Genomic DNA, 44,231 nt, shown 5'->3' on the forward strand with positions numbered 1-44,231 from the left:
GCGAGCTACTTTCAGTATTGAATGAGAAAAATACAAGAACAGGTGGCGAAAAACGATTCGTTTTTCGCCACCTGTTCTATTTTAGGGACTTATTGGACAGCCTCTACAGTCTGAAAGAACGTCCTATTCGGGCGTTCTTTTTTATTTAACGAAAATCGGTTTGTAAAGATGGAAGCTATTAGTATATACGTTTGATGCTTTTTACTTCGAGTTAGACATAGTGGAACCAATTAATCTCTCGTTTGAAACCTCGCACAATACACTGAAAGCCTCTTGGACATACACAAAAGAAACTCCGTTCCGATTTTTGCTGTCGTGGCATACTGGTCGCACCAATACCTATCGTATTGGCTATGAAAAATTACATGTGCTTGTATTACAGATGAAATAAACAGTGTTTGGCAGGATCAATTGGAACAGGAGATGTTGTGTATGTTTCAAATAATTTATAATAGATACAGTTCTATTTTTAGGTCGCAACTATTCAATGATACATACTACAAATTCATTTTGGGGGTGAAGTTCAATTGGATCCGAAAAAAACATTGGATAAAATTTCAAATGAGTATCAGAAAATACTACGGAATAACTTAGTAGGCATTTACGTTCATGGATCAATTGCATTTGGCTGCTTTAATCCGAATAAAAGTGATATTGATTTTATCGTTGTTGTTGATGAATCCCCGTCACTTGAAGAAAAGATCGCGTTAATCAATGTGTTATTGAAATTATCAAGTGTGTCACCTGCGAATGGTTTTGAAATGAGTGTTGTACTTTTAGACTCATGTCAAAATTTTGCTTATCCTACACCTTTCGTACTTCACTATTCAAAACTGCACATGCAGCAATGTTTGGCTGATATTACGTCATATAGTGAAACGATGAACGGAACAGATAAAGATTTAGCTGCCCATTTTACAGTTATTAAAAATGTTGGCCTCACTCTTTTTGGAAAGCCGATTGATGACGTATTTGGGGTTATACCGGAAAATGATTATATAGATAGCATACGATTCGATATCGCTAATGCGGAAAATGAGATTTTTGAGCGCCCAGTTTACATTATTCTTAATTTATGTCGTGTATATGCCTATAAGCATGATCGGTTAATTTTATCGAAAGAACAAGGTGGGATGTGGGGCATTCAAAATCTTGATCATAGATATAGTCCTATAATTTCAACGGCTTTAAGAAATTATAAAACAAACGAAGAGTGCGCATTTGATGGTGAGCAATTAATGGAGTTCAGTAGGTATATGTATAAATTGATTTTCGATTAAATAGAAAATGTCTTGCAAATGAAATTTAGTTATTGTTCGCTTAGTGCAAGGCGACCAACAGCTTTGATGGTCGTTGCTCAAGTCAGGATAATACTTTAGAAAGAATCAAATAAAAATTTTATACTATTTCAATTATTGATATACTGTGAAGGGAAAGGGTATACACACTTGTTTGGTATATAAAGGGGGAGTAATGATGGAAGTTCAAATTAAAGAGGGCAATGAAATGAAGTTAGTCGGGTTCCGAGTGATGTGCGAAGGCGATCAATTTATTACTGAAATACCTAAAGCATCTTTGCGATTAAATGATCGTGTTGACGAAATTCAGCATGTTATCAATCCGGATGTTCAAATGGGTGCGTTTGTAGTGGAACCTGAAAATGCTGAGACGGATGGATACTGGGTTTGCGTTGAAGTGGAGGAGTTTAAAGAAATTCCAGCTGATATGGTTGCTTTAACTGTACCGGCGCAAAAGTATGCAATTGTAAGGCACCGAGGGAATAATTCGGAAATAATGGGTCTATATGATGACTTGCATAATTGGATTGAAAATGAAAACTATAGAAGGCTAAAAAATAGATGGCATATTGAAAGGTATTATAGTTGGACAGATATTGAAAATGTAGATATGGAACTATGGGATACAATTGAGTGACGTGTTGAATTGGAAGCACCAATATTGCCGCGAATAAAGCCTGTTGCTTGAAATTTAATTTAACGGCAGGTTTTGCTTATGCTTTCTCGTTGAATATTTTGGTTTTGTAGATAAGAGGCAGTTTGAGGCAAGTAATTTATATAGTAGAAGTCCACGCTGAAGAAAAAGTATTAGCTGCAATTCAAAGAGTGATTATTCAAAAGAAGAAAGCTGTAAATGACCTTTTTGTAATAGGTAAGTAAAAACCTCATTTATAAACTACTGCTTGCAAATAAAAGAAACCATTTGACTGCCGTAATCGTTTATATGAATAGCGATTGCGGCAGTTCCATTCTTACGCATACAGCCACACTTGACTAAATCTGTATACGAAAAAAATTGATCGGCAAAACAAAGTGTTGTGTATCTAATAAACTCAGCAAATTGAAGTGAGTTTCTACAAAGCAAGTATTGTTTTTGAAGTTGAAATAGAACCTTATTATATAATAGTAAGAATGCTGTCAAATAACCTATAGAAATGAATACATTTTTAGTTGTAAAAAGGGATATGGTATAGTGAACATAAATTAGTGAAATCTCCACATTATAATGGAAGGAGAAGAAGTTACTTGAATGAACCTGAGTGCACATAGTGTAGTTGGGTGAAAGAGGGTGTAAGCACTGAAAAGGCGTAAATACGGCAGATTAATGAAGAGAGATAATGTAATTCTTTTTCCTGGTTCATTGGAAAGATTGCTTGATGAAGGTTTGGATGCTGTAGAGGATGGGGATTATGAACGTGCCATTAAAGCCTTTGAACAAGTTTATCGCTTCGATACTGACCATCAAAGCTACTTAGCACCATATGCGGTTGCTCTGTATGAGACGAAGGATTTTGTCAAGGCAAAAGAGATCGCGGAGAAGTTGTTGCAGAGCGGCACTGCGAATTATATAGATGCAATGGAATTATATCTTGCGATTAGTATTCAACTGCAATTGTACGATGAAGTGGAGATGGCAATTGATGCGCTGTTCGAAGAAGATGCCATTCCAGAAGAAATGGTGAATAAGTTTAACTATTTAAGGCAATTAAATCAAAGACTATCTGATCGCTATACACCTGATGAAACCCGTTTTCACCAAGAAACCTTCACATTGGAGGAGTTCCTTGAACAACCGGTTGAAATGCAGCAAAATATGCTTTCAACATTGGAAAGCGGAGACATTACATCTGCAATTCCCGTTATAGCGCAAATTGTTGAACAAGAAGAATTGCGACCGTTAGTTGTTACCTTTGCACTCGTATTACTTTATCAGGTAGAGTACGAGCAACCGGTAACCGTGAAAAAATTCGGCAGAGAGAAAACGGTAATCCCTTCGAAGATTGCTTTGCCAAATCAAGACGAACGAACTGCCGAAGTCCTCGATTTGTTAGGTGTGCAATTTGAAAAAGATCCTTCCATGTTGCAATTAGCAATTGAAGCTGTACAAAAGTATGGTATTTTAGATTACCCTTTTTCGTGGGATGGCTATTCGACAGAAGAGGTTGCAAAAGCATATGCACAATACATACATAGCATGTTTTCGGGGAATCAAATTGAATGTAATGACCTGTGTACATTCATCCGACATATCGATCAAGAAACGGACCGGTGAGAATTCGTAAATCTGTTGAAAGATCGAAAGACTATGATATACTGTAATGGTTGTAAATGACGTATACACGTGCGAAAATATATTGTTGATAATGATTCGGAGGTTTTTACATGTCAGTCAAATGGGAAAAAGAAGAAGGCAATAAAGGGATATTAACAGTAACAGTGCCAGCAGAGAAAGTCGATGCTGCACTTGATGAAGCGTTCAAAAAAGTGGTGAAACAAGTTCAAGCACCTGGGTTCCGCAAAGGAAAAATGCCACGCAAAATGTTTGAAAGAATGTACGGTGTAGAAGCGCTTTATAATGATGCGCTTGACATTATTCTTCCAGAAGTTTACAGCAATGCGCTTGACGAAGCAGAAGTAGAGCCAATTGCACAGCCTGAAATCGATGTAGAGCAAATGGAAAAAGGAAAAGAACTTATTTTCAAAGCTCATATTCAATTGAAGCCTGAAGTGAAATTGGGCGACTACAAAGGTCTTGAAGTGAAACGTCAAGAAACTGAAGTAACAGATGAAGAAATCGAAGAGCAATTAAAAGACCGCCAGCAAGCTTTTGCTGAAATGGTCGTTAAAGAAGACGGCGCAGTCGAAAATGGCGATACTGTCAACTTGGATTTCGAAGGATTTGTTGATGGAGAAGCATTCGAAGGCGGAAAAGCAGAAGGCTATGATCTTGAAATCGGATCGAACTCTTTCATCCCTGGTTTCGAAGAGCAAATGGTAGGCATGAAAATGGGCGAAGAGAAAGATATCGAATTGACATTCCCTGAAGAATACCATGCTGCTGAATTAGCAGGTAAACCTGCAGTGTTCAAAGTGAAAGTAAATGAAATCAAATCAAAAGAAATTCCTGAACTTGACGATGAGCTTGCAAAAGAAATCGATGAAGAAGTGGAAAGCTTGGATGCACTTCGCAGCAAATTGAAAGAAAAAACTGCTGAAGAAAAGAAGGCTGCTTCTGAAACTGCATTGCGTGACGACTTAGTCGAAGCAGCAGCAAGAAATGCAGAAATGGACATTCCAGAAGTTATGGTTGATTCTGAAGTTGACCGTATGATGAATGACTTTGCACAACGTTTGCAAATGCAAGGCATGAACCTTGACCTTTACTTCCAATTCTCTGGTCAAGACGAAGATGCATTGCGCGCTCAAATGAGAGACGATGCACTTAGCCGTGTAAGAGTTTCCCTTACATTGGAAGCAATCGGTAAAGAAGAAAACATTGAAGTGACTGAAGAAGAGATCAACGAGGAGCTTCAAAAAATGTCTGAGCAATTCGGTATGGAAATCGATCAAATCAAGCAAACTTTAGGTGGCACACAAGTTCTTGAGAATGATCTTCGTTTCAACAAAACAGTTGAATTCTTAGTGGAAAACGCAAAAGTTACTGAATAATAGCAGATGAATACGACAAGGTACGGAAGACCGTACCTTGTTTTTCTTAACTAAAGTAAGCTGAATGAACATTATAGCTTTTAAATTTGATAAAATAAATATAAAGGTGTTTTGAATTCATTCCAAGATCTGTTATTCAACTTTACTTTCAGAATGTCCGACGAATGCTTTATAAAGTTTGAATTCAAAAAAAGAGTTCAATTTTAAATGGCTCCTATTCAAGTGTATGTTATTCACGAATATTCCGACAGTTGTAATAGGAATTGTTTCTGTTTTAAAGGAATTGCATAGAGGAGTTCCGAGGTATAATATAAATTGAATAGGTCATTCTTCTTGGGAGAGAGTTAATTCTAATTAGTTGATTAAAACGGGGGAATCTTGTAAGATTGTCACTTGAATAGGGGTGAGCTTGATGTTCAAATTTAATGATGAAAAAGATAACCTGAGTTGTTCTTTCTGTGGAAAAACCCAAGACCAGGTAAGAAAGCTTGTCGCTGGTCAAGGTGTATATATTTGTGATGAATGTGTAGAGTTATGTGCTGAGATCGTTGAAGAAGAGGTTGGCCTAGATGAGGATTTCGAGCTGAAAGATGTTCCAAAGCCACGTGAAATCCAAAGTATTTTGGATGAATATATCATCGGGCAGGATCGAGCGAAAAAATCTTTAGCAGTAGCTGTTTATAACCATTACAAACGTGTCAATACGAACAGTAAAATTGATGACGTGGAAATTTCAAAATCCAATATCGTCTTGATTGGGCCGACAGGTAGCGGTAAAACGTTGTTAGCGCAAACATTAGCTCGGATTTTGGATGTTCCATTCGCAATAGCGGACGCTACATCCCTTACTGAGGCTGGTTATGTCGGCGAAGATGTTGAAAACATCCTTTTGAAGCTGATACAAGCTGCGGATTTCGATATTGATCGCGCTGAAAGAGGCATCATTTATATCGACGAAATTGATAAAGTTGCCCGTAAATCCGAAAATGCATCCATTACTCGTGATGTGTCAGGTGAAGGCGTTCAACAAGCTTTATTAAAAATTCTTGAAGGTACGGTTGCGAGTGTGCCTCCGCAAGGCGGCCGCAAACACCCTCATCAGGAGTTCTTGCAAATTGATACAACGAACATTCTATTTATCGTCGGCGGGGCATTTGACGGCATCGAAGACATTATCAAACGCCGCACAGGCCAAAAGGTGATTGGCTTCGGTACGAACAATGAAACTGCAGACGCTGAAGAGGCGTTGCTATCAAAGTTGATCCCTGAAGATTTACAACGTTTCGGCCTTATTCCAGAGTTCATTGGTCGTTTGCCGGTTATTGCAACTTTGGAACCTTTAAGTGAAGAGACGCTTTATCAAATCTTAACGGTTCCTAAAAATGCGATCGTGAAACAATACCAAAAGATGGTAGGCATGGACGGTGTCAATCTTCGTTTTGAAGAAGATGCACTCAATGAAATTGCGAAAGAGGCAATCGAACGTAAAACAGGTGCACGTGGTTTGCGTTCCATCATTGAAAATATCATGTTAGATATTATGTATGAACTCCCATCGCTTGAAGAAGTTACAGAATGCGTCATTACAAAAGATGCAGTTTTGAAAAAGGCAAGTCCATTGCTATATCGGGAAGATGGCTCACAGCTTGATCTCGATCAAGAGAAAAACACGGCATGATGCCTGCAGGAATAAAGCTGACGCCGAGGATGCGAACGTTTCGCTCGTCGGTTGTCAGCTTTTCTTAACTTATAGACCATGCTTGAATTGGACATACATAACATAATGGAGGTGACTTCCGCATGCAAAATAAAAAAACAAACATACCTTTATTGCCACTTCGCGGAATGTTAGTCTACCCGACAATGATTTTACATATTGACGTTGGAAGAGAGCGCTCCGTATTTGCAATTGAACATGCAATTGCACAAGATCATTTGATTTTCTTAGCGACTCAAAAGGATACAAGTATTGAAAACCCTGAAATGGATGATTTATACAAGGTAGGAATTATAGCTTCTGTAAAATCGATGACTCAACTTCCTAATGGAACGTATCGGGTTTTAATTGAAGGACTCGATCGGGCGAAATGGTCGAATTATGAAGAAGCAGATTTATATCCTGTTGTGGATGTCCAAAAAATGTCCGACAATGAAGAGTTGGATGCGGAAAGCGAGGCCCTTATGAGGACTTTGCTTACGTATTTCAAAAAGTATTCCAAGATTTCAAAACGGGTTTCTAAAGAAACGTATGATTCCGTTGCATCTATCACTGAGCCGGGAAGATTAGCCGATATGGTTGCATCTCATTTGCCGCTGAAGCTGTCGGCTAAACAAGAAGTTCTTGAAATGACGAACGTTAAAGAACGTCTGGAATGGCTAATTAGCCGTCTTTACAATGAGCAGGAAGTTTTGAACTTAGAGCGCAAAATTAATGAGCGGGTCAAAGAAGCGATGGAGAGAACGCAAAAAGAGTTCTATCTCCGTGAGCAGATGAAAGCGATTCAAACTGAATTAGGAGATAAAGACGGTAAAGGTTTAGAGGTTGCAGAGCTTACCGCGCGAATTGAAGAAGCGAATATGCCTGAAGGTGTAAAAGAGGTTGCGCTGAGGGAATTAGATCGCTATGAAAAAGTGCCATCTGCTTCTGCAGAAAGCGGTGTAATTAGAAATTATATTGATTGGCTTGTTTCGTTGCCTTGGGCTGTAGCATCCAAAGATCATTTGGATATTAAACGATCAGAAAAGATTTTAAACCGTGATCATGAAGGTTTGGAAACCGTTAAAGAGCGTATTTTAGAATACTTGTCGGTAAGACAATTGACAAACTCGTTGCGCGGTCCAATCCTTTGCTTGGACGGACCGCCAGGTGTCGGTAAAACTTCATTGGCAAAATCGATTGCTGAATCTTTAGGTAGAAAGTTTGTCCGAATCTCTTTAGGTGGCGTACGTGATGAATCGGAAATTCGTGGACATCGCCGTACTTATGTAGGAGCGATGCCGGGAAGAATCATTCAAGGAATGAAAAAAGCAGGAAAAATCAACCCTGTTTTCCTTTTGGATGAGATCGATAAAATGTCCAATGATTTTAGAGGAGATCCTTCTTCAGCGATGTTAGAAGTGTTGGATCCAGAACAAAATAGCACATTCAGTGATCATTATATCGAGGAGCCGTACGACTTATCGAATGTTCTGTTCATTGCAACATCCAACGATCTAAGTTCGATACCGGGGCCATTGCGTGACCGTATGGAAATTATCAATATTGCGGGATATACAGAGCTTGAAAAACAGGCAATTGCCAAAAACCATTTAATACCGAAACAACTGAAAGAACACGGCTTAACGAAAGCGCAAGTCCGTTTTCAAGACGAAGCGATCATGAGCGTAGTGCGTCATTATACGCGAGAAGCCGGCGTCAGGGGGTTAGAACGGGAAATCGCCCGCATTTGCCGGAAAGCTGCAAAGCTTATTGTAACAGGAGAGCAAAAGAGCATTACAGTTAGCCCGCGTACAATTGAAAGCCTATTGGGCAAAAAGAAATTCCGTTATGGACAAGCAGAAGAAAACAATCAAATCGGCGTCGCAACAGGTCTTGCCTACACTGCAGTTGGCGGCGATACTTTGCAAATAGAGGTTTCATTATCACCGGGGAAGGGAAAACTCATCTTGACCGGCAAATTAGGCGATGTCATGAAAGAATCCGCACAGACAGCGTTATCCTATGTCCGATCAAAAGCAGGTGATTTCGGAATTGACGCTGATTTTTATGAATCGAATGATATTCATATCCATGTTCCCGAAGGAGCAGTGCCAAAAGACGGTCCTTCCGCTGGGGTGACAATTGCGACTGCATTGGTATCTGCATTGACGAAACGCCCAATTCGCCGAGAAGTCGGCATGACTGGTGAGATTACGCTTCGTGGCAGAGTATTGCCAATTGGCGGAGTGAAAGAGAAGACGTTAAGTGCACACCGTGCAGGCTTGACAACGATCATTTTACCGATCGATAATGAACGAGATATTGAAGAAATACCAGAAAGTGTGCGTAACGAGTTGACTTTCAGGTTCGTTTCTGACGCGGAAGAGGTCATTTCGATCGCGATAGAGGGGGCTTTAAAGTGAAAGTCAATCACGCGGAAATTGTAATAAGCGCAGTGAAACCGGAGCAATATCCAGAGGATGGATTTCCGGAATTTGCGTTAGCAGGTCGTTCGAATGTCGGAAAATCATCTTTCATCAATAAAATGATTGGCCGGAAAAGCTTAGCAAGAACTTCTTCTAAACCCGGAAAAACGCAAACATTGAATTTTTATAAAATCGAAGAACAGCTCTTTTTTGTCGATGTACCAGGGTATGGCTATGCAAAAGTTTCCAAGTCGGAACGTGAAGCTTGGGGCAAAATGATCGAGCGGTATTTGACTGGCAGAGAACAATTAAAAGCTGTCCTGTTAATTGTCGATTTGCGTCACCCTCCAACAGAGGACGATTGCATGATGTATGATTTCTTAGGGCATTATAATATCCCAACGATTGTCGTAGCGACAAAAGCGGATAAGATCCCAAAAGGCAAATGGGAAAAGCATAAAAAAATAGTCCGGGAAGAATTGCAAATGCGTGCGGGAGATCCACTTGTCCTTTTTTCATCAGAGAAAGGTATCGGGATGGAAGAAGCATGGCGTGAAATAGAAAGTCGAATGTAACAATGAAATGTCCGGATGGGTAACCACTCTCATCCGGACCATTTTTTTATCTGTCTTTTAAATGCATATTGACTATTATATAATTTTCTTTATCTAATAATAATTATTCTAAAAATCGTCCACAAACCCTATAAATTCAAATGTTGTTCACATTATAAACTTAAATTCGGCAGGAAAGTATGTTATAATTATGACCAGAAATAAGAACGTGAGAGGTGTGAACACCTAATGCATACAATCGTAGTCGGTGTCAACTATAGAACTGCACCGGTTGAAATTAGGGAAAAATTATCATTTGTAGAAGCTGAATTGCCAAAAGCGATGCAAATGCTGCAATCTGAAAAAAGTATATTAGAAAATATTGTCATATCGACTTGCAATCGTACAGAGCTTTACGCCGTTGCTGACCAACTCCACACAGGGCGGTATTATGTTAAGCGTTTCTTAGCGAATTGGTTCGGCATGTCCATTGAAGAATTATCGCCTCATTTGATCATTTATGAGAACGACGAAGCGATTGAACATTTGATGAGAGTGACAGCTGGGATCGATTCGATGGTATTAGGAGAGACACAAATCTTAGGGCAAGTCCGGGATAGCTTCTTGAAAGCTCAAGAAATCGGTACAACAGGAACAGTTTTCAATGAACTGTTCAAAAAATCGATTACACTTGCAAAACGCGGCCATTCAGAAACAGCTATTGGCGAGAATGCGGTTTCTGTTTCATATGCTGCAGTCGAATTAGGCAAAAAAATCTTCGGCAGTTTAAACAATAAGCATGTAGCGATTTTAGGTGCAGGGAAGATGGGCGAACTTGCTATTAAAAACTTGCGTGGCAGTGGAGCGAAAAAAGTGACGGTCATTAACCGTACTTTTGAAAAGGCAGCTGAAATGGCTGATCGTTTCGGCGGAGTGGCCAAGCCTATGCAAGAATTACAATGCACCCTTTTAGAGGCGGATATATTAATTAGCTCGACAGGGGCGAAAGATTTCGTCATCGATTATGAATTAATGCAATTCGTAGAAAAACTAAGGAAAGGCAAACCACTTTTCATGGTCGATATCGCAGTACCGCGCGATTTAGATCCGAAAATTGGTGAACTTCCAAATGTTTTCCTGTATGATATCGATGATTTACAAGGAATTGTAGAAGCCAACTTGGCAGAACGCAAGCGGGCGGCGGATGAAATCGGCGTAATGATCGAACAAGAAGTAGCCGAGTTTAAGGAATGGATTGCAACACTTGGCGTTGTTCCTGTAATATCCGCTTTGCGTGAAAAAGCACTTTCCATTCAGCAAGAAACAATGGAAAGCATCGAAAACAAAATGCCGAATTTGACGGCCCGTGAAAAGAAATTGCTTAACAAACATACGAAATCGATTGTCAACCAAATGTTGAAAGATCCAATTCTCCAAGCGAAAGAATTGGCATTGGATCCACAAGCAAGTGAAAAAATGGCTTTGTTTAAGCAGATTTTCGGATTGGAACAAATTTCTATGCAAGAAGAAGTTGAGAAAACTGAAAAGCAACATTCGGTAAATGACAAAAAAATTACGTATGAGCCTGACTATCAATTTTAAGCCATATCGCTTTATGGTAAAGCTGGAAAGGCAGAGAATGCATCATGGCGGAAATGACTATGGCAAGATTTCATGAAGTGATGCTTGTTTTATACGCGGTGAGCCTCGTCTTTTATTTCATCGATTATTTAAATAAAGACCGGGTTGCTCACCGCAGTGCCTTTTGGATTCTGCTGGTCGTCTATTTGATGCAAAGTGGATTCTTAATTGCTCAAGTAATTGAAATGAAAAGGTTTCCCGTCCTCTCCCTTTATGAGGGCATTTATTTTTATGCCTGGCTTCTCATATCGTTGTCTATGATTCTCCAGGCGTTCTACAGAGTCGGTTTTGCTGTTTTCTTTTTAAATGTAATCGGCTTTATTTTTATGACAATCCATACATTTACACCATCACAAGCTGGCCAGACGACGATCGAGCATTCACTCATTTCAGAACTGCTCTTTATCCATATTACATTTGCTATCCTCTCCTATGCGGCATTTGCAATGTCTTTCGTTTTTGCAGTATTATATTTGCTCGTTTATAACATGCTGAAAAACAAAAAATGGACGAGTCGTTTTACGAGACTGCCCTCTTTGCAACAATCGATGGTGGGGATGAAAGTATCCATCTATATCGGCATTCCTGTATTGCTGATCAGCCTCATTTTAGGAACGCAATGGGCAAATATCGTTTTGGATAAGTGGTCCATTTTAGATGTAAAAATTATTGGATCTTTTTTCTTAATTATTATTTATAGTTTCGTATTATTTCTACAGCGAAGTGGCAGACTGTCGGTGAATGATTTTGCATGGGCGAATATTTTTTCATTTCTATTTATCATTATCAATTTCTTCTTGGGCAGCAAGCTATCGCAATTTCATTTTTGGATGTAACAGTAATGAGCAAATAATATTCTTTTGAAATTCGCTTTTGGCAGCATATGGGTGATAAAAAACGCCGACGTTTATATGTGAGGATGCCGTAGCGCAATTGGTTGAAAGGAAGAGTTTAATGAGAAAAATAATTGTAGGTTCCAGAAGAAGTAAATTGGCGCTGACGCAAACGAATTGGTTCATCGATCAAATGAAGGCTGCGGGAGCGCCATTTGAATTTGAAGTAAAAGAGATTGTCACAAAAGGCGATAAGATTTTGGACGTCATGCTTTCCAAAGTGGGAGGAAAGGGACTGTTCGTAAAAGAAATTCAGCAGGCCCTGTTTGATAAAGAAATTGATTTTGCTGTACATAGCATGAAGGATATGCCGGCTGTTTTGCCTGAAGGCCTTACGATTGGTTGCATTCCTAAGCGTGTAGATGCGCGTGATGCCTTTATTTCCAACGGACATGTCAAGTTTATGGATTTGCCTGTCGGCGCAGTGGTTGGGACGTCCAGCCTCCGAAGAAGTTCGCAATTACTGTTGTTGCGCCCGGACTTGGAAATTAAATGGATCCGAGGCAATATCGATACACGTTTGAAAAAAATGCAAGATGGTGAATACGATGCAATTCTTCTTGCTGCAGCCGGCTTGAAAAGGATGGGTTGGAGTGATGACGTCGTAACGGAATATATGTCGATTGAAGATTGCATTCCTGCTGTCGGTCAGGGAGCTCTATCGATTGAGTGCCGAAGCGATGATGAGGAGCTGTTGTCCGAACTTCAAAAACTGAATGATGAAGAGACACGTGAAGCTGTTGAAGCAGAGCGCACCTTCTTATCCGAAATGGACGGTTCATGCCAAGTTCCAATTGCTGGATATGCTGCATACGAAGGCGATAAGCTCGAAATGACAGGTTTTATTGCTTCTCCTGATGCAAAGCAAATCTTTAAGAAAACATTCAGCGGCACTGATCCAATTGAAATTGGCCGAACAATTGCGAAGGCGTTACGTGCCGAAGGAGCTGCCGAAGTGATCGAGAAAGTGAAGGCGGAAATGGATGCGTGATAGAGGTCCGCTTTTCGGAGAGACGGTTTTATTTACAGGAACCCCTAAATCTCCTGAAGTTTTCAACTTAGTTAAGCAATACGGCGGAACGCCAATCTCTTTGCCGCTAATTCAAGTTGCTGAAATTGAAGAGGCTGATGATGAACGGAAAATGAACGAATGCTCTCATTTTGATTGGTTAATTTTCACCAGTCAGAGTGCAGTGGAAGCATTTCGGGCAAAGATGCTCCGTTTCGGCTTTTCTGCCGATTTAATCCATTCAAAAATCGCAGCGGTCGGTACAAAAACTGCGGCGGCTTTAGAGAAAATCGGTTTTAACGTATCATTTATTCCGACTGTATTTAGTGCGGACACATTCGTAAAGCAATTTCAGCCTGAAACAAATAGGCAATTGAATGTGCTTTTCTTACGCGGCAATTTGGCTGGAAGTTTGATCAAGGAAGAATTGCCTTTCCATGTAGTTGAATGGACTGTTTACAAAACTGAAAAGCAATTATCTTCGATTGGAAAAATTTTAAATATATTGGATGAAGCAACAAGCGTTAACATACTGTTTGCAAGTCCGTCGGCAGTCCACATATTTGCGGAAGCAATTGCTGCTAGTAGGGGATGGGAAGGATTTACGATTTGTGCAATCGGACATGTTACCGAACAAGCGCTTATCGAAGCAGGTGCCCCTCGAGTTGATGTTAAACCCGAAACATATACACTTATTGACCTCGTCAATGCATTGGCGAGACGAAAGGAAGGATTATGATGAACGAGATGCAATTTCGCCGCAATCGCCGGTTGCGTAATTCAAATACATTGCGTGCAATGGTAAGGGAAACCTCTTTGCATAAAGAGGATTTTATCTATCCGATTTTTGTCATTGAAGGCGAGAACATTAAAAACGAAATTAATTCAATGCCGGGTATTCACCAATTTTCGTTGGATCGACTTATGGAAGAAGTGGATGAAGTTGTTGCATTAGGCATTCCATCTGTTATTTTATTCGGCATTCCTGAAGAGAAAGATGCTGAAGGAACTGGCGCATATGATGATGAAGGGATTGTCCAAAAAGCAACGCGATTAATTAAAGAAAAATACCCGCAATTAGTCGTTATTGCAGATACGTGCCTATGTGAATATACAGATCATGGGCATTGTGGAATTGTTCACGGGGAAAAAGTACTAAATGATCCATCCCTCGACTTGTTGGCAAAAACGGCTGTCAGCCAAGCGAAAGCTGGAGCAGACATTATCGCGCCATCCAATATGATGGATGGATTCGTCATTGCAATTAGACAAGCGTTGGATGCGGCAGGCTTTGAAGATATTCCGATTATGTCATACGCGGTGAAATATGCATCTGCATATTACGGACCGTTCCGTGATGCGGCGGACTCAGCACCTCAGTTCGGCGATCGAAAAACATATCAGATGGATCCTGCTAACCGTTTGGAAGCACTTCGGGAAGCGGATTCCGATGTTAACGAAGGTGCGGATTTCATTATCGTAAAACCTGCCTTATCTTATTTGGATATTATGAGAGATGTAAAAAACAATGTGCTATTGCCAGTTGTTGCTTATAATGTAAGCGGAGAATATTCAATGGTAAAAGCTGCTGCTCAAAATGGCTGGGTAGATGAGAAACAAATTGTTTTAGAAACATTGATAAGTATGAAACGTGCGGGCGCAGACCTCATCATGACATACCATGCCAAAGATGCTGCACGTTGGCTGGAGGAGAAATGAAATGGCAAAAAGCTACGAAAAATCGAAAGCTGCTTTTGCGGAAGCAGTAAAGTTACTACCAGGTGGTGTGAATTCACCTGTCCGTGCATTCAAATCGGTCAATATGGATCCGATTTTCATGGAAAGCGGTAAAGGCCCAATGATTCGTGATATCGATGGCAATGAATACATCGATTATGTCCTTTCGTGGGGTCCCCTCATTTTAGGGCATACGAATGATCAAGTGGTGGAGGCCATTAAAAAGGTAGCTGAAACAGGAACAAGCTTCGGTGCACCAACTTTATTGGAAAATGAATTAGCGGAAATCGTCATTGATCGGGTACCGTCCATCGAAGTTGTTCGGATGGTATCTTCTGGTACAGAGGCGACGATGAGTGCGTTGCGTTTAGCACGCGGATATACGGGCCGAAATAAAATCTTGAAGTTTGAAGGATGCTACCATGGCCACGGAGATTCATTGCTCATTAAAGCTGGATCTGGCGTTGCTACGCTTGGTTTGCCTGACAGCCCTGGTGTCCCAGAGGGCATCGCGAAAAATACGATTACGGTCGCTTACAATGATCTTGAAAGTGTAAAAGTGGCGTTCGATCAATTCGGCGATGATATCGCTGGAGTGATCGTAGAGCCGGTTGCGGGTAATATGGGCGTTGTTCCTCCGGAGCCGGGTTTCCTTGAAGGGCTTCGTGAATTGACGGAGAAAAATGGTTCATTACTTATTTTCGATGAAGTAATGACCGGTTTCCGTGTAGACTATAATTGTGCACAAGGCTATTTTGGCATTACGCCTGATTTAACTTGCCTTGGGAAAGTAATCGGCGGCGGACTGCCTGTCGGCGCTTACGGAGGCAAACGTGAAATTATGGAGCAGATCGCTCCGGCGGGAACAGTATACCAAGCAGGCACTTTGTCTGGTAACCCACTTGCGATGACAGCAGGCATTGAAACTTTAAAGCAATTGACACCTGACTCCTATAAATATTTCATGAAATTGGGCGACCAATTGGAGGCCGGATTCAGAGAAGCAGCTTCAAAATACAATATCCCACACACTGTCAACCGTGCAGGATCAATGATCGGATTCTTCTTTACGAACGAAAAAGTATTTAATTACGATCAAGCAAAAACAGCAGACCTTAACTTGTTTGCAGAATATTACCGTTTGATGGCTGACGAAGGCATTTTCTTACCGCCATCCCAATTTGAAGGCATGTTCTTATCGACTGCGCACACTGAAGAGCATATCACAAAAACAGTGGCTGCTTTCCATAAAGTATTTGAGCAGTTGTCAAGATAATTTACTTTGAAACACCTTTTCCTCTTTTGTGTTGAGGAAAAGGTGTTTTTATAATGACATTGATTCGATCAAATGAGTTTTTAATTGACCTTGATGGTGAAGATAGGAACTACGCCAGTAAACCACCATTTATATGGGCTTTTCCTCTGAAATTGACTTTGGCGCATTCTATTCACAATTGTCTATGCATATCATAGCAAATGAATGATTATGGGAGGGAGACAGTTGAAGAATATAGAGTGGAAAATGGAGGAGGTTTTTTATTTTCCTCCTGAGATAGGATTGCCAAAGCACACGGACACGATAAGGGTAAAAGCTGGTTTTACGGAAAAGCGATCAGAAGAGGCTGTGCGTTTGACAGGCATTTACCATATCGCTGCAAAAATTGATTTTGAAGAAGGTCAGCGTGCGGAGGATTTATCGGATTCATATGTTTATATCGATGATGTAGAGTTAGATGGACAAAAAGGATACTTTGAATATGCGGTGCCGCTCCATGTCGATTTGCCTGCAGAAGTTCAGGCCCCACTGCAATTGACCGCAAAAGATGTGAAGACAACGATTGATGATCAGGGAGCTTTTAAAATTGTATGGAATGTCAACTGTTCCTATGTCGATGGGAGGGAAGATAAGCTAGTAGAGAAGACAGAAAAGAAAACAGTAGCACAGCAAGAAGTCGAACCTCAAGCTAAAGACACATCTCAACAGGAGATTGAGCTGAAGAACAAATTGACTGCCAAAGAAAAGAGTGAGCCGGAGGACAAAGTAACCGTTAGAGAAAAGAATGAGCCTAATGTTAATGCCACCGCAAAACTAGAGACAGAGACGAAAGAAAAAGCCGTTGCCAAACAAGTAAGCGCACGAAAAGAAGAATCTGTCACTAAGCAAGAAAGCGATGCAAAAGAAACCGCTGTTGCACAACCGACCTCAGAAACCGAAAATAAGGCAGATACAACAGAGGTAATGAGTAATCATTCGGAACAAGCTGAAACTAAAAAAGAAACGACTGTCAATAAGACGAAACCGAATGAAGAGGTAGCCAATTTGACAGTACTGGATGCTGAAAAAGGAGCTGAACAGCCGATTGCTGCTGGAACTTCAAATGCTCCAACAGTTAACGTGGTCGCAATGCATGACAGCAGTTCATACGGCGACTATGACGATATGCTGTCATACATTGCGGGGTTGCCTGATGAATGGAGTACGACGTCATTCCGTTCAAATGATGTTTTTGTACAGTAAAAATGCAAGGCCGCATAGAAGGCAAAGCAGTAAAAAGTCTCCGGTCGTCGGCACGAACAATAGCCGAATGAGCTGAAAAACGGCGATTGGTATAATAATGTTTTTGCAATAAAATCTTGTTTTTCGGAGCCACGGTGGCAATAAATATGGGTTATAGCCTTTTCTCATATTCCCATCCTTTCATATAGATAGTGTACTTGACGGTAACCTTACTCGTCATATACAATATGGATAACTGTATAATGATGCATTGATCGGGATAGTAAGCAACATCTTTTATTCAAGAGAGGGCGCCAATGGTGGAAGGTGCCTATAAAAGATTTGCCGAACGTCACCCGGGAGCAGTTTCCGTGAACAAATAGTAGCGGAAGCCGGTTAGAAGCCGTTATTTGTGATTGAGGTGCGTGGCTTTTCCATGCACGAATAAAGGTGGTACCACGAACAACTCCTTCGTCCTTTTAGGCGAACGGAGTTTTTTTATTTTCACCGTTCATTCACAAAACAACGTCTTATGAAAAAGGAGGAATTCAGATGTCAACAGAAAACATTTCGATGCCGACAAAGTACGATCCGAAGTCAATCGAAGCAGGCCGCTACGAATGGTGGCTCAAAGGTGAGTTTTTTAAAGCGCAGCCTGAAAGTGGCAAAGAGCCGTATACGATCGTCATTCCACCACCGAACGTAACAGGTAAACTCCACTTAGGCCATGCCTGGGACACGGCCTTGCAAGATATTCTCATTCGAATGAAAAGAATGCAAGGCTACGATGCTCTTTGGCTGCCGGGTATGGACCATGCAGGGATTGCTACTCAAGCGAAAGTTGAAGAAAAGCTCCGTGCAGATGGCAAAACGCGCTACGACTTAGGCCGCGAAAAATTCCTTGAAGAAACATGGAAATGGAAAGAGGAATATGCTAGCCATATTCGCGCACAATGGTCTAAATTAGGGCTATCGCTCGACTATTCTCGTGAACGTTTTACATTAGATGAGGGGCTGTCAAAAGCAGTTCGTGAAGTGTTCGTTAAATTGTATGAAAAAGGGATCATTTATCGCGGCGAATACATCATTAACTGGGATCCGGCAACAAAAACGGCAATTTCCGATATTGAAGTTATCCATAAAGATGTTCAGGGTGCATTCTATCATATGCGTTACCCACTATCTGACGGAACGGGTAGCATTGAAATCGCGACAACTCGCCCCGAAACAATGTTAGGCGATACGGCTGTTGCTGTTCATCCAGAAGATGAGCGTTACAAACATCTCATTGGAAAAATGGTGAAGTTGCCGATTGTTGGTCGAGAAATCCCGATCGTTGCTGATGACTACGTAGATATGGAATTCGGAAGTGGGGCTGTTAAAATTACGCCTGCACATGACCCGAACGACTTTGAAATAGGTAACCGCCATAATCTTCCACGCGTTTTAGTGATGCATGAAGATGGCACAATGAATGAACGTGCTGGCAAATATGAAGGGATGGACCGCTTTGAGTGCAGGAAAGCAATCGTTAAAGATTTGCAGGATATGGGTGTATTATTTAAAATTGAAGATCATTTACATTCCGTAGGTCATTCAGAGCGTAGTGGGGCTGTTGTCGAGCCATACTTATCCACGCAATGGTTCGTAAAAATGGCACCTCTTGCAGAACAAGCGATTAAGCTTCAGGAGACTGATGAAAAAGTCAATTTTGTACCGGAACGATTTGAAAAGACCTACTTAACTTGGATGGAAAATATTCATGATTGGTGTATTTCACGTCAATTATGGTGGGGCCATCGCATTCCGGCTTGGTATCATAAAGAGACTGGCGAAATTTACGTTGGCCACGAGGCACCTGAAGATGCCGAAAATTATCATCAAGACGAAGATGTATTGGATACATGGTTCTCCTCTGCATTATGGCCGTTTTCTACGATGGGCTGGCCGGATGTCGACAATGAAGAATTTAAACGCTATTATCCAACAGACGCTTTAGTGACAGGATATGACATCATTTTCTTCTGGGTGTCTCGCATGATTTTCCAAGGACTTGAATTCACGGGGAAACGTCCATTTGATGATGTTTTAATCCACGGACTTGTACGTGCGGAAGATGGACGTAAAATGTCAAAATCACTTGGCAATGGTGTAGACCCAATGGATGTCATCGATCAATACGGCGCAGATGCCTTGCGTTATTTCTTAACGACAGGCTCATCTCCTGGTCAAGATTTGCGTTATTCTACTGAAAAAGTGGAAGCAGTTTGGAACTTTGCAAATAAAATATGGAATGCGTCCCGTTTCGCTTTAATGAATATGGATGGCATGACATATGACGAAATCGATTTGTCAGGCGAAAAATCCGTAGCGGATGCTTGGATTTTAACTCGATTAAATGAAACGATTGAGCAAGTAACGAAGCTTGCTGACAAATATGAGTTTGGTGAAGTTGGACGCACATTGTACAATTTCATTTGGGATGATTTCTGCGACTGGTATATAGAAATGGCGAAATTGCCATTGTACGGCGATGACGAAGCTGCGAAAAAGACGACTCGTTCCGTACTTGCATATGTATTGGACAACACGATGCGTTTATTGCACCCAATGATGCCATTCATTACAGAAGAAATATGGCAAAACATCCCGCATGATGGCGAATCGATAACGGTAGCAAAATGGCCTGTAGCAGATCCTGCTTTGACAGATGAAGCGAAGGCTTCCAACATGAAGCTATTGGTCGATTTAATTCATGCAGTCCGCAATATACGAGCGGAAGTGAATACACCGATGAGCAAAAAGGTATCGCTTTACATCGCTGCAAAAGACGAAGCGACAGTTAACGTGTTGGAAACCAACCGTAATTATATTGAGCGCTTCTGTAATCCGGAAACACTTGAAATCGGAGTTGCGATTACACCACCAGGAAAGTCGATGTCGGCAGTCATTACAGGAGCCGAGCTATTTTTGCCGCTTGAAGGATTGTTGAATATTGATGAAGAAATCGAACGTTTGAAAAAAGAATTGGCGAAATGGGAAGGCGAAGTGAAACGGGTTCAAGGGAAGCTGTCAAATGAACGTTTCGTTTCAAAAGCTCCAGAAGCTGTTGTAGCTGAAGAACGCGCGAAAGAAAAGGATTATTTAGAGAAAAAGGCGGCTGTTGAACGCCGTATTGAAGAGCTTCAAGAAATTTAAAGACTATAAAATCCCTGTCATTGCGACAGGGATTTTTGTATATACTGGATCAGCTTTTCAGCAATTGAAAAATCATGCGTTTTGTAAAGTGATCTTGCACCAACGGGATCTTCGATTTCATTCAACACCCATCTGCCGTCCGGAAGCAGAAGAAAGTCAATACCGATATAATCGCTTTTCAATGCTTTAGCGATCGTTTGCACTTGACGAACTTGCCATTCAGAAAGAGAATACTTTTCGATTGAGCCGCCTAAAGTATAATTTGATTTGAATGAATCATTCCCTTTCCGTTTTACAGCGCCTACAACATCGTTACCAATCATGAAAACACGAACGTCTTGGGCGTTTGACTCAATATATGGCTGACAAATTGCTGTTTTATCATGAAAAGCTGTGAAAAATTCATCCGCTTGTTCTTGCGTGTGACAAAGGAAAACTTCGTTGCCGCCATGGCCGTTCACTGTTTTTAGAACGACCGGATAGCCATGTATATTTGCAGTGGATAAAATTTTTTTACTTGGGATCGTTGGGATCCCTAATATTGTTGACAATTCATATGTTCTCAATTTATTGTTCGCAATGGCATTCACTTCAGATCGATTCACAACTCTAAAACCTTCAGACTCCCATCTCTTGGAAAGGGAAGAATTACGATCGCGAAATAGGATAAAATCTGCATCACGATTAGGTTCTTTGCCTTCGACAAGTAAACGGAGCGTTATGTCTGCTTTCTTGGCGCATTTGTACATTTCATCAATGAAGCCGGAATTACGTTCCGCTTCATACGCTGTATAATAAAGATAGCCTTTCATGATAATTTACCTATAATATATTCAATCATTTTGTCCGCGACGTTAATGCCCGTCACATTATAAATATTTCGTATATGTGCTGCGGCATTTACTTCACATAATAGGGGGCGATCATCTTCTCCGAAAAGCAAATCCACTCCCGCAAACTCAGCACCGACCGCAGCTGCTGCTTGTATGGCCAAATCCTTCTGCTCCTCTGTCAGTTCGATGACAGTAGCTGTACCGCCATTCGTAATATTGGCACGGAAATCCGTCTCAGAAGCACGGTGCATCGCCGCCACAATTTCTCCACCGACGATGTTTACGCGAATGTCTCTTCCTTTACTCGTTTCAATATATTGCTGGAAGACATAATCAACACCTCTTAACTCGTCCACTTTATTGTAGAATTGTTCTTCGGTTTCAATCAAATAGACTTTCATGCCGAAAGAACCGTGTCCTTCTTTTATGATTAGAGGAAGGGATAACGTCTCCAGTACTCTTTCGTAATAGCCGGATTGCGCAATTGTAAATGCGGGATATACTTTTGGAGCAATGATCGTCTTTGGCATTCGAATGCCATTTTTAGCTAATTGTATATATTGCTTCGCTTTATTATCGCAAGTTTCGATCACCTCTGGATCATTAAATACAGGGATTCCTTCGTTTTTTAAAAACGTTGCCAATAAAATATCTTTATCTAAAAAAACGACGAAATCGGGACGTTCTTCTAATCCGCTTTGTACATCCATAAGTACTTCATAATTTTTTTTAATGAATGCACGTAAACCCGCACGTTCAGCTGCTTCAGCCAGCAGCTCCGCCTGATCCCGGAATTTGTCGCTCGTCAAGCTGCCGTTATAAATGACCCAACAATCTTTCATCCGTATCCCTCCCGCCATGATATAATTACCTAAGCTGATTTTAACATAAGGAGTGGACATTTTGATTCCTAAATTGAATGACTATAAAGAGCGCTTTCAAATAGATAGTGTTAGTGTAATAAAACCTGGTTTGGATAGCATGCGAAAGGCTTTGGAAAATGCGGGTAACCCGGAAAAGGATCTTCGCATCATCCACGTTGCTGGCACAAACGGCAAAGGCTCAACAATTGCTTTCATGGAAGCGATGTTGAAAGAGCATGGGTATAAAACAGGTGTTTTTTCTTCTCCTGCGTTGTATGATGTGCACGACCAAATACGCTTCGATGGTAGACCTATTCGCCAGGAGGAAATGGAGCGTTCTTTTGAAAAGATGAAAGAGGCGGGGGTAAGTGGACTATTAACTGATTTCGAATTGCTGACAGTGGCTGCTTTCGTAGCATTTGAGCGCAATAAACCGGATTATGTATTGTTAGAATGTGGAATGGGCGGTACTTTGGATAGTACAAATGTCGTTACGCCAATTGTTTCAGTTATTACTACAATCGCAAAGGATCATGAATCGTTTTTAGGTAATACGATTCGTGAAATTGCAAAGCATAAAGCTGGAATAATAAAAGAGACTGTTCCTGTAATTGCAGGAGAATTGCCGAGGGAGGCAGAAGAGGTTATAAGAAAGAAAGCATTTTTGGAACAAAGTAATTTGCTGTTGTATGGCACAGATTTTAAAATGTGCATGGATGAAACGGAAATATTCAGTGGTAGCAGGCAAATACCTTTGCAAAATAGAAGGATGAAGGGCCCGCATCAAGGGATGAATTGTGCGGTTGCAATTCAAGCATTGCTGTCGGCAAATGTTCCGCTACAAAACGATAAAATTGTGAAAGCAGTTGAACAGGCGCAATTGCCTTTCCGCTTTCAAGAAGTCGCGCCGAATATCTTTTTGGATGGTGCACATAATCCTGCAGCGGCAAAAGTATTAGCAGAGACAATTCGGAAAGAATTTCCTGGCGAAAAAGTGGATTTTGTCATTGGAATGCTATCAACTAAAGATATAAGAGCTACATTGGATGAACTGATTCCAGTGGCTTCATCATTTACTTTTTTACCATTTTCTCATCCTTCAGCAGCTTCAACGGAAATGCTATTAGCTTGCTGTAATCATCCAGTGAAAAGAGCGGAAATATCAAATGATGAAACTATCATCCTAAAAACAATCAACGGAAAGAAGAAAATAGTTGCAGGTTCACTATATCTTTTAGCTGGACTTTTGAACCATACTCATATAAGATTAGAATTATAGGAAAATTGGGCATTGGAAGTAGTTCCATTTTAACCCACCTTATAAGCTACCTTTAAAACGAATAGAGTACATAACATTTCGTTATAAAAACCGGCGGTAAAATGCACGATTGGATCATCACAATCAGTGGGCTGTAACATTCCCACTCACTTTATCCCATTGTTTGTAGTTAGGAGTGGATGCATTTGCAGTTGTCGAAGAATAAGCTGTCCACTATAGCCCATTTCATAGTTTGGCTACTCAAAGTGCCACCGGGGCTTTTATACTTGTTAAGTAATTATTGGCCAGAAGATGTTAATTTGGCATATCTTTTCTTGTTTATCATCTTTTCATTTTTGACGGTCCTGTTTCCGATTAAGCTAAATGGACAACCAGTATCATTAGTGATGTGGGTGACTTTGCCTGCATTTTTATTGTATGGTGTAGCCGTGGAAGCGGTCGTTATGCAATTGGCCATTGTTGCGGCAATTTTTTCAATTCGAAGCAACCAGCGAAATATCCATAGGCTGTTTTTTAACTCTACGATGATGTTTATCCTCTCTGTATTGTCCGCCATCGCATTTTATTTTATAGGCGGACAAACAGGTTCAATGTCATTTTGGCTCGTCCTTATATGTGCGACAATTTATCGTCTTCTCTATACTTTTGTCAATTTTGAACTGATTAAAATGTATATGAAGGTGATTCGAAAAAGATCCCCATTTTCTATAAAGGATATTATCTATGAATATGCAACAGCCATTTTAGTATTGCCATTGGCGCTTACATTTTATGCTTTATTAAATATAATTGGTGTAAGCGCATTCTTATTATTAGGGCTTCCATTTTTTAGTACGTTACTCATTATTCGACTTCATGGACGTTCGGAAAAAGTGAATCATCTTATAAAAAAAGCAGGCGATATTGGAGTAGAGCTTTCCATTATGAATAATGGAGAACAAGTTACGGAACATTTCATTAAAAAGACGAGCGAATTATTCAATGCAGACTTTGTGTTCCTATTTGATAATCATGAATATCACTTAGAATTGTCAAAGTTTTACAATCGAAAGAGGTTTGTTGAACAAGAATACACGATTCACATCGGTGAAGGAGTCGCAGGTTTAGTCTTTGAAAAAAATGATCCGATTATTTATTCCAAAAGAAGAGACTGGGAAAAAGTGGCTACAGGTTTGGCGCCAGATGAAATGGAGAGCATTTTATGCATCCCGATTACACATAACAATAAAATTGAAGGTATTTTACTTTTAGGATCTAAGAAGAAGTCCCAGTTTAAGGATTTCCAATTAAGAATTTTAGATTTGTTAGGTTCTTACTATATTGTATCGACTGAAAAGGCCAAATATATGCAAGAAGTACTGTTAAGAAGTGAACGCTGTGCTTTGACAAAATTATATAACTATCGGTATTTGGAAGAGCAATTGCAAGCGGAAATCAGTCGAATGGAAAAAGGAAATATTGATACATTATCGGTTGTTATAGTAGATGTCGATCATTTTAAAAGTGTCAATGATTCATACGGACATCAAAGTGGAAATGACATCCTCTATGAATTAAGTCGAATCCTTGAAAATGTTCTGCCTGAAAATGGAACGGTCGGCAGGTATGGCGGAGAAGAATTCGTATTTATTTTACCTGGTTTTACAAAAGAGAAGGCTTTTGCTTTTGCTGAAGATTTTCGTCAGAAGATTAAACACCATCCATTCAAAGTCACTCCCGACCTTTTTTCGGAAAGAGGACCCATCGAAGTGTTTATTACAGTAAGCATCGGTGTTTCCAATGCGCCAGTGGATACTGATGAAGCGATGACTTTATTGCGCAATGCAGACAGGGCGCTTTATCTCGGAGCAAAGCAAGCTGGCAGGGATCGTGTCGCTGAATATGTAAAATAAAAAGCAGGGGGGATAAAATGAAAGTGACAAAGACACAAAAATGGCAAGTATATGCTCTTTGGGTTGCAGTCGTTCCAATCTCATTCGTCATGGCCTTTCATTTCTTTCCCACTGGACAGATGAATTATGTCAATTTGTCTATCAATCTTCTTATACTAATCGCCATTATGATGTTGCCGATTGCTTTTGACAACGTAACGATTACGTTGGAGAGATGGGTCATCTTCACTGTGTTTTTTAATTATGGCATTCTCGCCGAAATGATTTTTATGCAAGTTGCAATGCTCGTATTATTGTTTACTCAAACTACAAATTTAAGCAAAGTCTTCCGTTTCAGTGTAAACTCCATCATCTTTGCAATTGTTTCACTCGTTAGCGGCTCTGTCTATTATTTAGTAGGTGGCACGCCGCTATTTGAAAACATTGGACTTTTTGCGTTGACAGGCTTCATCTATGCTTCTCTTTATTCCATCATCAATTCGCTATTATTATTTTTATACTTTAAGTTTAGAAAGCTGAAAACAACGGATTTTCGAAAAGCTGCACGTTGGGATTATATCTCTTCCATGTTGCTATTGCCTTTCGCTATTTCTTTTTGTTTGCTTTTGCAGTTATATGGCAATAAAGCATTTTTCCTTATAGGGATCCCATTCCTAATCGTTCTTCTTGTTACGAGAAAATTTTTGAAATCCGATCAATTGCAAGACGTGTTATCTTCGGCTGCCGCAATTGGCCATCAATTGTCTGATCAGCTTTTAGTAGATGATGTGCTACAAACTTTTACTGGGAAATTAAGAAATGTCGTCCCATATGAAAGTGCATACATAGTGGATTTGCGGATTGGAGAAAATTTAAAGCTGTTAACTGCCATTGAAGGCAAATTTCGAGTAAGTGAGACCAATCGCTTTTCATTTCCGATGAAGAAAACTGATAAAGATGGTTTGAATATGGATGAAACGAAGTTATATGTAAATAAGAAAAGCATCGCTTCGTTGATAGGATATCAATTTGCTCCTTCCGTAGAAAGTGTGCTTACAGCTCCGATTAAAAGAAATCGTAAAACAGAAGGCTTTCTTATTTTGACATCCACTGAGAAATTTGGATTTACAGACATTCAAGGGGAGATTGTGACGCTTTTAGCTGGGTATTTTGCTGTAGCTGTTGAAAAAGCAAGATATTATGAACGGACAGTCGAGAAAAGCATTCGGTGCGGACTTACGAATTTGCATAATTTTCGATTCTTAGAAGAAAAATTAAATGAAGAAGTGATTCGTTTCCATACGAATGAAATCAATTCGTTGTCAGTGATCATTTTAGATATCGATCTATTCAAAGGGATAAATGATTCGTATGGACACCAGAGCGGCAATGACTTGCTCATCGCTTTCGCGAATTTATTGAGAGACTATCAAACAGATGATATTACATTAGCGAGATATGGCGGAGAAGAATTTGTTTTGCTTCTTCCTAACTATTCGAAAGATGAAGCGATCGAAATGGCGGAAGAAATTAGAAGAACTGTAGAACAATCAAACTTTGTCATTATGCCTGATCTTGGTGAAGCTAAAGAGCCGACAGTTGTGCAAATGACAATAAGCGCAGGAGTAGCAACTTTTCCGGAAGATGCATCAAACGGCAAAGAGCTTATGCGTAATGTAGACCGTGCACTCTATATAGGTGGCAAGCAGGCAGGTCGAAATAAAGTTGGAATATATGTAGAGGAGAATACCCAAGTGACAATTAATTAGCAGACCGGGAAACCGGTCTTTTTTAGTTTATGACTTTATAACTATCAAACGAGAATGGTTGATTAGTATTTCGGTTTTCTGTATGCTTTAAGTAATAGTTATATAGATTTGTCAAAGAAAGAGGGATACTAAATACATGAGACACATGAAACATTTGGAAGAAAGAGGGGTGACGCTTGTGGAAGTATTAACATCTCTCGTTATTTTAGGCATTGTTTTCATCGGCTTCATGACAGTATTTCCTCAAATGACAAGTTTTAATATGAAAACAAGTACAAAGTTAGAAGCAATGAATGAAGCGAGAAATTTACTGGAAACTATTCAACATGTATATACATATGATGAGTTTTCTCAGGAAAATGGTTATGAAGTTGAAAACGATGAGTGGGTGAAAAAAGAAAGTAATGAATTAGGCGTTGTAGAATATAGAATAGCAAAAACCCCTTCCTTGCAGGCTGGAGCTACCTCTAATGAATCAAATCTACATGTCATCCAAATAAATATTGCAAAAGACGATAAAGTGGTCAGTGGGACATTTGGATTTATCGAAATTATTAATTAAGGAAAGGGCGACGGGCTTATGAAAAATCAAAAAGGATTCTCCTTAGTAGAAGTCCTTGCAGTCCTTGCGCTATCTTCTCTACTAATCTTGCTTATTTGGACTACTGTTCTTACAAGTATGAAACACAATGTATTGGAAACGAAAAAGCTCAAATTGCAACAGGAAGCAAATTACGTAATTGCTGAGTTTCAAAGGATTCATCGGCAATGTGATCAATATGAAGTTGAGATAAACGATACACAAATCGAACTGAAAAACTGTAACGGTCCGATTTCAAATCGAATCATTAGCGAAGGTTACAATTATCGTGAAACAACATTTTTGAAGGGGAGTATTGATGCGAAAAAGACAAATGCAAAACTTCCGTTCACATTAACTATTAAAGATCGTAATAATGAGAAGTTAACAATAGAGATCTCGACAACTTTATCAAGGTATGGAGTACAGTAGGTGATTTGGAGGATGTAAAATGAAAAAGCTAAACAATGAACATGGTTATGTCCTTTTGATAGTTTTGTTTTTAATAGTCCTCATAATGTCGATCTCAGCTGTCTTTTTACGAGGTTCAATTGGCAATGCCCAACAGGAACGACGTGCAGATGAAAGTCATTTAACAGTAATGGCGGCAGAGGCAGGAATTGATTATACAAAGATCGTGTTGAATAACGAATTTAGTAGTCGTGAAGAAGAGATGGATAACTTGGTAAAGCAATTCATTGCCTCGACCCCAAAAGGACAAGCAGTGAATTATGAGGAAATTCATGAGCAAATGATGACGAAGCTTTCATTTTATTTAGAGGATGCTATACAACGTCATATTGGAACGGGAAATGCTATTAAAATCATTGAGCCTTACGAATTTCGACTTGTTCGCTATTCATTTTCTAATCGTTCAGATCGAGAAATTGTTTTTGAGGGTGAGATAGAAGGCATACAAGAAGAGAATCGGAAGGTTTCATCCAAAAAGATTTCATTTCAACAATCCTTTAATATACCGGACTATAGTCAATCATCTGAAGCAACAGGGGATGGAACGTCTGTCGTTCCACCCAATATGCGTGATTTATACCCCGATTCGACAGCTGCCCCTGATTGCAAAGGAAAAAAAGTAGAAAGCACAACGTGTAAGGGAATTAAAAATAACGACTATCAACTCATTCAACAATCAACTGTCTATTTCCCGAATGGACTTAGTATTGATAATGGGAATTTGCGAGTTTATGATTCTACTATTTATTCAAAAACAGATTTGAAGGTGTCAAATTTAAATAAAATCATAAATAGCGATTTGAATATAGATGGGACGTTTCAAGCAAAAAACATGAACGGTATAGAAAATTCCACTTTAAGAATTCATGGAACAGCATCGATTACAAGCAATACAGATATGGAAAAATCCAATATGCTAATTTTAGGTTCGGCTCACTTGAATGGGCATTTAAACGTTAGCAAAAATTCAATGGTCTGTATAACGGGCTCTTTGACAGTGGATAAACAACTAATTGTTGAGAAAGGAAGCAAATTAGTTCACTGGGGAAGCTTCGTTGCTTTTGGAGGAATTCGAGGAGATGGCGAAATCATACAGGCAAATAGTGAGGCGGATGTATGGGATAGATGTAATTTACCGAACGAGCAATCCATTAAGTGGATAAAGCCGACTATAATTGACGTTAAGTACGATTAAAATTCACAGCGGAGGTGGCAGGTTTGAACCGAAGGACATTATGGATAGGTCTGTTTTCTATTTTATTTTTAATAATGCTATCTACCGCGGCTTTCGCTTCCGATTTCCGATTCGGTAAACATTTTTCTGATCACACATTTATCGGTCCTTTTAATGTTTCGGGGTTAACCGAAGCAGAAGCAATCGCAAAACTCACCGATAATTTTGTGGAAATGACCGAAAAGGCGCAAGTTGCCTTATTGTATGTCGATACAGTCGTTCATGTACCAGTTGAACTACTTGAGTTAAATGTTCGCGAAACAGTAAAACAAGCACAATCTGGTATAGATAATCCTATTAAAGCGGATGTGTCTGTCAATGGGCTAACGACTTTGTTGGCACAACAGCTTCCAATCATTCATCCATCGACTGCGTCGATTGAAAAGATTGCTGCAGCCATCGAAAAAGAGATGGAAACAGGCATTATGCCAGTAGCAGTTCAGGTAATCGATTACTTGGAGGAAACTGAACTGCCATTATCGGAAATTTATTCTTTCAACTTTCCAGTGGATAGAGTCTCTCAGCAGCTGAATAATGCATTCGATAGGATCGATGGATTAGAGGTAGGCCCATTTGAAACGATATCCATGATGGAAGTGCTGGATGGTATTGAGTTATCCGATGATGAAATGTCAATCCTTTCATCTGTCGTTTATCAAGCTGTGCTGCAAACGAATTTTACAATTTTGGAGCGGCATACGCGCTCCTCATTGACGCCCTTTGTTGAAGGTGGATTTGAGGCAGCGATGAACCAGTCGTTAGGGCTAGATTTTACGTTTGAAAATCCGAATAAAACAAGTTATCGATTCCGAACTGATAAAATGTCAGATTCGATAAAAATTACGATTAACGGCCCCGCGTTTTACTATTCTTATGTCCCATATATATCTGAATTTACATCATACAAACCGCGTTCCGTGAAGCAATTTAGTGCATTTGTCAATGAAGGACATACAGTCGTTGCAAATGAGGGACGCGAAGGTGCTGAGTTTGTTGTTGACCGAAATATTATATTAAATGATGAAGTTGTTAGGACAGAACATGTCTCGAAAGATTATTATCCACCAGTACCGCGGATTGAATTACATCCATTAACAAATAAAACAGCTTCTACTTCACTTTCACAGGAACTGCAAAATCAAGGTGAAGATCGTGAAGGAGCCAATACGAATCAAAATGAGATGAATGGAAAACTCATGGAAAACAATGATTCGTCAAGCAACAGAAATATGAATTCTCCAGAAAATGAAATAATAGAAGGACAAGCCATTTACGATAAAAGCGGGCTTCCTATTAAAGGAAAATAGATAAGGAGGGATCTAAATGGTGTCTACGAGAAAGCGTTTAGGAGATTTACTTGTTGAATCTGGATTGATTGATGATGAGCAGTTAACAACTGCGTTAGATGAAAAGCCGCGTGAACAGAAATTGGGAGACGCACTATTGCAAAGGGGATATATTACCGAACAGCAGCTTATTGAAGTGTTGGAGTTCCAGTTAGGCATTCCACACGTCAATTTGTTCCGCTATCCATTCGATCCGAAGTTGTTCAATATTGTGCCAAAGGAGTTTGCCAAACGAAGTTTAATTGTTCCATTGAAGACAGAAGGCGATAAGTTATTCGTTGCCATGTCGGACCCAATGGATTATTTGGCAATAGATGATTTGCGCTTGTCGACAGGATTTCATATTGAAGCGGCAATCGCCTCGAAAGATGATATATTGCGAACTATCTCCAAATACTATGATGATGACTTATTGGAGGATTTCTTCATAGAAAAGCCGGAGGAGGCAGCTGAACAACAAGAGTTGACTGATCTTGACTCGCCGATCGTCCGCCTTGTCAATCAAGTGCTCTCATCTGCAATTACACAAAAAACGAGTGATATTCATATTGATCCACAAGAACACCAAGTAGCGATCCGCTTTCGAGTAGATGGAATGCTGAAAACTGAACGTTTTTTGCCGAAGCATATGCAATCTATGTTGACTGCACGTATAAAAATCTTATCCAATTTAGATATTACAGAACACCGGATTCCTCAAGACGGGCGCATAAAAGTAACAATTGATTTTAGGCCGATTGATCTTCGCGTTTCTACTTTACCGACTGTATACGGTGAGAAAGTCGTCATGCGGATATTGGATTTAAGCAGTTCATTGAATGATTTGACGAAATTGGGGTTCAGCTCGCTAAATCTATCACGTTTCATAAAAGAGATTGAACGACCGAATGGCATCGTTCTAATATCGGGTCCTACTGGGTCTGGGAAATCATCGACTTTGTATGCGGCTTTGAACAGGTTAAATATGGAAGAGGTTAATATTATTACCGTTGAAGATCCGGTTGAATATCAGCTAGAAGGTGTAAATCAAATTCAAGTGAACCCTCAAGTTGGATTGACTTTCGCGGCTGGTTTGCGTTCCATTTTGCGACAAGATCCGGATATTGTCATGGTTGGAGAAATTCGCGATAGAGAGACGGTTGAAATTGCTATTCGAGCTTCCTTAACGGGGCATTTAGTGTTGAGCACGATTCATACAAATGACTCGATCGCTTCCATCACTCGTCTGATTGATATGGGAGTGGAACCATTCTTATTGACTGCGTCGGTTAATGCTGTTGTTGCACAGAGACTTATAAGAAGAGTGTGCCGGGATTGTGGAAAACCGATGCCTGCTTCCAATCGAGAAAAAGAACTATTCGGGAAGCGTAGCAAAGACATCGATACAGTCGTTAGAGGTCCAGGCTGCGCGGCATGCAATATGACTGGATACAGGGGCAGAGTAGCAATTCATGAAGTGCTCGTCATGAATGATGAAATGCGTGAAGTGATTAACAATCATGGAACACCTGCTCAACTGCGTGAAATAGCCGTCCGCAATGGTATGATTTTTTTAATAGATGACGGATTAGAAAAAGTACAGCAAGGCATTACGACTACTGAAGAAGTGCTGCGTGTAGCGCTTATTGAATAGGAGCATCTCAATGAATGAATCGATTACGGACATATTAACGAAAGCGTATGAACTGAATGCATCTGATATACACCTTACAGTCGGTGTGCCGCCTGTGTTTAGGATTCACGGCGATTTGAAGCGATACGGAGATCATCCGATGAAAGCAAGCGATACGGAAGAAATTGCAAAGTTAACGATTCCTGAAAAACTTTTAAACGAATTCAAAGAGAAAGGGCAAATTGATTATTCTTTTGAATTAGAGAAAATTGCACGTTTTAGGGTGAACACCTTTCAGCAACGAGGGAATGTTTCCTTGGCATTTAGAACAATCCCTGCAGAGGTTCCATCGATCGATGATTTACAAGTTCCAAATGTATTGAAAACCCTATCTCAAACGCCTCAAGGACTCATTTTAGTAACCGGCCCTACCGGTTCTGGGAAATCGACGACTTTGGCAGCTATGATTAAATATATGAATGAAACGATGAGGAAGCATATTATCACGCTGGAAGATCCGATTGAGTATGTGCATGATCATGGGTTGTCCATCATTGACCAACGTGAAGTCGGTTTCGATACAAGATCATTTGCGGATGGGCTACGCGCTTCTTTGCGCCAAGATCCTGACGTCATCTTAGTAGGAGAGATGCGCGATCTTGAAACGATTTCGACTGCGATTACTGCAGCGGAAACCGGCCATTTAGTATTGGCGACATTGCATACATGGAGTGCGGCCTCAACGATTGATCGGATTATTGATGTATTTCCACACGGTCAACAAGCGCAAATCCGTGTTCAGTTGGCAGGTGTATTAACTGCAGTATTATCGCAACGCTTATTTTCGACTGCCGATCGCCGTGGTAGAAAAGCTGCAACAGAGCTCATGATCAACAATGCAGCAATCGCAAATCTCATACGTTCAGAGAAAGTCCATCAAATCCCGAATGTCATCCAGACGAATCGCGCGACTGGAATGCATATGATGGCGACATCCGTGAAACAGCTTTTGGATGCAGGATCGATATCATATGAAGAGGCAAAGCCTTATCTTGAAGGTGATGAATAGCGATGGCTCGATTTAAATATGAAGGCCGCGACGCAAAATCAAAACGTAAAGGTTTTATTGTCGCCGCAAATAAGAGAGAAGCGGCGTTAAAGTTAAAAAAACAAGGAATTCGGGTGACGGATTTAAAGGAACAGCAAGAAACGGTCATGACGAAAGAAATTCATATTGGCAAACCTTTTAAAAGACCGCAATTCATTATGTTTTTACGAAAATTTTCTACTTTGCTTAGAGCTGGCGTGACTATTGTAGAGTCAATACAAATTCTTTCTTATCAAGTGGAGTCTAAACCATTCCGAACAATATTAGTGACAGTTGGGGATGACTTGAGAAGCGGCGGTACACTTTCCGATGCATTACAAAAACATCCGAAAGCTTTCGAGCCATTGGTTATTAACATGATCCGTGCTGGAGAACTGTCAGGAACGGTTGATGATTCATTGGATAGGCTTGCCGAGCATTATGAGAAATCTCATATGACGAAGCAGAAAGTAGTTTCTGCGCTTTCTTATCCGATTATTGTTGGCATTGTTGCAATTGGGGTTGTCCTATTTTTGCTGACGTTTATAGTCCCGATGTTTGTCGGGTTGTTTGAAAGTGTTGGTGGAGAATTACCGTGGCTTACACAATTTGTTCTGATAGCAAGTAACTTTATGGTTGCTTATTGGTACATCGTTTTACTCATTGGTGCAGCAATTGTCATCGGGATTATTATGTTAAAGAGCAATAAAGAAGGAAAATATTTACTTGATACTTTCATTATGCGTTTACCGATATTTGGAGATATTGTAAAAAAGTCTGCTTTATCAACATTGACTCGTACACTTAGTTCCCTTTTTTCAAGTTCCGTTCCGATTTTACAGGCGTTATCTATGACTGAAAAAGTCGTAGAAAACGAAGTGATTTCAAGAGTAATTGCACAATCAAGACGTTCATTGGAGGCGGGAGGGTCATTGACAGAGCCTATGACAAATCATTGGGCGTTCCCACCACTAATTCCACATATGATTGCAATCGGAGAACAAACAGGATCGCTTGATTCAATGCTGTCAAAAGTGGCTGATTTTTATGAAAAAGAAGTAGAGGCATCAACGGATCGATTGAAGGCTCTCATTGAGCCGGTAATGATTATTTTACTTGCGGGATTTGTAGGTACTATAGTCCTATCAATTCTACTTCCTATGTTTACTATTTTTGCGGAAATAGATAATTTGTAGTCATATATTGTAGAAAAGTAATCATAATAAATTTAATATAGGTTAATAGTTCCATATGCTGTAGGAGTTTGGTATTCTTAAATAGTAGAAAGACATTTGATAAAATGGGGAGGAATTGAAATGAGAAAATTATTGCAAAGATTGAAAAATGAAAAAGGGTTAACATTAGTAGAGCTTTTAGCAGTTATTGTCATTTTAGGGATTATTGCTGCAATTGCTATTCCGTCAATTGGAAACATTATAACGAACTCAAAAGTAAATGCCTTAAAGGCTGATGGTCAAAGTGTATTAGCTGCGGCAAATATGTATTTTGTTGAAAATTCGAAGGAAACAACTGTTACGATGGAAACCTTATTGGAAGATGGTTTTTTAGAGGATGCGGGTGGATTTGCAGCTGAAGGCGGAACTGCTGCCACAATAACAAAAGTTGATGGCGGTAATACGATTTCTGGAACTGCTGCTAACGGTGACGTTAAGGTAGAGTTTAGTAGTGCCACCAATGCTAATATTTCTGTTGCTGATGTTAAAAATGGCGGAGAAAATGTATCTGTAACACGATAAGGAGCCAACAACATGCCTTTTTTCAACCGCCGCAAACGTCCGGCATCATTGACAATTGAAGAAGACGCAATCCGTTATGTCCGGTTGAAGTCAGCGGAGCCGCTCGTCATCGACATTGCAGAAGAGGTATCTCTTCCTCCGAATACGGTCGTAGAGGGGAAAATCGTTGATGCGGAGACTCTGACGGTAATTTTAGAAGGAGTTGTGAAAGAATGGGGCATCGTAAGGCGCGATGTCCAATTCTTAGCTCCTGATACATATGTGATCATACGAAAAGTTCCGTATCCGAATGAGATTCAAGAGGATGAGTTAAAAGGTCATTTTTTTATTGAAATTGGTTCATCGATTTACTTGCCTTTTGAAGATCCCGTTTTCGATGTTGTGCCTTATGTCCCTTCTGTAGATGAAAAAGAAGCGATTTTGATTGCTTCCAAGGAAAGTATTATTGATCAATACGAAGATGTTCTGAAATCCGTAAAATTACATCCGGTCGTAGCGGATATCGGACCGCTTTCACTTTATCGGCTGTCTTATCAATCCTATGCTTTTACTGAAGACGAACACGTCATGATTGCTGATTTAAAAGGGAATAGCATGACGGTATCTATTTTTCACAAACATTACCCATTATTCATGAGGCCTGTTGATTTGGGGCAATCCGCTAATATAGCCATTGTTGTTGAAGGTGATACGGAAGCTGATGTTGCAACGCCCTCAGCTATCGTGTCAGAGCTTGAGAAATTAATTAATTTTTATCGATACAATATGCATAATGGGGCAGCATCGGTTACTCGCCTATTATTGAACGGTGACTATAGTCAAATGGATGAGCTTTCTGCCTTAATACAAGATCGGTTTACGATCGAAGCCGGCAGTCTTATGAAAGAACCTGCTCGTACAGCAGATGGACGGCAACAGTTGTCCGCTTCCTTCAATCGGACAATCGGGCTTTCTTTGAAAGAGGTGCGATAATGCTTGTTGATATTAATTTGTTGCCGGAAAAGGAAAAGGAACGTTCGGTGCTTTTCGTTGTAGCAGTCATTTTACTTTGCGTTGCTATCCTTATGGCGTCAAGCTTCTTTCTCCTTACATATCAAGTACAAAAAAATACAGATAAGCTTAATATGCAACTGCAAACGATACAAAAAGAACAGCAGGATTTGAAGGAACGAATGCATTTATCAAATTCAGTGAATGATATTTCAGCACTTTCGGATACAGTCGGATGGGCAGAATCTTACCGCTTTTTTACATTGCCTTTATTACGTGAAACAATCGCTCTTCTTCCTGAAAGAGGATTTTTTGTTTCATTTACATTCCAAGCTCCGCATCAGGCAGAAGTGATCGTACAATTCGATAATTATTCAGAGGCTGCTTATTACGCTTCAAGACTGAAAAAGTCTTCTTTAATAGAAAAAACGGAGTTGCAATCGGTCACAGCTGTGCAATTGGAAGAAGACGTACAAATGTCGTCTACCATTCTCCCACGCTATGAAGCTGTCTATTTAATCGACTTCAAGGATGATCGGAAGATCGAGCAAACGGAAGCGGCAGTGGTTGAGGAGGATTCCGATGAATAAATTATCGAAAAGGCAGAAGGAACAATTCTTAGTTGTTTTCTCGGCTCTTTTCCTTCTATCCATAGTACTGTTCTCTTACTTTAAGCTTTACTCACCGGCGAAATCCGAAAATGAGCTTGTACAACAAGCTGTTGTGAATGAACGCGATATATTGTTTGCGCTTCAGCGACAATCGGCGCAAAAGCAACCGAAAGACTTTGAAAGTTCTCGGCTCTTGCAACAGCAAATTCCGGTAAAGCCGCTTGAAGAGCTAGTTGCGCTTCAAATCGGAAAAGCGGAAGTTAAATCGGATCTAATTATACAGGAAATAAATTTCACAGTGGATGAGCCGATAGCAGTCGATTTGCCAGAAGAAGCGAAAAATGTTAAGCAACTAATAGCTGAAGTCGTAGTACGTTCAGATGATTACGCAAAAATTGATCGTTTTCTCGAGGAAATGGAATCGATGGAACGGATTTTCGTTGTCAGTGCGATTGAATTACGATTGACCGAAGAACAAAGTTCTTTGGAAAAGATCGATAAGCCTATGGATCTAACCATTTCTTTTCAAGCCTTTTATCGTCCGGATTTAATCAATTTAGAACAAGATTCTCCTAAGGTGGATGCACCACATCCTGCGGAGAAGATAGATCCGACTCCGTATAATGTTATTAAAGATGGTGACGTGCATTGAATATCGTTTGGATGATAATATTTTTTCTATACGGTCTCCTTTTTGGGTCCTTTTTCAACGTTGTAGGCTTGCGTGTGCCAATGAAGCAATCAATTGTGTCGCCGCCATCCCATTGTCCACATTGCAATAGAAGACTGTCTGTAAAGGATTTGATTCCTGTATTCTCCTATTTGTTCTTAAGAGGGAGATGCGGAGGATGCGGATTGAAAATCAGTCCGATCTATCCATTTTTTGAATTCATTACTGGAGTGCTATTTGCATACACCTATGTCTATTTTGGTTTCCAATGGGAACTGCTCGTCTCGATTTTATTTATATCTTTATTAATCATTATTTCGGTGTCGGATGTTTCCTATATGATTATTCCAGATAAAGTGCTATTGCCTTTTGCGATTGTATTTCTGCTATTAAGGATTGTTATCCCTCTTAACCCTTTTTATGATAGTATTTTAGGCGCTGCGGTTGGTTTTGGAATCCTTTATCTAATTGCTGTCCTATCAAAAGGTGGCATGGGTGGCGGAGATATAAAGTTATTTTTCGTTATTGGGCTTGTGTTGGGCACGATCCAAACATTATTGACATTATTTTTAGCGTCATTGATAGGGGGGATCGCGGGAATGATCATCGTAAAACGTTCCGGCAAAGGCAGAAAGACGCCAATCCCTTTTGGCCCTTCAATTTCAATTGCGGCTATCCTTTCCTATTTTTGGGGTAGACAGTTTGTCGAATGGTATCAGCAATTCTTCTTTTAAGTCGATAACTTTTATGGGACAAGGCGACAGACGTCTTGTTCTTTTTCATGCCCGTTTTGTTAAGGTTACTAAAAACGGGGTGTTGGACATGAACTTTCGGAAGAAATATTCTAAGATGACCGTATTGATGGCGATGCTCCATGGCGTCATTATCGGGATAGCTGCAGTTGCGGTTGTCGGCACTGTATTGGTATTTTCGAGTGGTAAAGAAGATGAAACGGCTTCAATGCAAAAAGAAATTCCGAAGGCTGATGATTCGGCTGGCCATGTGGAGACACCGACGAGCGGCCCGCCTCCGGTGGACAGTGAAAATCCTGCCGAAAGTATTCGTTTGTTCGCAAAGCAGCACGGAGTGTTTTCTACTGCTGAATCGGCATCAGCTTTTGTTGCGGAAGATCCGACACTTTCTAAGGCAGCTGTCATCCAAGCTGAAGGGCAATATTTCGTTTGGAGTGCAGTCGGTCTTACGGAGGATGAAATCGAAGTAAGTGAATACGAAGGGACTTTCCGCAAGCCTTTCGTTGCGGATACATCCGCTTGCACGGCTACGGGTGCGGGAAAGCTAAAGGCAGCTTTGGCGGAGACGGACATTTCCCAAATTAAAAATTTAGCATCTTCCATAGGGGAAGGTGATGAGGATAAAAAAATAGCTGCGTTTAAGGAACATTTGCTTGCTGTGACGGCTTTTTCGACAGATTTACGCATCGTTCGCTTGCAGCTTCTTTCTCACTATTCACATACGGACAACTGTGCGAAAATTAAATTTTAACAGCTGTTATCGAGGTGAAATTGAATTATCTCGGATTGCTGAAAATTTTCATTGCCTCTTTTTTTCAGTATGATATTGAGAAAAAGGAGGTTCACTTTATGAAATTTACGATAAAAAAGCCGCTTATTTTAGCTTCATCTTCTCCAAGGAGGAAGGAGCTGCTCTCTCTCATCGGAATTCCATTTGATGTCGTACACAGTCAGGTGGATGAAAACATTGCATTAACTGCCGACCGATACCCGGAATATGTAATGGGATTAGCTGAAAAGAAAGCGAGAGCGGTTGCAAATAAATATAGGGAATCAATCGTTATCGGGGCGGATACAATTGTCGTTTTTGACAGAAAGGTTTATCCAAAGCCTGCAACGGAGGAAGAAGCAGAACAATTTCTTAAAGAGTTTTCGGGCAAGACTCATTCTGTATATACCGGTGTTGCGATCATCAACGACCGGGAGAAAATTACCTTTTATAATAAAACGGATGTAACTTTTCGGGACTTGGATGAGGAATTAATTCGAGGATATATTGCATCTGGAGACCCGATGGATAAGGCTGGGGGATATGGTATTCAAACCGCGGGAGCGTTATTCGTAGATTCTATTACGGGAGATTATCAAACGGTTGTAGGGTTGCCGATAGCAAAGCTGACTGAAGTATTGCGCAAAGAGGGATTGATTGAGCTGAAGGACGGTGAGACGATCCTTGACAACTGAAATGAGACCGAAAATGATGATCCGTGATGTCCATCTGGCGGACAGGCCTCGTGAAAGACTGATTAGGCAAGGTGCGGACAGTCTATCTAACCAGGAATTGATCGCGATTTTGCTGCGTACAGGAACGAAGGAAGAATCTGTGTTGATGTTAGCCAATCGCATTTTACAATCGTTTGATAAAATTCAAGATTTGAAAGATGCGACATTGGAGGAAATGATGTCGGTCAAAGGTGTTGGACAAGCAAAGGCTGTCCAAATTTTGGCAGCTGTAGAGATTGGAAAAAGATTGTATAGAAAACATTCTGAGGGAAGATATGTCATAAAATCCCCAGAAGATGTCGCTGCTTTTTTGATGACAGATATGTCATCTTTATTACAAGAACATTTCGTTGTATCTAACTTGACGTAAATACGAATTAATAAAACGTTACATCAGCAATCTTTATCCGTTGATTTCTATGGCCCCTTGCTTTTGTACGTTCAATAATTTCTATTTTGACACTTTCGATAAAAGATTGTACAAAACTTCTACGTTCTTCTTGGGATAGACTCTCAAAGTTTTCGTTGAAATTTTGTGCAATCTCTTTATAACGTTCGATATCAATAGCAGTAGCACCAGTATTTTCATTAATTTGAAGTTCTTTCTGTAATTCGTCAAGCCGCAGCCTTGTTTCATCCATCCGTGTTTTAAATTCTTCATCTGTCATCAAATCAGAAGCCCAAGCACGTTGATATTTACTTCTTTGATTTTCAATGTTTCTCAACTCTTGTTTAAGTTCTTTATTTCCGTCATTGTTATCTGCTTTTTGTTCAGATGGTTCCAATATCAAGCTCGACATATATTCAATCAACGCTTCGTCTATAATCACCTCACGAACACTAAAGGCTGTCCTATCTCTATGATTTAGTGCGCATACTTGGCAGCGATAGCTGTTACTAACCATTGTTTCATTATCTTTTTTTCTCGTCCATACAACACGCTCTGAAGTGCATCTATTACCGCAGTCCGGACATACTATTTTAGTTTGATATATAAAATGACTACTGACGTTTCTCTTTTTTTGATTTTGACGTGAAGATATCATCTTTTGTAAAGAATCGAATTCTTCTTTTGTCATTATTCCTTCGTGAGTATTTTCGTATATTTCCCCTTTGTAGTACATGGCGCCATATAATGCTGGGTTTTGCATTAATTCCATTAGAGTAGCTATGTGCCATTTGTACGCTCGTTTTGGCTTAAAAGGCGTGGAATCCATGTAGATAGAAAGTTGACGAAAGGACATACCCTCTCGTATTTTTTTGATCATTAATTTTACTGCTTTAATTTTTTCTTTATCAATTTGTAATCTATCATTTTCATCTTTATAAAATCCATAAGGTGCTTGCGCCATCCACTCACCTTGTCTTGCCTTTTCCAGTTGCCCCATGGATACCCGCTCACCTAAGTTAGCACTTTCCCATTCTGCAATAGCAGCAACAATGGTAATAAACATGCGCCCCATAGCTGTAGAAGTATCATAGATTTCAGTAGCAGAACGAAACACACATTGATGCTCTTCCAATTTGTCCAAGATATTATGTAAATCTCGAACAGATCGAGTAAGCCTATCAAGGCGATAAACCAACAGTGTCTTTATGTGTCCGTCTTTTATATCTTTCATTAACTTTTTAAATTGTGGACGCTTTGTATTTCTTCCCGAAATCCCTTCATCGACATAAAATTTATACTCATCCCATCCTTGAGCAACACAAAATGCTTTGAGTTTTTCTCTTTGTGCACTAATTGAATATCCTTCATTAGCTTGTTCTTCAGTTGATACCCGAATATAAATTCCGACAGTCATTTGAATCTCCTACTTTCTTTAAATAAAGAGCAGCTCATCCAAATGGGGAAGGCTGCTCTCTTTTTTAATTGCTAACGTTAGTAATTAATCAAGCTCTACGATGTAAACTACGACTTTACCGATGATGTCTAATTGTTCATCTGCATTTGTTACGTAGTCCCTAAAAGTTGGATCATGCGAATCCGGCCGAAATATTAATTCGTTGTTGTCGCGATAGATTCTCTTAACTGCATAGTTGTAACTATCACGATATACGACAATATCGCCATCTTTGATATTGTCTATTGGCATTTTCTTTACTGCGATCAGCGAACCATTGGGAATGATTCTATTCATTGATTCGCCGTTCACTCTCATTAAGTGGATGCCAGATTGTCCTGCATAACGTCCCATGACGCTGTCTGGTATTGATAAGTTATCTAATCTTTCTACGGCCTCCACGACCTCGGGATCTCCTGCTGATATCGGCGTTGTGATGTAAGGATAAGAGGTTTCAGCTATTAAATTACTGTATTGATTTTCTTCCCATCCCATTAGATAAGCAGGATTTACATTGTAGACTTCTGCCAGTTCTTGTATGGTGTCCGATTTTGGATTTTTGATATTACCACTTTCGTAGCGTTGGATTGTCGCTTCTGTTTTCCCTAATTTCTCAGCAACCTCTAACAAAGTCATTCCCCGTCTGATTCTAATTTGTTTTAATCTCTCTCCAAAATTCAAAATATATCACCTACCTTTCTCTAACTCTATTATAAGGAAACATTACGTAAAATGCAAGTTTATTTGGATTTTAAATAAATAAACTTACGTTTTATGCTTGCAAACTATATTTTGACATGGTAGACTTTACTTACGTGATACGAAAGGAAGTGAAAATGATGAATAAACCACAAACTGACACCGCTTTGTTAGAATCTAAAATGGTTCTAAAAGGATTCAGAAGTCGCAAACAGTTCGCGGAGGCGGTTGGAACTACCGCTACAACAATCGGCAATATTTTAAACGGCGTGCATAATCCATCATATGACCTCATGAACTCTATTTATCGTGTTTTGGAGTTAACACCAGAAGAGGGAACGGCAATTTTTTTTAACTCCAACTTACGTAATACGAAAGAATTGATGAGACATAGACAGGAGGCTGCAAATTGAAAAAGAAAAACATGCCGTCCATAGAGACACAAAAACGTATGCATGCTTTTTTCATGAAAACATCTGCCCCGCGCATTTATGAAGAACGCATGAAAGAAAAAATAAAGGAGGACCAAGCATGTCAATCAAAGTAAAAGCGTGGAATAATCTCACGTTGCAACAAAAGTTAGCTTTGATGTATTTCGCATCACAAAACAGGCGAGGGAGGTTGAAATAATTTGCTTAAACGTAAAATCACGACTCGTTACAATTACCGTGGGATTTATACCTGGATTGAGCAGGAGTCCTATGAGGTGCCATTGGTAGTCAAACCGTCAAACGTTTGGACAGGCAAGTTGAGTCGGGCTATCAATCGTTTGTTGCCAATCGGCAATAGATGGCGCGGGGATGTTGGAGTGTACAACTAAAAGGAGGAATTGGAATGAAAACACTCAAGGTCTTGAGCGAAGAAATGAAAGGCAAGTTGTTGCAAATGTCAGTTGTGGAAGCTTATCAAGCGGGATTTGAAGCGGGGAAGTCCTCCACATCAGCAAGTGTGGAAGCCGAACAAGAAACAGTTGAGCATGAAGGCTTGGTGCTTTGTAAGGTTAATCGCAAAGTGTCACCGGGCGTTTATGTAAGATTCCACAACACAAAATGTAATTCAAGACTCAAAGACGGCGTGATTTACGGGCCAGTTAAACGCACGATGACAATTGGTAATAATAATTACAACGTATTTAACAAACATCACAATCGAACACCTGACAACGTTGAAGTATTTGAAGTGGTCGGCTANTCAGCGGGCGAGGGAGTTTGTGGAAAAGGAGTTTGAAAAGCATCAACGTACAATTTTTCTAGCAGAGAAGAATGAAATTTTGTTTGGTAACAAATTTGCAAAAGTGGATTTTGTAGTGAATCAAAAAAAAAGAACGATTGTAGCATTGGTGAAAGAATTTAATACGAAAAATATTCTTTCTAAAGGTATCGCCAAATGCATGCCAGGAGATGTCTTCCATGCCGATATAGGTAAAGCTATCGCACTTGCAAAAGCATTAGAGATTGATATTCCGCAAGAGTTTTTGCAGGCTGTGCAGCCGACAGAAGTTGTCAAAGGAATGATTTTGTTGTGGAGTAATGGCAGGAAATACAGAATTGACAAAGCCGATGTTAGTAAGAAACGTTACGGGCTTATGAATCTTTCGACTGGAGAATCATTTTCTTATGTTCATTATGAAAACATCTTAACCACTTCAGTAATCCATGACGACACAAACGCCCAATACGAGGAGGCATCCTAATGATCAGTCTCAATGAAATAGCAGCATTGCTAAATAAGATTGATGCAATCCTTGATGAAGCAGACGGTGACATCCTAATGGTCGATACGGAATACGAAGGTAAAGGCAAAGTTCTCATGGATCATACAGCTTTCCTTACTGAATTT

Annotated in this window: 40 protein-coding genes, 1 pseudogene and 1 other annotated feature; of the genes and pseudogenes, 37 read left to right on the forward strand and 4 right to left on the reverse strand. The window is 40.0% G+C overall.

The features are described 5' to 3' along the window. The first annotated feature begins 527 nt into the window (after nt 1–527). The 15 genes from ACFQ38_RS02345 (at nt 528) to ACFQ38_RS02415 (ending at nt 20,621) form a co-directional block, all read left to right on the forward strand. Complete coding sequence (locus tag ACFQ38_RS02345; protein WP_381479686.1) at nt 528–1,280, forward strand: aminoglycoside adenylyltransferase domain-containing protein; 753 nt, start codon at nt 528–530, stop codon at nt 1,278–1,280. Nucleotides 1,281–1,476: 196 nt separating this feature from the next. After that, the gene (locus ACFQ38_RS02350; RefSeq protein WP_381479687.1) at nt 1,477–1,935 is read left to right on the forward strand and encodes a GyrI-like domain-containing protein; all 459 of its coding nucleotides are present in this window, start codon (nt 1,477–1,479) and stop codon (nt 1,933–1,935) included. A gap of 687 nt (nt 1,936–2,622) precedes the next feature. Beyond that, on the forward strand, nt 2,623–3,570 hold the full coding sequence (locus tag ACFQ38_RS02355; RefSeq protein WP_336824483.1) for a DUF3196 family protein: 948 nt from the start codon (nt 2,623–2,625) through the stop codon (nt 3,568–3,570). A gap of 110 nt (nt 3,571–3,680) precedes the next feature. After that, nucleotides 3,681–4,967: a trigger factor gene (tig, locus tag ACFQ38_RS02360; RefSeq protein ID WP_336824482.1), complete on the forward strand. Its 1,287-nt coding sequence runs from the start codon at nt 3,681–3,683 to the stop codon at nt 4,965–4,967. Between the two features lie 412 nt (nt 4,968–5,379). After that, nucleotides 5,380–6,645: an ATP-dependent protease ATP-binding subunit ClpX gene (clpX, locus tag ACFQ38_RS02365; RefSeq protein ID WP_336824481.1), complete on the forward strand. Its 1,266-nt coding sequence runs from the start codon at nt 5,380–5,382 to the stop codon at nt 6,643–6,645. 122 nt (nt 6,646–6,767) lie between these two features. Continuing rightward, nucleotides 6,768–9,089, forward strand: coding sequence for an endopeptidase La (gene lon, locus ACFQ38_RS02370; RefSeq protein WP_336824480.1), 2,322 nt, complete (start codon nt 6,768–6,770; stop codon nt 9,087–9,089). Next, complete coding sequence (yihA, locus tag ACFQ38_RS02375) at nt 9,086–9,667, forward strand: ribosome biogenesis GTP-binding protein YihA/YsxC (RefSeq protein ID WP_336824479.1); 582 nt, start codon at nt 9,086–9,088, stop codon at nt 9,665–9,667. The genes lon and yihA overlap by 4 nt, the downstream gene beginning before the upstream one ends. Nucleotides 9,668–9,895: 228 nt before the next feature. Continuing rightward, nucleotides 9,896–11,248 (forward strand): glutamyl-tRNA reductase, encoded by a 1,353-nt coding sequence (gene hemA / locus ACFQ38_RS02380; protein WP_336824478.1) that lies wholly within the window; start codon nt 9,896–9,898, stop codon nt 11,246–11,248. Between the two features lie 44 nt (nt 11,249–11,292). Further along, complete coding sequence (locus tag ACFQ38_RS02385) at nt 11,293–12,123, forward strand: cytochrome C assembly family protein (RefSeq protein ID WP_336824477.1); 831 nt, start codon at nt 11,293–11,295, stop codon at nt 12,121–12,123. Between the two features lie 118 nt (nt 12,124–12,241). Then, a complete protein-coding gene (gene hemC, locus ACFQ38_RS02390) occupies nt 12,242–13,171 on the forward strand; it encodes a hydroxymethylbilane synthase (protein ID WP_381479688.1) in 930 nt (309 codons plus the stop codon). Beyond that, a complete protein-coding gene (locus tag ACFQ38_RS02395; RefSeq protein ID WP_381479689.1) occupies nt 13,164–13,928 on the forward strand; it encodes a uroporphyrinogen-III synthase in 765 nt (254 codons plus the stop codon). Before hemC ends, ACFQ38_RS02395 begins: the two co-directional genes overlap by 8 nt. After that, nucleotides 13,928–14,908: a porphobilinogen synthase gene (hemB, locus tag ACFQ38_RS02400; RefSeq protein WP_381479690.1), complete on the forward strand. Its 981-nt coding sequence runs from the start codon at nt 13,928–13,930 to the stop codon at nt 14,906–14,908. The genes ACFQ38_RS02395 and hemB overlap by 1 nt, the downstream gene beginning before the upstream one ends. Nucleotide 14,909: 1 nt before the next feature. Beyond that, a complete protein-coding gene (gene hemL / locus ACFQ38_RS02405; RefSeq protein ID WP_336824473.1) occupies nt 14,910–16,202 on the forward strand; it encodes a glutamate-1-semialdehyde 2,1-aminomutase in 1,293 nt (430 codons plus the stop codon). Between the two features lie 225 nt (nt 16,203–16,427). After that, nucleotides 16,428–17,444, forward strand: a complete 1,017-nt coding sequence (locus ACFQ38_RS02410) for a cell envelope integrity protein TolA (RefSeq protein ID WP_381479691.1) — start codon at nt 16,428–16,430, stop codon at nt 17,442–17,444. A gap of 241 nt (nt 17,445–17,685) precedes the next feature. Further along, nucleotides 17,686–17,905: a binding site (T-box leader), on the forward strand. 70 nt (nt 17,906–17,975) lie between these two features. Further along, nucleotides 17,976–20,621, forward strand: a complete 2,646-nt coding sequence (locus ACFQ38_RS02415; RefSeq protein WP_381479692.1) for a valine--tRNA ligase — start codon at nt 17,976–17,978, stop codon at nt 20,619–20,621. A gap of 17 nt (nt 20,622–20,638) precedes the next feature. Here ACFQ38_RS02415 and ACFQ38_RS02420 read toward each other — a convergent pair whose 3' ends face one another. Both ACFQ38_RS02420 and ACFQ38_RS02425 read right to left on the reverse strand, forming a co-directional pair. After that, nucleotides 20,639–21,433, reverse strand: coding sequence for an ATP-grasp domain-containing protein (locus tag ACFQ38_RS02420; protein ID WP_381479693.1), 795 nt, complete (start codon nt 21,431–21,433; stop codon nt 20,639–20,641). Then, the gene (locus ACFQ38_RS02425) at nt 21,430–22,296 is read right to left on the reverse strand and encodes an ATP-grasp domain-containing protein (RefSeq protein ID WP_381479694.1); all 867 of its coding nucleotides are present in this window, start codon (nt 22,294–22,296) and stop codon (nt 21,430–21,432) included. The genes ACFQ38_RS02420 and ACFQ38_RS02425 overlap by 4 nt, the downstream gene beginning before the upstream one ends. A 61-nt stretch (nt 22,297–22,357) precedes the next feature. Here ACFQ38_RS02425 and ACFQ38_RS02430 point away from each other — a divergent pair, with 61 nt between their 5' ends. The 18 genes and pseudogenes from ACFQ38_RS02430 to ACFQ38_RS02515 form a co-directional block, all read left to right on the forward strand. Continuing rightward, nucleotides 22,358–23,596, forward strand: a complete 1,239-nt coding sequence (locus ACFQ38_RS02430) for a bifunctional folylpolyglutamate synthase/dihydrofolate synthase (RefSeq protein ID WP_381479695.1) — start codon at nt 22,358–22,360, stop codon at nt 23,594–23,596. 185 nt (nt 23,597–23,781) lie between these two features. After that, nucleotides 23,782–25,488 (forward strand): sensor domain-containing diguanylate cyclase, encoded by a 1,707-nt coding sequence (locus ACFQ38_RS02435; RefSeq protein WP_381479696.1) that lies wholly within the window; start codon nt 23,782–23,784, stop codon nt 25,486–25,488. Between the two features lie 17 nt (nt 25,489–25,505). After that, entirely contained in the window at nt 25,506–27,236 is a 1,731-nt protein-coding gene (locus tag ACFQ38_RS02440) for a GGDEF domain-containing protein (protein WP_381479697.1), read from the forward strand. 145 nt (nt 27,237–27,381) lie between these two features. Next, nucleotides 27,382–27,798, forward strand: a complete 417-nt coding sequence (locus ACFQ38_RS02445; RefSeq protein ID WP_381479712.1) for a type IV pilus modification PilV family protein — start codon at nt 27,382–27,384, stop codon at nt 27,796–27,798. Between the two features lie 18 nt (nt 27,799–27,816). Further along, a complete protein-coding gene (locus ACFQ38_RS02450; protein WP_381479698.1) occupies nt 27,817–28,248 on the forward strand; it encodes a prepilin-type N-terminal cleavage/methylation domain-containing protein in 432 nt (143 codons plus the stop codon). 19 nt (nt 28,249–28,267) lie between these two features. Beyond that, entirely contained in the window at nt 28,268–29,482 is a 1,215-nt protein-coding gene (locus ACFQ38_RS02455) for a hypothetical protein (protein ID WP_381479699.1), read from the forward strand. Nucleotides 29,483–29,505: 23 nt separating this feature from the next. Then, nucleotides 29,506–30,828: a VanW family protein gene (locus ACFQ38_RS02460; protein ID WP_381479700.1), complete on the forward strand. Its 1,323-nt coding sequence runs from the start codon at nt 29,506–29,508 to the stop codon at nt 30,826–30,828. A 16-nt stretch (nt 30,829–30,844) separates the two neighbouring features. Then, nucleotides 30,845–32,500, forward strand: a complete 1,656-nt coding sequence (locus ACFQ38_RS02465) for a GspE/PulE family protein (protein ID WP_381479701.1) — start codon at nt 30,845–30,847, stop codon at nt 32,498–32,500. A gap of 10 nt (nt 32,501–32,510) precedes the next feature. Beyond that, nucleotides 32,511–33,548, forward strand: a complete 1,038-nt coding sequence (locus tag ACFQ38_RS02470; RefSeq protein ID WP_381479702.1) for a type IV pilus twitching motility protein PilT — start codon at nt 32,511–32,513, stop codon at nt 33,546–33,548. 2 nt (nt 33,549–33,550) lie between these two features. Then, entirely contained in the window at nt 33,551–34,762 is a 1,212-nt protein-coding gene (locus ACFQ38_RS02475; RefSeq protein ID WP_381479703.1) for a type II secretion system F family protein, read from the forward strand. Between the two features lie 120 nt (nt 34,763–34,882). After that, entirely contained in the window at nt 34,883–35,323 is a 441-nt protein-coding gene (locus tag ACFQ38_RS02480; RefSeq protein ID WP_336824458.1) for a prepilin-type N-terminal cleavage/methylation domain-containing protein, read from the forward strand. Nucleotides 35,324–35,335: 12 nt separating this feature from the next. After that, on the forward strand, nt 35,336–36,295 hold the full coding sequence (gene pilM / locus ACFQ38_RS02485; protein WP_336824457.1) for a type IV pilus biogenesis protein PilM: 960 nt from the start codon (nt 35,336–35,338) through the stop codon (nt 36,293–36,295). Further along, nucleotides 36,295–36,903, forward strand: a complete 609-nt coding sequence (locus tag ACFQ38_RS02490) for a hypothetical protein (RefSeq protein ID WP_381479704.1) — start codon at nt 36,295–36,297, stop codon at nt 36,901–36,903. Before pilM ends, ACFQ38_RS02490 begins: the two co-directional genes overlap by 1 nt. Then, nucleotides 36,896–37,576, forward strand: coding sequence for a hypothetical protein (locus ACFQ38_RS02495; protein ID WP_381479705.1), 681 nt, complete (start codon nt 36,896–36,898; stop codon nt 37,574–37,576). Before ACFQ38_RS02490 ends, ACFQ38_RS02495 begins: the two co-directional genes overlap by 8 nt. Further along, entirely contained in the window at nt 37,573–38,328 is a 756-nt protein-coding gene (locus ACFQ38_RS02500) for a prepilin peptidase (protein ID WP_336824454.1), read from the forward strand. The genes ACFQ38_RS02495 and ACFQ38_RS02500 overlap by 4 nt, the downstream gene beginning before the upstream one ends. Before the next feature lie 88 nt (nt 38,329–38,416). Then, nucleotides 38,417–39,097, forward strand: coding sequence for an ABC transporter permease (locus tag ACFQ38_RS02505; protein ID WP_336824453.1), 681 nt, complete (start codon nt 38,417–38,419; stop codon nt 39,095–39,097). 98 nt (nt 39,098–39,195) lie between these two features. Next, nucleotides 39,196–39,810, forward strand: coding sequence for a Maf family protein (locus tag ACFQ38_RS02510; protein ID WP_336824452.1), 615 nt, complete (start codon nt 39,196–39,198; stop codon nt 39,808–39,810). A gap of 16 nt (nt 39,811–39,826) precedes the next feature. After that, nucleotides 39,827–40,204, forward strand: a pseudogene (locus tag ACFQ38_RS02515) (UPF0758 domain-containing protein); the annotation flags it as partial. A gap of 22 nt (nt 40,205–40,226) precedes the next feature. Here ACFQ38_RS02515 and ACFQ38_RS02520 read toward each other — a convergent pair. After that, the gene (locus ACFQ38_RS02520; protein ID WP_381479706.1) at nt 40,227–41,654 is read right to left on the reverse strand and encodes a recombinase family protein; all 1,428 of its coding nucleotides are present in this window, start codon (nt 41,652–41,654) and stop codon (nt 40,227–40,229) included. A gap of 84 nt (nt 41,655–41,738) precedes the next feature. After that, nucleotides 41,739–42,374 carry a helix-turn-helix domain-containing protein gene (locus ACFQ38_RS02525; RefSeq protein ID WP_381479707.1) on the reverse strand — a complete coding sequence of 212 codons (636 nt, stop codon included), beginning with the start codon at nt 42,372–42,374 and terminating at the stop codon, nt 41,739–41,741. Nucleotides 42,375–42,532: 158 nt separating this feature from the next. Here ACFQ38_RS02525 and ACFQ38_RS02530 point away from each other — a divergent pair, with 158 nt between their 5' ends. The 4 genes from ACFQ38_RS02530 to ACFQ38_RS02545 all read left to right on the forward strand — a co-directional run bounded on the left by ACFQ38_RS02530 (nt 42,533) and on the right by ACFQ38_RS02545 (nt 44,085). Next, entirely contained in the window at nt 42,533–42,805 is a 273-nt protein-coding gene (locus ACFQ38_RS02530) for a helix-turn-helix transcriptional regulator (RefSeq protein ID WP_381479708.1), read from the forward strand. After that, the gene (locus ACFQ38_RS02535; protein WP_381479709.1) at nt 42,802–42,939 is read left to right on the forward strand and encodes a hypothetical protein; all 138 of its coding nucleotides are present in this window, start codon (nt 42,802–42,804) and stop codon (nt 42,937–42,939) included. Before ACFQ38_RS02530 ends, ACFQ38_RS02535 begins: the two co-directional genes overlap by 4 nt. An 84-nt stretch (nt 42,940–43,023) precedes the next feature. Then, nucleotides 43,024–43,212: a hypothetical protein gene (locus ACFQ38_RS02540; protein ID WP_381479710.1), complete on the forward strand. Its 189-nt coding sequence runs from the start codon at nt 43,024–43,026 to the stop codon at nt 43,210–43,212. A 390-nt stretch (nt 43,213–43,602) separates the two neighbouring features. Continuing rightward, a complete protein-coding gene (locus ACFQ38_RS02545) occupies nt 43,603–44,085 on the forward strand; it encodes a hypothetical protein (RefSeq protein WP_381479711.1) in 483 nt (160 codons plus the stop codon). The last annotated feature ends 146 nt before the right edge of the window (nt 44,086–44,231 follow it).

The organism is Sporosarcina contaminans, assembly GCF_042679045.1.
In the GTDB taxonomy this organism is placed as follows: domain Bacteria; phylum Bacillota; class Bacilli; order Bacillales_A; family Planococcaceae; genus Sporosarcina; species Sporosarcina contaminans.

What these genes read in the sequence shown, in the direction of transcription:
- ACFQ38_RS02455 (WP_381479699.1), top strand. Translation starts at nt 28,268, where the DNA reads ATGAAAAAGCTAAACAATGAACATGGTTATGTCCTTTTGATAGTTTTG.
- ACFQ38_RS02505 (WP_336824453.1), top strand. Translation starts at nt 38,417, where the DNA reads ATGAACTTTCGGAAGAAATATTCTAAGATGACCGTATTGATGGCGATG.
- hemA (WP_336824478.1), top strand. Translation starts at nt 9,896, where the DNA reads ATGCATACAATCGTAGTCGGTGTCAACTATAGAACTGCACCGGTTGAA.
- ACFQ38_RS02480 (WP_336824458.1), top strand. Translation starts at nt 34,883, where the DNA reads ATGAGAAAATTATTGCAAAGATTGAAAAATGAAAAAGGGTTAACATTA.
- ACFQ38_RS02385 (WP_336824477.1), top strand. Translation starts at nt 11,293, where the DNA reads ATGGCGGAAATGACTATGGCAAGATTTCATGAAGTGATGCTTGTTTTA.
- ACFQ38_RS02425 (WP_381479694.1), bottom strand. Translation starts at nt 22,296, where the DNA reads ATGAAAGATTGTTGGGTCATTTATAACGGCAGCTTGACGAGCGACAAA.
- ACFQ38_RS02490 (WP_381479704.1), top strand. Translation starts at nt 36,295, where the DNA reads ATGCTTGTTGATATTAATTTGTTGCCGGAAAAGGAAAAGGAACGTTCG.
- ACFQ38_RS02450 (WP_381479698.1), top strand. Translation starts at nt 27,817, where the DNA reads ATGAAAAATCAAAAAGGATTCTCCTTAGTAGAAGTCCTTGCAGTCCTT.
- hemL (WP_336824473.1), top strand. Translation starts at nt 14,910, where the DNA reads ATGGCAAAAAGCTACGAAAAATCGAAAGCTGCTTTTGCGGAAGCAGTA.
- ACFQ38_RS02495 (WP_381479705.1), top strand. Translation starts at nt 36,896, where the DNA reads ATGAATAAATTATCGAAAAGGCAGAAGGAACAATTCTTAGTTGTTTTC.
- hemC (WP_381479688.1), top strand. Translation starts at nt 12,242, where the DNA reads ATGAGAAAAATAATTGTAGGTTCCAGAAGAAGTAAATTGGCGCTGACG.
- lon (WP_336824480.1), top strand. Translation starts at nt 6,768, where the DNA reads ATGCAAAATAAAAAAACAAACATACCTTTATTGCCACTTCGCGGAATG.
- ACFQ38_RS02470 (WP_381479702.1), top strand. Translation starts at nt 32,511, where the DNA reads ATGAATGAATCGATTACGGACATATTAACGAAAGCGTATGAACTGAAT.
- ACFQ38_RS02350 (WP_381479687.1), top strand. Translation starts at nt 1,477, where the DNA reads ATGGAAGTTCAAATTAAAGAGGGCAATGAAATGAAGTTAGTCGGGTTC.
- ACFQ38_RS02475 (WP_381479703.1), top strand. Translation starts at nt 33,551, where the DNA reads ATGGCTCGATTTAAATATGAAGGCCGCGACGCAAAATCAAAACGTAAA.
- ACFQ38_RS02530 (WP_381479708.1), top strand. Translation starts at nt 42,533, where the DNA reads ATGAATAAACCACAAACTGACACCGCTTTGTTAGAATCTAAAATGGTT.
- ACFQ38_RS02395 (WP_381479689.1), top strand. Translation starts at nt 13,164, where the DNA reads ATGCGTGATAGAGGTCCGCTTTTCGGAGAGACGGTTTTATTTACAGGA.
- pilM (WP_336824457.1), top strand. Translation starts at nt 35,336, where the DNA reads ATGCCTTTTTTCAACCGCCGCAAACGTCCGGCATCATTGACAATTGAA.
- ACFQ38_RS02420 (WP_381479693.1), bottom strand. Translation starts at nt 21,433, where the DNA reads ATGAAAGGCTATCTTTATTATACAGCGTATGAAGCGGAACGTAATTCC.
- hemB (WP_381479690.1), top strand. Translation starts at nt 13,928, where the DNA reads ATGAACGAGATGCAATTTCGCCGCAATCGCCGGTTGCGTAATTCAAAT.
- clpX (WP_336824481.1), top strand. Translation starts at nt 5,380, where the DNA reads ATGTTCAAATTTAATGATGAAAAAGATAACCTGAGTTGTTCTTTCTGT.
- ACFQ38_RS02415 (WP_381479692.1), top strand. Translation starts at nt 17,976, where the DNA reads ATGTCAACAGAAAACATTTCGATGCCGACAAAGTACGATCCGAAGTCA.
- ACFQ38_RS02355 (WP_336824483.1), top strand. Translation starts at nt 2,623, where the DNA reads ATGAAGAGAGATAATGTAATTCTTTTTCCTGGTTCATTGGAAAGATTG.
- tig (WP_336824482.1), top strand. Translation starts at nt 3,681, where the DNA reads ATGTCAGTCAAATGGGAAAAAGAAGAAGGCAATAAAGGGATATTAACA.
- ACFQ38_RS02465 (WP_381479701.1), top strand. Translation starts at nt 30,845, where the DNA reads ATGGTGTCTACGAGAAAGCGTTTAGGAGATTTACTTGTTGAATCTGGA.
- ACFQ38_RS02440 (WP_381479697.1), top strand. Translation starts at nt 25,506, where the DNA reads ATGAAAGTGACAAAGACACAAAAATGGCAAGTATATGCTCTTTGGGTT.
- ACFQ38_RS02510 (WP_336824452.1), top strand. Translation starts at nt 39,196, where the DNA reads ATGAAATTTACGATAAAAAAGCCGCTTATTTTAGCTTCATCTTCTCCA.
- ACFQ38_RS02445 (WP_381479712.1), top strand. Translation starts at nt 27,382, where the DNA reads ATGAAACATTTGGAAGAAAGAGGGGTGACGCTTGTGGAAGTATTAACA.
- ACFQ38_RS02520 (WP_381479706.1), bottom strand. Translation starts at nt 41,654, where the DNA reads ATGACTGTCGGAATTTATATTCGGGTATCAACTGAAGAACAAGCTAAT.